The following is a 56,818-nucleotide window of genomic DNA, read 5'->3' as shown; positions in this document are numbered from 1 at the left end:
TTGTGGAGATTGAAAAGATTCACTTCCCCCATATCCCAAGATCATACGGTCGCTGGTATGAAATTCGTTTCGCTTGGCATGCCCGCCAAAATCATCATGGTTATCAATTAATAAAATCTTGCTGTCTTTGCCTTGTAATTGCTGCCAAAAATAGGCAGAAGCCAAGCCGCTGAGGCCAGCACCAACAATCACAAGATCATAATTTTCTTCAATAGGTAGGGTTTTTGAATTAAAATGCTCACCCTCACGTGCCAATGCGTGCGCACCTTCAAAAGAACCAGGGTGGTTGCCCCTCAATCGCGTTAGTGTAGGGGGATAATAAAGTGTTTGAGTCGCTGTTTGGGCTGATGCTTTTAATATTTGTGCAGGAGCCATTCCCGTAACAATACTAATTGCCACACCATTTAAAAAATCACGTCTTGTGACAGTCATTGATTAAAGCCTTATATATTTTGTTTCATTATTTTTTCTATACCATAAAAATATAGATATTAAATAATAAACAATTGAGGAGCTTAATACTCGATAATGCCAAAAGCTACTTGCTGTGCAGCTGGGTTCTAATGAGAAAATATATCGGTAAAAAATTATTTTTGATTATTACTTAAATTATATGATTTGTATCATTTTGAATATGGTCATGAAACAACGCCCTTTCTTGTGAAGAGAGGGCGTTGTCTTTTTATAATAACTATAATCAAGGCATATTCGCACGCAGATAAAATATATAAAACAAAGAGTTTAGTTTTATGAATCAAAAATTATGTATTTCATCTTTGTAAAAATAATGAGATGTTTGTCCTAAATAGTAAACAAATAGTTAAAGTTTTTTTCGAGCCATTATATAAAGTTTGTACATTAATTGTCTGCGTTTGGTGCCAAGAGGTAAAAATCGATTTACAAAAGGTTTCAAAATCTCTCTGACTGTAAAGTTTGGATTAATATATATTTGTTCAACCTTATGTTCAACTCTATGTTCTGTATTTGACGGCACATAAGATGTTGGAGTTCTATTATTTTTCCAAGGCGTATTTCGCAAGTAGTAGAAAAAGATTGATGCAAAGTCTGCTGTAGGGTTAAACCATGGTTTTTGCTCACCAGCGAAATGGATAATCCATGGGTCTTTTCTGGCCTTAAAGTAATCTTCCATAATTGGTAATGGAAGTTTTTTATAAAATGAATCAACATTTCCATTACCATGTAAGACATTCCATTGCGTATCAAGATAATAAATGTCTCCTTCTAAATGTTTATTTAAAAGATCTTGATCTAAGAACCAATAGCTTGCTTTACACATATCTTGAAGAATATCTTGATCTACGCCAGTTTTTCTGAATTTTTTGGTATTAAAGATTAATACACCGGCTTGTGCATAGTTATGAGGGTTTTTCATACCCAAATATTGCTTTAAATATTCTTCGGTTGTAAGTCCACCACATACATCACGACACATTATTTTAAATTTAATAAAACCAGCCATGACATAGTCTTTAACAGCTGCTATGGAGTTATTACCAATATCAGTGTCGAATAGATGTTGAATGTCTTTATTAACAACCATATCTGCGTCCAAATAAACAACTTTGTCATATTGTGGAAGAATGGTAGGGATCAATATACGATAATAAGTTTCTTTTGAAAAATGTGCATGAAGATTTAAGTTTTTATTAGCGAAGAAATGATCAACATTAATAATATTTAAGCTGAAATTTTCTAACCTTCGAAACATGAAATGAAAGTTAAATTTCGTTGTATCAGATAATGCACCCTCAATGATATAAATATCGTAAAAACAAGTTGGATCACTATTTTCAATAATAGATTGAATTAATGCAGCCCCTGTAATCGCATAGTTTTCATTGAAAGCAGTTACAATAGGGACTATTTTTTTATAGTTTTTCTTAATTTTGTCTAATTGAGATGTGCTTGTCGTATTCGTAATTGCTAGGGGTTGTTGCGATGTTAACTGATAATTGCCAGTGTTGGCATTGTTCACAAACGTTCTACGACATTCTACAATATTTAGTTTTTTATCTCTTCTTAATTGTGTCAGATATATACCAAGTAACCATTCAGAAATATACCCAAAGACTCTATATTCTTGTATATCTCTGTTATCTAAATTTAACTTCTTTTCAAGTTCAAATAAAATATCAAATAACCACGCACTATAATGTACAAAAATATCACGTTTCATGATGAACATATTGGTATAATATCCATCTGTGGATACATTATAGCTTGTGATAGATTCTTCATATTCTGGATATTTGGCTCTTAAGATATCGAGGCATGTATAGTAATCTTCAATATATAAATTGGGGCCATTTTTATATTGATCGAGATTGTTTTTAGCATAATGATTTCTGACATCCCATTTTTCTGGAGCTACTACATCAATATTGTCTAAAAATTTTTCTAAATCTTGATCAGAGTATCCAACATCTTTTAGATAGTTTTGATCCATTTGATCATACGGCGTTACGCCATATATATTGTTCTCTGTTGTATTATCTGGATTGAATATAAAATGACGTCTGTAATGGCAAAAACCGATATATTCACTGGTTAAATCGTTTTTCCACGCCCAATATTGAGCTGTTAACTCACAAAAACTTTTATTTTTGAGGGAAATATTATCCCCTATCGCATCATTCAGTTCCGATGGATACAATGGTTTACTGTATGCTGTGCCAACCTGAATGGGTTGAAAATAATTGGTTTTAATGAGATCACATTGATTGTGATAAGAAACGTAGAGAGAAATTTTTTTCATTTTTCATTCAACATGTTGAGATAAATACAATTTATTATAATTTTTCATCTTATTAGTAAATCTAATAATTCCTTTTGAAATTATCTAGGCTTTTTGTGTAGAAATCCATCTTTAATGCCTTTTAAAATGTATAAAATAGAGTGAATATTTTTTCCCCTATAAATACATAGGATTAAAATACGTATTATCCTGAGAGAAATAGAGCATTTTGAGAAAGGAGAATATTGATTTTCTTTTAAATATACAAGGTTCCTCACCATATAATATATTTTTTTATTCTGATAAATATTCGTATTGATAGTGGTATCATGAATAAATACAAGATTTGGGGAAAATAAAATCTTGTAGCCAGACTGAGATAAATGATAAGAAAATAGAACGTCGTCAAAATATAAAAATAGTTGTCCGTCAATTAAATGGGTATACTGACGCAGTATATTTTGATGAAGAATGGCGCCAACAAAAGAAAAGGTTTGTACTTCTTCTTGTTCTAAAAGATTTGGCAGGAATTTTTGTGGCTTGATGCCATATAAAACTGTTTCATAGGCCGTATATGGAACTTTTTTATATGGAACGTTCATTTTACAGATTTTACCAGAGGGCAACAAAACCTTACTTGAAAATATCTGATAATCTTGTTTATTTAATCTATTAAATTGATCTAACAGATTGACCGTAGGGTAAGCATCATCGTCAAAGAAAAATATCCACTCTGTGTCTAAATAGCTGGCTATGAAATGTGCGCCATGCTTGAAACCACCGGCCCCTCCAATATTTATTTGTGTTGTTAAGATATGGAGTCGAGGATCTTGTTGGGCAAGCAGCCATTCGGCTGTATTATCAGTTGATGCATTATCGACGATAATAATATGATTAAATGGTAAAAGTAAGGTGGCTTTTAAACAATTTTTTAATTTTGTTAAACGATTATAAGTAACAATTAATGCTGTACAGTTCATAAATTAAAGCCAATGATTTTAAAAAAAATATAGTAATCATTTAGATTATGAAGATAAGCTAAAATAATTTTATTATCCTAACTTATTTTCATAATTTTACCATATTTTTTTAAATTAATGGATTTTTAATCTAATTTTGGATGTTGATCGATTAAACTTTGGCGCTTTTTTTCAAGCTCTGCAATCGTTTCATCCAATTCTTCAACTTTTTGTTCAATAGTATCAAAATGTTGAGATAATATTTCCCTTGCTTCTTCTCTATCAGAAGCAGTCGGTGTAGCGCCACGCAAAGGTTTATTCGCAGTTTCAGGCATTGTGAATGCCGTAACCAAACCTATCAAAGAAACAAGCATCAGATAAAAAGCAGGCATATAAGAGTTGTTAGTTGCACTGACTAACCATGCAACAAATGCAGGAGTAAACCCAGCGATAATAATTGATACGTTAAAGGACATTGCCAGTGCACTATACCGCACATGCGTTGGAAAGAGTGCGGGTAAAATCGACGCAGTCACCCCAACAAAGCAATTTAATGAAACGGTTAGGATCAATAATCCGACAAAGATAAGTCCAACTGTGTTACTTTGAATTAACCAAAATGCTGGATAAGATAAGATTAATAATCCAATACTACCTGCAAAGATGAAGGGGCGTCTGCCGATTTTATCGCTGGTCAATCCAATAAAGGGCTGTACAAATAACATACCAACCATGATGGCAATAATAATCAACAATCCATGATCTTCTGAATAGCCCAAACGTCCAGAGAGATAGTTTGGCATATAGGTTAGCAATACATAATAAGTAATATTCATTGCTAATACAAGACCAATACAAGTCAAGAAGCTCTTAGAATATTTAGTTGCAACCTCTTTCATAGAAAGTTTAGGAGGTTGTTGCAGATCTTTTTTACTGTCTGCTTCCATTGCATCAATATGTTTTTGGAAAGCAGGCGTTTCTTCTAATTGATGTCTCAGATAAATGCCAACAAAACCAAGTGGCAAGGCTAAAAAGAATGGAATTCTCCATCCCCAATCGATTAAATTATCACTTCCAATAATACTGGAAAGAACAACCACAACACCTGCGCCTAATACAAATCCAGCAATCGAGCCAAAATCTAGCCAACTTCCTAAAAAGCCACGTTTACGATCGGGGGCGTATTCTGCAACGAAAATTGCTGCACCTGAATATTCTCCACCGACTGAAAAGCCCTGAGCCAATTTACAAATTAACAATAGGATAGGCGCTAATATACCAATGGTGGCGTAACCCGGAATTAGTCCAATTGCAAAAGTGCTGATGGACATGATAACAATGGTAATGGATAATATCTTTTGACGACCATATTTATCCCCCAAAATGCCAAAGAAGATTCCACCCAATGGTCTGACTAAAAACGGCACAGCAAAGGTTGCCAACGATGCAATAATTTGGACACTTGGATTGGCTCCTGGAAAGAAGATCTTTCCCAAAGTAATTGCCAAGAAACCATAAACCCCAAAATCAAACCATTCCATCGCATTGCCAAGAGCAGCTGCAGTGATGGCTTTTTTTAATTTGTCATCGTCAACGATCGTAATATCATTGATATGAAGCGGTTTATGTTTTTTCTTTAAAAGTTTCATATAAAATCCTTCAGATTTTTTTTGCTTTTATAATGATTATGTAATATTATCACAGTGTGTTAATCTTTGAGGGTTGAAAGAACTATCGATTTCGCCTCTTATCAGCCACTAAATCTTCTTTTTCAATATGATAACCTGATTGATCCAAAGCTTTAAGGATTAAAAAGCGTTTCGTAACGCGTTTATTGGCCGCGATTTGAGTCAATTGATTATCCAAATATGTTGGGATCATCAATCGTAATGAAGCAATTTTCTTATCAGAATGATGTTGTAAATCATTCTGAGAGAAACAGTCATTTGACTGCTTTGATGCTTCTTTTCGTCTAGTAATCGTATAGTCACCATCATTGGCAGCGAATGTTTCTGTTTCATTCTCTGTTGATGGATAGTTTTCTTTTTCAACCATATTTTAAATCGTTATACTAAGATTATTTAAGTTATGTCATGTATAAACGGTATTACATCTATACATGTACACATTATCATGTTCATTTATATACATACACAACATCACAAATCAACTATTTTTTTATCGATACGAAATTGTATGTGTCAAAATGGGTTCATTACTTACGAATAAAATAGAGTTGAGTTTTATAAAATATAAAATTGATTTATAGATTTAGTAGCAAATTTACAGCTCTTAACAATTATATTTAAATAATTCATTTATTTAACTCTAATTACAATAATATTCCTGATCCCTTTTTATTTAGGCTGTTGGCTTTTGAGGTATGGCAATGCGTTTTGAATTATAGTGAATTTCGAACAAAATTCTTAAACGAGATCTAAATATACAATATATTGTCAGGAATTAAGACAGATAGAAAATTTACTATTATGGAAAAGATTTATATTTCCAATAGACGATTATGAATGAAGAATGAGATCTCTTAATGTTAAGATCCTAAATCGATTTAGATCAATCAAAATATCATCTCAATTATTGTAAAATATTGCTTGTTTGAAACAATTTTGTCTTTTGACGAGCAAATATTATATAGATTACAACAACAAAAACTAAATTTTATAGGGATTTTAGAATGGTGCCCAAGGGCGGAATCGAACCACCGACACAGCGATTTTCAGTCGCTTGCTCTACCGACTGAGCTACTTGGGCACTGATGACTATTCACTGTTTCGGTATCTAGTGAATGACTGTATGTAAAGCATTTACCCTACATTGTGATCGGGATCAAGTCTTTCTTTTAAAGAATTTTCTAATTCTTCCATTTCGTCTTCATCTCTGGGTTCAGAGCTCAGACGATAATCTCCAGAAAACCAACGACTTAAATCAATGTTTGCACATCTTTTAGAGCAAAAAGGGGTATAGTCTGGCACGATATTTTTTTTACAAATAGGGCATTTTTCTGATGAATTACGCATATTGATACTCCCATTGTTGGATTGCAAAGGATGGATCTGATTCGAGTGTTAATGAAACAGCACATCTTTTTTCAAAATGATTAATCGCCCATGAATCATTTTGCAATGATTGTTTTAAAGATAGACTGAGCGTCAGCGTAAGATGGTGATATTGGTGATGAGAAGCGAGGCTCTTAAATTGACGCTCTAACATCCCCAGAATTCGGATTGCTTGCCCATGATAAGAAGCAAATAATTCATGGAGTGGGGGACGTTTGCGAGGGCGAGTCATTTCTGCTAAACCTAAATTGGTAAATCCAACGAAACGGGGTTGTAAAGGATCAAGGCGTAAATTCCTTTCAAAATCCTCTTGGAACAAACGTCGTTTTTTAATGGGCAATCCCGCCATGTCAATGATAATTGCGCCAGACAAATTACGTAATCTTAATTGATGTAATAATGCTGGTAAGGACTCTTTGTTAGCATTAAATTGCGCGCGCAGTTTACTTTGCTTATCATTACTTTGTGTGGCGGTATCCATATCGATGGCAACCAAAGCTGGGGTTGGCGTAATACTGGCACGCATTCCCATTGGAAGTTCGACCTCTGTTGTTTCTAATAAGTCGATTTGTTCTAGTATTTCTGAATTTACTGACTCTTTGGAGCGTTTAACCCTTAGTTTATACTCAGTCGGGATAAGCTGGATAAGATCAGGCTCGTCGATACGAATTTCAGCATCAGGAAACCGTTGTGCTAGCTCTTCAAAAGGGGAAAGACCAACATGAAGGCGTTGAGGTGTTTTTTCTGAGGGCATAGGATATTCTGAAATATTGCGCGCATCTAAACGCACCCCTTTGCCACCTTGAGCACTACGAGTTATGCGAACCATCACCCAGTCGCCTTCGAGTAATGGCTTTGCGGGGGGATGATGGGGAAGAAACCCAGAAAAATCTTTTCCTAATGCGACAAAAGCTCCGCCCAAAGCAGATGCATAATGATCCACACGCCCTAGATAAACATCACCAAATCCATCTGTCTGCCCTGGATACCATATTGCAAAGTCTAAGAGTTTTTGTTGGTCAATAACGGCAATACGAACGATGCCAGGGGAAGAGAGTAATTGAATGGTAGGCATGCTGATGGATTCCAACATTATTCGAATAAAAATATAGATTAATCTTATTGATAGCAACTTTTAATGACAGTGACTGTCAAATAATTATTTAAAATTTCAATAAGCTAATCTAGTGGAAAACAAATTAAAGAATCAATCCATGCCCACGCAATAATTGTGCCGTCTCAAATAAAGGAAGGCCTACAATATTACTGTAGCTGCCACTAACGGCTTGGATGAAAGAGGCTGCTATTCCTTGTATGGCATAAGAACCAGCTTTATCTTTCCATTCCTCACTGTCCAAATAATGCTCCAGTTGCTTTTCGCTTAAACGAGAAAATTGCACCATACTGCAAACTTGTCGAGAGGAAATTTTACCTGTTTGTGTATTCATCAAAATTACACTGGTATAAACACGATGTCTGCGACCAGATAGTAAATTTAAATGTTTTTTTGCCACTTGGCGCTCGGATGTTTTGTTCAAGATTCGTCTGCCAGCAGCAGCAATCGTATCGGCTGCTAAAATAAAAGGAACGGTTCCTTCAATTTGTTGTGCAGCAACAGCCTTAGCATTGGCCAAACGTTGAACATAGACCCTTGGTAATTCTTGTTTTACAGGGGCTTCATCAATGTCGGTTGCAATGACTGTTTGTGGGGCAATACCAATCTGCTCCAACAGCTGTAACCGTCTGGGTGAGGCAGAGGCAAGAACAATTGGCAGTTTGGTAACGTTATAAGTCGACACAGCGTTACCTATTTTTATGGATATTATTTAAAGCGGAAGGTGATGCGACCTTTGCTGAGGTCATAAGGGGTCATTTCCACATTTACACGATCGCCAGCCAATACACGAATACGGTTTTTACGCATTTTACCACTGGTATGTGCCAAGATAACATGTTCATTATCTAACTTCACACGAAACATAGCATTCGGAAGCAGCTCTGTTACTGTTCCACTAAATTCGATCATATCTTCTTTAGACATTTGTAAAAATTTTGTCCTTGTTTATATTCATAATTTTAAACTGCCACAACATAACGACTATTTCTTGAAAAAGTCTAGCTTTTATTTGCTTAAACTCTTTAAACGTTGCGAAATACTTAACGCGTGTGCTGTTAATCCCTCGGTATTGGCAATGGCAACGGCTGCTGGACCAACATTTTGAATCCCTTTTTTATTGGATTTCAGAAAGGTCGTCCGTTTCATAAAATCAAATATAGAGAGACCAGAGGAGAACCTTGCCGCACCACTGGTTGGCAGAACGTGATTAGGACCACCAACATAATCGCCGATGGCTTCTGGACACCATTTGCCAATAAAAATTGCACCCGCATGACGCACGTCTTCAAAAAGAGTATTCGATTCTTTGACCATTAACTCTAAATGTTCTGGGGCAATTTGGTTAATCAAATTGGCGGCTTCCTTCCAAGAGTCGACAACAATCACTGCACCATGATGATCCCAACTGACTTGAGCAATCTCTTTACGTGTAAGGATTTCAAGTTGTTTATTAACAGCTTTAATAACTTGGTCAGCGAATTTCTTGTTATTAGTGATAAAAATAGACTGCGCCATTTTATCATGCTCTGATTGCGCCAATAAATCCAAAGCAATATGAGTTGGGTCATTATCTTTGTCTGCAACGACGACAACTTCAGAAGGGCCAGCTACACTATCAATTCCAACCAGTCCATAAACTTGACGTTTTGCTTCGGCGACATAGGCGTTGCCTGGACCAACAATATAATCCACCGGAGCAATGGTTTCTGTACCAAACGCCAACGCAGCAATCGCCTGCGCCCCACCAATACGATAAATCTCGGTAATACCTGCTTTATGTGCCGCAGCCAGAACCAATGGATTGAGTTGCCCATCAGGTGTAGGAACGCACATCGCTAATCGTTGAACCCCAGCAACTTTGGCAGGAATGGCATTCATTAAAACAGATGAAGGATACGCAGCCGTTCCACCTGGCACATAAAGCCCAGCTGAATCCATCGGAAGCCAACGATATCCTAACTCAAAACCACTATCATCTTCATAATGTAAATTAGGAGGTAGTTGTTTTTTATGAAAGGCTTTGATTCTTTTAGCCGCAACGTCCAAAGCATCCATTAATTCAGCAGGAATTTGTTTGCAGGCTGCTTCAATTTCTTTGTCTGTCACGCGCAAGGTTTGCGGTGTCAAAGACAAGCGATCAAACCGTTTGGTATAATCACAAAGGGCTATATTACCATTTTTTTTTATATTTTCTAATATTTCGGTGACTGGTTCTTTAACCGCAGACGTGTCCATTGCTCTGGCTGTTAATAGACGTTTAAAAACAGTTTGAAAATCAGATTGTGTTGTAAATAAATATTGCATGACAATAACGCTCCAATTTACGCAACGGATTGAGGGGATAAGATTTGGCGAAAACGTTCTGTAAGGGTATTAATACGAACAGACTGTGTCTTTAAAGCAGTTCGGTTAATGATTAAACGGCTGGATACATCAACGATTGTTTCAACTTCTTGTAACCCATTGGCTCTTAATGTGGAACCTGTATCGACTAAATCAATAATCAAATTAGATAATTTTAAAACAGGTGCAAGTTCCATCGCACCATGTAAATGAACAATATCAGCTTGTACACCTTTTTTAGCAAAAAAACGGCGTGTTAAATTAGGATATTTGGTTGCTACACGAATTTCAGACCATCTGGCAGGATCACCTAGGTTTTTATCTTTGGTATTAGCAAGTTGAGCCACAGATAAACGACAATGACCGATATTGAGATCCAAAGGTGCATAAATATCTGGATAATCAAATTCCATTAAAACGTCTGATCCACAAACCCCAAGAGAAGCCGTACCAAATGCAACAAAAGTCGCAACATCAAAAGAACGAACGCGGATGATATCCAGTTCTGGGTCATTGGTTTTAAAACGCAACAAACGGCTATCTGCATCAAAAAATGCAGGTTCTGGAATAATATTTGCCTTTTCAAGTAAAGGAATACAGGCTTTTAAAATTCTTCCTTTTGGAAGAGCAAGGATCAAAGAATTATTGTTCATGTCAGATACAGATATTATTTGGCTTTTTGATTGTTGAAAATAGAAGATGATGAAAATGAAGGAGACGGCGTTGGTTTAGGAGCGGGAGGAGTGGAGCTGTTTTTATTAACCCCACCTTTGACGACATAACCTTCAACAATAGGCTTTGTAGTAGGTTTTTTCATGTTTATTCTTCCTGCTCGTCTTGATATTGAGGAAATTCTATCACAATAGAATCGATCTGTAATGATACATACATATATGGTGCATTATAAAGCTCAATACCAGCTAAGTCATATGTTTTTACATCCAGTAAAAAAAGTTCCCTTATATCGTTGACTTCTGAAAAGGCTTGGATCGTCCCAGAATATATTATTTGTTTATCATAATCTTTGATATGCACATATTTCATTTTATCGGAATTAAAAACAAAATCCCACACATCTTGATCGCCGTATCTATTTGTAGCTCGAATTGTTTGTAGGAATCTAGTAATTAATTTATAATTTTTTACATATAACCATATTATTGACGAAATAGAAGCAATGACAATGGCCCATAATAACTCTTGCAACACACGATTATTAATGATGGTCGTTTTGTCTGTTTCGCTCATTAAGATAAAAGATTGATTAAAAATCTTAAAGATGACGAATTCAATAAAATAAGTGAAAACGCCAAAGACAAAGGCTCTGATAACAAATTGATTTTCAGAAGACTTTCTTCTTTTAGCAAAGTCGATGTCAATCTTTGCCCATAAGAAACCGGGCAAAAGTAAAATGGCGATCTGTAAAAGAAAAAAGTCAATTTTCATTCTTTAGAGATGCCTTGTTATATGAATGTGTATAAAAACCAGATCATAGCGAGATTATGTCAATATGATCTGGTTTTTGATTATGCTTTTAGCCGCTTAGCTTTTAATCCGTTCGATATTTGCACCACAAGCAGCCAATTTTTTCTCTACGGCTTCATAACCACGATCCAAATGATAGACACGATTTAAACTGGTTTCCCCAGCAGCAGCAAGACCAGCAAGGATCAACGAAAATGATGCACGAAGGTCAGTCGCCATAACGGGTGCTCCAGACAAAGAATGAACCCCACGAATAATCGCAGAGGAACCGTGAACATTAATTCTGGCACCCATACGGTTTAGTTCTGGCACATGCATAAACCGATTTTCAAAAATCGTTTCTGTAATCATGCTGGCACCTTCTGAAATAGAAAGAAGTGCCATAAACTGGGCTTGCATATCGGTTGGAAAACCAGGATAAGCCTCGGTCATAATATCAATACCACGCAAGCTGCCTGTGCGGCGCACACGAATGGCGTTGTCTTCTTGGAAAACTTCGACACCACATTCTTCTAACGCATGAAGGACAGAGCCAAGATATTCGATTTTAGCACCGATTAAGCGCAGTTCCCCACCTGTAATGCCCGCTGCACAAGCATAAGTACCACATTCAATACGATCAAATAAAACGGAATGTTCTGCGCCATGTAAAGAATCTACACCATCAATAATAAGATGACTGGTGCCTCTACCTTGGATTTTTGCACCCATAGCAATTAAGCAGTCAACCAAGTCACAGATTTCCGGTTCACGTGCGGCATTTAAAAGCTCCGTTCTTCCTTTTGCAAGGGTGGCTGCCATTATTGTATTTTCAGTTGCCCCAACAGATACAAAAGGGAATACAAAACGTGTTCCTGTCAGTCCTTTAGGGGCTGTTGCATTAATATATCCGCTATCAATTTCAATTTCTGCTCCCAAAGCGGTTAATGCTTCGAGGTGAAGATTAACGGGGCGTGTTCCAATCGCACATCCACCAGGTAAAGAAACGCGAGCTTTGCCACAACGTGCCAATAAAGGCCCCAATACCAAGACGGAAGCACGCATTTTGGATACGATATTATAAGGGGCTTCGGTATTGGTGATTTCGCCTTTGAAAGAATAACGATGTGGGTCTTTGCTATCAATATTGATGTCAAGACCATGTTGATGGATCAAATCACACATGGTTTTAATATCCACGATTTGTGGCATATTCTTTAACGTCAGGGTTTCAGAGGTCAAAAGCGCACAAGGCATAATGGCTAATGCAGCATTTTTCGCACCACCAATAGTAATATCACCATGTAGGGGTTTTCCCCCACGAATTAAAAATCGATCCATAGTTTTTTCAGTTTCTCTATCTAATTATAAACGTGGAGTGGCAACGCCTGTTTGCCCCATATATTTTCCTTTTTTATCAGCATAGCTGATGTCACAAGGCGCGCTGCCTTGGAAAAAGAGAAATTGACAAATACCTTCATTGGCATAAATCTTGGCAGGAAGAGGGGTTGTATTGCTGATTTCAATGGTCACTTGACCTTCCCATTCAGGTTCCAAAGGGGTGACATTGACAATAATACCGCATCTGGCATAGGTGGATTTCCCAAGGCACACAACCAAAATATCTCTGGGAATACGAAAATATTCAATCGTATGCGCTAACGCAAAGCTGTTGGGTGGAATAATACAAACATCGGTTTTGCGCGTAACAAAACTGTTGGATGAAAAATTCTTTGGGTCAACGATCGCGTTATCGATATCGGTAAATATTTTAAATTCATCCGCGATACGAGCATCATATCCATAAGAGGATACACCATAAGAAATAATGCCTTCACGATGTTGTTTATCGGCAAAAGGTTCAATCATTTTATGATCTTTTGCCATTTTTGTAATCCAACTGTCAGGCATAATTGACATTATGGTATTCCTCTTAAATCTTTCGTAATGATGAACCGTTCAATAAACGACCTTTGGCATTCAAACAAGTATTTTTTAAAAAACAACTTATGATTGTTGTTCTTTTTTATTACGTTGCTGTTCCTTGCGGCGTTTTAGATTTTCGCGTAACGCCGCGGCTTCTTTTTCGCGGCGTTTTTTCTTAGCTTCTGTTTCAGTTTGTTCTTTTGCAGAGTTATTCATGAGAATAGAATCGCTATTTCGTATGCTTCACAGCATAAGCAGCCGCAGCACCTAACAAACCAGGTTGAGGATAGGTTAGTAACTCAACAGGAACTTGTGCCAACATTCTTTCAAAACGACCCTTGTCTACAAACCGTTCACCAAAACCAGATTGAGGTAAGTAGTCAGCTAATAATTGACCAATGCCACCACTGATGATGACGCGATTTGCCAAATGAACTAATGCAATATCAGCACAAATAGTGCCCATGTTTAAACAAAAACGTTCCAACGCAGCAGCTGCTAAGTGGTCAGTGCCTTTTAATGCTGAATCCCAAAGATTACTGTCACTATGGTGGCTGACTGCAAGACCTGCACTGGCAGCAAGCGCATCGTAGATGTTGCCAAGACCTGGGCCAGAGATAATACGTTCTGCGGACACACGACGATAATGTTGTTTTAGATAACGTAAAATACTAATGTCGATATGGTCACAAGGGGCGTACGTAATATGCCCACCTTCGCTAGGGATAACACGGTATGAATCTTCATCAAAGATAAGCGAAGCAACGCCCAAGCCAGTACCAGGTCCAACAATCGTGGTAACGCCTGTTGGTTTCTCTTTTCGTTTTGGACCAAAAATATGTTTTAAATATGAGCCATCGCTGTGGGCTGCTGCATGTGCGACAGCTTCAAAATCATTGATCAAAATGACTTCGTCCAAATCTAATTGATCTGCTAATAAAGCGGGACGAATAATCCAAGGGCTGTTGGAAAATTTAAGAATATCGCCACGAATAGGGCATGCAATTGCCATTGATGCTGCTTTTGGTAAAGCACGACCAATTTTTTGTCCAAATGCATCCCACGCTAGTTGCAAGGTGGCGTAATCGGCGGTTTTTAAAATAGTCTCATTATCAATAGATAATACTTTGCCATTTAGGACTTTTGCAATAGCGAAACGAGCATTCGTTCCCCCAATATCAGCAACAATGACTTCTTTGGCACTATCGCCAGGAGATGTTTGAGTATTTTTGTCGGTCATAATGAATATCCTGTATAAAATAGATTTTAACTGAAAACCGAGTGATTATGAATGTGAATGACTTATTTGGAATACTTAGTAGGTGCAGGCAATGTCAACCGAAGATCAGGGTGACTTGATAACATTAATTGCATGGCTTGATATACATGTCGTAGCGATAAGGATTGAGAATAAGAAGAAGGGGTAATTAATCTTGCTTTGCGTGAGGTAACTAAATCATTTAAGAATGCTTGTCGATCTTGACCGTAGATAGTTGCTCGATAAAAACAGTTTTTGTTTGTTTTATGATCTAGGGTTAGATTGAACCCTAATTTTTCACTTTTATCTTTGATATAAAAGATAATTCCAGTATCGGGCCAAACAGGGGTTACGGCATCAAGAACAATTCGGTCTGGTAAAAATGAAATGTACAAAACGGGAACCATATCCATGCGTGTATTCCACCACATCAATGTGGGTGGATTACTTTGTGGGTTATAACGCCATTCCCCATATTTTGGATAAGAAAGAGGGGATATTGCACCATTTTGCATTTGTGAATCAGAAGGGGATGATGAAACAGCATGCGCAGAAACTGAAAATGCCGAGCATGTTACAAAGCTGGCTAATAATATACCAACTATTTTCCAACGATGAATAAGGGAATGAACCATAAATTTACCTCTTGCTGATTTAATCTTACCGATTATGGGTTATAATACAATAAATGAAAATTAATTATTTGTTATTGCTTTGGCTTTTTCGAAATCTTTCTTGGTTTTTTCTTTGATTTTATCGACTTCGCCTTTGGGGCTCATGATGCATTTCCGCCAGATTTTATCTTTGTCATGTTGATCTGGGTCGTTACTGCCCCAACACCAGCCTTTCTTTTCCATTTGTTTTAATAGATCATTTCTTCTTAAACAAATATCTGTCCTCATTTTTTCTTGGCCAGGCTTGGTCATGGTTAGGCATTGTTTAACGTAGTAATTTGTTTCTTGATATAATGGAAATAGTTGGGGTGACATTCCATCCAAAGGAACAAATGAATCATCTTGAACTTCGTTTAACGCCAAAGGTTTGGGGGCAATTAAGTTGTTTTGGCGAATCAATTGGATAAAATCATTCATTGCAGACCGCAGACCATCTGTGCTGATGGGAATTGAGGTCAATGTTGAAAGGTTAATAACCATTGGGGAATCGCTTTCTAAAGCAGAGACCAGCTTGTCAATATTTTGCGTATAAACAGCGGTTGAGAATTGAACCCAGCCTTCACGATCGCTAATTTTATTTAAAACGACGGAAACATTTTTGATATTCCATGTAATAAATGGCAGTCTTAAGGCCCTATTTTCTTTTTTCTTGGCCACAACATCAATGCTGATCATATGTGCTGATGGTGTGATATACAGTTTAATCGATGAATTAGGTTGTTGCCACAATAAGCTGGCGTAAGGTTGACCTGCTACGATGCTCCAATTTCCATAAGTATTATTATGCTGTAGTTGATAACCGTTATCTTCATCTAGCAATGCAGGTGCTGGAAAAGAGAGTTTAGACGCAGCAGCAGTTGTAACAGGCTGTTGAGCCATGGCTAAAGAAGAAGAGAGCAAACTTACGCTAATTATAGTAGGGATAGCTCTTAAAAGTGATTTTTTACACATTTCATACCTTATTTCATCAAAACGCTCTATAATACGAAAAGATAATAAGAAAGCAAAGGAGTTTTCTTTGTTTTCTGTAAAACAGATTTAGTCATTGATATAGATCCTAAATCATCATTTTTTGTTATATAGAATAGATAAAGTAAACATGGTCTATTTTGATATAATAATAAATAAAAAAATTGTTAGATAATGTAATCAGAACATTATATAAAAAAATAGCTTTTTAATGAAAATAATTGTATTATATTTTTTTTGAAATTCATTATTTTATTTATATCATAGGTAAAGAATATGGAACCCAACCAATCTGTAGATTATACAGATATGTTGTCTATTTGCCCACAGGCATTGGAAACATATCAGCAACGTGGTGTGAACGATGTTCTTGCGGCATATGACATTGGAAATGTTTTAATTACCAATCATTTTTATGGCGAAGCAGCTTTTTTCTATAAACTTGCATATAATATGCACTCTAAAAGCCCGTCAGAACATCCATTAAGCCATGTCCTATGGATGATCCGAATGGTTGCGCTTTTAAAAGGAGGATTCCCTTTAAAAGATGAAGATCTGGAACAGTTAAAAGGTCTCAGTATTCCTTTTTATAATTACGTCACAGGTTGGAAACATTATAAAGATAACCATGACGCATTATCTGCCGTTTTGATGATGGGGAATTGTTACGAGGAATTTCCAACTGGTGAAGGTGCTGATCGTACCTACCTTTCAATTATGATGGATTTGTTTAATTTTAGACCTCAATTATCAGTACAAGGCAGAACCTATGCCAACAGTATGATTCAGGTGATTCCTAATAATCTATTTATGTATTGGGATGAAGACGTTTCTGAAGATAGAAGTAATTTTGAGTATCATCAACAATTAGGATATTTTAATTGCAAAATTTTCAGTAAAACAGAGGCAGTCGATTGGCTGTATCAAAATTACGGTATTGAAGCAAGACAACTCTTTCTTTCTTTAAATTCGCCCGTTGAAGCCGAAGATTTTTTACGTGTTCACGTGATTAATCAATATGGTGGTTGGTGGTTGGGAACGGGACTTCGTATAAAATCAGTAGAGCAGTTTTGTACAGTTTTACCAACAATGTATGAACATGTGTTCTTCTTGGCTGACATTGACGTTGTTCATAATGATTTTTTTGGCTCAGTTGCAAATAGTCCAATTCTGAATGAATGTATTCGATCTCTATATCACAATTGTTATGTCAATCCTAGTTTGTTTCCAACCTATAAAACAGGTCCTGGTATTTTCAATCGTGCCGTTAACAGAAATCTTTATCGTTGTTTAAAAGGGCAAGGGCAACGACCTTCTTTGATTATGTTAAATCATCAAGAATTATGGTGGCAAGTTATCGAGACAAGTCATTCAACGCAATAAGAATATTGAATAATCAGTATCTGACTAAATAAAAAAGCGCGTTACTCACAGCGCTTTTTTTTGTATATTAGAATTCGATAATAATGGGAACGTGGTCAGAGGGTTGTTCTTTATCTCTTTCAGCTTTATCAATGGTAAAGCTTTTTAATTGCTCAGCAATTTTTGGTGACAGCAAAGCATGATCGATCCTTAGCCCAGCATTTCGTTGCCATGCGCCTCTGGTATAGTCCCAGAAGGTATAAAGCGTTTCTGTAGGATAAATGGCGCGCAATGCATCGGTCAATCCCAGCCATAATAATTGGTAAAATCCGTTACGGCTTTCGGGTTTGACCAACGCATCTTCGGCAGATAAAGTTTGCGGTGCGTAATCTTGATTGGTGGGGCAAATATTAAAATCCCCAGCAAAGATGCAATCTTGTTTATGCTGCAATAAATGCTCTGCACGGTTAATAAGTGCATCAATGAAATGCAGCTTTCTTTGAAAGCCTTCTTCACCCCCTGAATTGCCATTAGGTAAATATAGATTACATAAAGTAACCCCTTGGCTTTCAATTTCCAGATAACGTGCCTGAGGTTCTTCTTCATTTAAGTCTGGCAAAACCGTGTGGTTTAGTTGAAAAGGGTGTCGACTTAAAATTGCAACGCCATTATAGGCTTTTTGTCCATTAACGATGACTTGATAGCCCATTTCTTCGAATATTTCTGTCGGGAATTGTTCATTTTGGCATTTGATTTCTTGTAAAAACAACCAATCAGGTTGTTCTTTGGTTAACCATTGTTGAACATGAGTATGGCGTTGGCGAATAGAGTTAATATTCCAGCTGGCAAGTTTCATAAAATAGACCTAATTTACCGTATAAAGTTGATTTCATCAGATGAATAAAGTTTACTAGGGTTTAAAGATATATCATAGTTATTATGAGATTATTTTTAATATGGGTAATTACTTAACAGAAGAGTGAAAAAATGGATTTAGCAGTTTATGCAGTGCAAGAGGCGACTGCTAAAGGACGAGTATATCCAGAAGCGGAATCCTCATCAGGGCGCACGCCGTGGCAGAGGGATCGGGATCGTGTGATCCATTCGACTGGATTTCGAGTATTACAATATAAAACTCAGGTTTTCGTAAATCACGAAGGGGATTTTTTCCGCACTCGATTAACGCATTCTTTGGAAGTCGCACAAATTGCGCGTTCGGTTGCCAGATCTTTGCAACTTAATGAAGATTTAACCGAATGTTTGGCGTTGGCACATGACGTGGGGCATCCTCCTTTTGGGCATGCAGGCGAGCATGCGTTGCAAGAAGGGATGAAAGGCTATAATGGCTTTTCTCATAACGACCAATCGTTACGACAAGTGACTCGGCTAGAACAACGATATGTTGATTTTGACGGATTAAATTTAACGTGGGAGAGTTTGGAAGGACTAGCCAAACATAATGGCCCAGTTTTAGATCCAGATCCTTATCTAAAAGCGTATAATCAGTTCTATCCTTTGGAATTAACCAGTTATGCCTCTGCTGAAGCTCAAATTGCTTCGATATCCGATGATATTGCCTATCACAGCCATGATTTAGATGATGGGTTACGGGCTGGATTATTACAGTTTGATGATTTGAAGGATTTACCTATCGTGGGGCAAGCTTTATACGAAGCCAAGCAAGTCATCCAAGAAAGCCCAGCAACAGAACATCAGCATAAACGCTTACGTCACGAGATGATAAGACGGGTTATTAATATATTAGTCAGTGATTTAAAAAAACAAACGTCGTTGAATATAAGAGAGTTATGTCCTAAAAACCCTGATGATATTCGATATGCCAAAATAGGTGTGGTGCAATTCAGTCCAAAGATCGGGCATTCTAATCAAGAGATTCGTCAATTTCTATATAAAAATCTATATTATCATTGGCGTGTCAAACGGATGAGTCGTAAAGGACAATTATTGATCAAAGAATTATTTGAAATTTTATCGACCAATATGGATTTATTGCCTACAGAATGGCATAGTCGCCTAGAGAACGCCCTGAAAACTAAACAACAATCAGGCGCGTTCCGTGTAGTGGCGGATTATATTGCGGGCATGACGGATCGCTATGCGATGGAAGAATATCAACGCCTGACAGATTTAGCGGTATTGGCTTAAGATTTTTTCTGGTCTAAATGAAAAGATAGAATGGCTTTTTTGATAATGCTTATGTAAATAGAGAAGGATAGATTCCTTGCTTTTGAGAAAGATAGTTTTTAGATGATTAATCATAATCTGTACGTTTTCTTCCGCCACTACGTTTTGGAAGCCTTGCGGCAGACCGTGCCTGATTTGCCCGAAGCTTTATTGGAACGGGTTGAATTAACCCCCACCAAAGATCCTGCACATGGGGACATGGCAACGAATGCTGCGCTTATTATTGCCAAGGCTGTTAAGCGTCGACCTCAGGAATTAGCGCAAGAACTCGCAGATTATCTAAAGAAGATTGATGGAATAGATGACGCCGAGCCAGCAGGGCCAGGGTTTGTTAATTTAAAGATTGCATCTTCTGTTTTTCAAAAGTTGGTTTCAACAATTTTACAAACAGGTGAATCTTTTGGTGCCAGCAAAATTGGTCAAGGGATCGCTGTCAACGTCGAATATGTCTCTGCCAATCCAACAGGGCCAATGCATGTGGGGCATTGCCGAGGTGCTGTGGTCGGGGATGTTTTGGCCAATTTGATGGCTAAGGCAGGGTTCGATGTTACCAAAGAATATTATATCAATGATGCCGGCACCCAAGTCGTGGCATTGGTATGGGCGGCGTATTGGCGATATTTACAAGCCTTAGGTCAAGATCTTTCTGCGGAAGATTTTGAAGAGGAATATAAATCTTATATGGCTGGTGGGTTACAATACCAAGGCGATTACTTGGTGCCTGTTGGTCAAGCATTGGCAGAGGAATATCAAGATTCATTTGAAAAAGAAGAACCATCTTTTTGGTTTGATAAAGTCAGAGAATGTGTTTTAACCCATATGATGACCAGCATTCGTGAAGACCTAGAAGCATTGGGTGTTCATCAAGAGGTGTTTGTATCAGAACGATCTATCTTAGATTCTGGCAAAGCAGACAAAGCACTACAAATTTTAAAAGATAAAGACTTACTTTATACAGGTGTTCTGGAACCTCCAAAAGGCAAAGTGATTGAAGATTGGGAACAACGCCCGCAGACTTTGTTTAAATCAACCAATTATGGCGATGATGTCGATCGTCCTTTGCGTAAATCCGATGGAACAGCAACCTATTTTGCGAATGATATTGGCTATCACTATGATAAAATAGAACGCGGTGCAAAAATCCTGATTGATATTTGGGGGGCAGATCACGGTGGCTATGTGCCACGTATGCGTGCAGCCATCAAGGCATTAACCGATCAAAACCCAGTTGATTTCGAAGTGGTGTTATGTCAAATCGTGCGTGTGGTGCGGAATGGCGAAGTCGTTAAGATGTCTAAACGCGCAGGGACGTTTGTCACGCTGCGAGATTTGATTGACGAAGTGGGTAAAGATGCTGTGCGCTTTACGATGCTGACACGTAAATCAGACGCACAAATGAATTTTGATCTGGAACAAGTGATTGCACAAACACGAGATAATCCAGTATTCTATGTTCAATATGCGCATGCAAGATGTCGTTCTGTATTACGTTCTGCTGCCGAGGCGATGGGAGCAGATGTACTCAAACCAACAAAGTTGGCTCAACAAGAGCTGACCATGTTAAAAAGCGATTCAGAGCTAAATTTGATGCGTCGTTTGGCGCAATGGTCTCGTATTGTTGAAAGTGCGGCGTTAACCAGAGAGCCGCATCGTATCGCATATTATTTAACAGAAGTTGCCTCAGATTTTCATGCCTTATGGAATGCTGGGCGCGATGATGCTACACTACGTTTTATTCAAGAGGATGACTTGTCAGGAACGATGGCTCGTTTGGCATTGGTAGAAGCCACAGCGTGTATTATTCGTTCTGCAATGATGATTTTAGGTGTTGAACCAGTAGAGGAAATGAGATGATCGATCCAAATTCACCAGACCCTTCAAAAAGAAAATCATTTTTTGATGAAGATTCGTTGGATGATGGGGGAAATAATCCTTCTCCTCATCCAGAACAACGGGTTTATAATGATCGTGAACGGATGGCTTCACGCTATCATGATGACGAAGAAGAGGATTATGGAGATCAGGATTATGATCGTCGCAAATCACCTCGACTGGGCTTTATGAATTCTTTTGGCGGTGGGAATAATGGTGGGGATACAACCCGTCGTTTAACCTATGCTGCTGGGGGGATTGGCGCGTTACTGGTTGTTTTCATCGGTGGGTGGATATTCTTTAAGTCATCGAACTCTGGAATTCCTGTTTTTGAACCCCCAGCGGAAGTAGCAAAGGTTAAACCTGCCAATTCTGGAAATGTTGAAACCATTGGTATGGGTATGGGTGAGAACGGCTTAAATGGTAATGTTCCCAGTGCGAATGCACCAAATGGACAGCCAGGGTTGGCCTCTGGACCAGAACAAGCCAACCCACAGGCACTTGCTGAACAATTTAATCATCCCCCAGCAGTTAAGCCACCTCCAGGGCATCACACAACCACACCGACGACATCTGCGGCAACCTCTAAACCAGAAACAGAGAATAGTGCTGCTGTAGAAGCGCCTCCTAAACATGTTGCGCGTCCAAAGCATCAGCCTCAGCATCACGCTAAAGAGAATAAAGAGACCAAGGCACCAGAACCTAAAAAAACGACTAAAAAACCTGAAGCTCATCAATCTTCATCAGGTAGTTTTGGAATACAATTGGCTTCACTTGGGTCTCATGAAGCAGCGCAAAAACAATGGCAAGTCTTGAAAAAGAAAGCGCCTGAAGTCCTTGGGAAATATTCCCCTTCTATTCAAAAAGCAGAAGTGAATGGTAAAGATGTATATCGTTTGCGCGTCAAAGGATTAGCTTCCAAAGCGCAAGTGAATACAGTATGTGGTCAGTTAAAAGCAAAAGGCGTTGCTTGTACGATTGCGTATTAATGATTTAACCGTTTGATGTCAGAATTAATTGATATCGGGTTGGAACAAGGGATTTGGGAAACTGAATCCTTTGTTGTGCATTTAGATGGATTTGAAGGGCCGTTGGATTTGCTGTTGCAGCTGGCTCGCACGCAAAAAGTGGATCTGTCCAAAATCTCCATTTTACAACTCGTCGAACAATATTTAGAAATTATTGAATCTGCACGTAAAATTCGTCTGGAACTGGCGGCGGATTGGCTTGTGATGGCGGCATGGTTAGCTTGGTTAAAATCTTGCTTGTTATTACCAGAAAAGCCTATTGATGGTGAAGAAACCGAACACGCTGTTGATCTATTACAAGAACGTTTAGAAGAATTGGAACATATCAACAAAGTTGCAAGATGGATGAATGATCGACCTTTGTTGGGAAGCGAAGTGTTCACTCGCGGTTATTATGAAGATCATACAGAAATTGACTCTTCTGGGGTCGTTTTGGATATTTCGCGTTTTATGAATGCATATGTTGGTGTGGCGCGGCGAAAGTCTAAAAAGAAATCATGGAGAATACGCTCGTTTAATTTTTGGACGGTTCGGGATGCATTATCCCGATTGAAACGATTATTGGGTCAAAGTGATGTTCCAGGTTGGCATGTTTTGGATGCATTTTTGCCCAGCTATACGTCATTACAAGAGCCTGGGGTCACGATTGATATGATCTCTCGTCGGGTGAAAGCTGCGTGGAGTGGTACGTTGTTAGCAGGGTTAGAGTTGGCCAAAGATGGTCAAATCCAATTAAATCAAAAAGAGCAATTTGGACGTATTCAATTGAAGAAAGCTGATGAAGAGATAAAGCAATGACCGTCATTCCAATATTGTTTAAAGAAGTGCTTGAGGCGTTTATTTTTTCTCAGGAAAACCCAGTCTCTGAAAAATCAATGATCGAGCTGTTGATAAAAAACGCTGTATCCTCAGAAGACATGACGGCATTAAGTAACGAACTACAATTAATTTTAGAGCAATTACAACAAGAATATCGGAATAAAGGCATTCGATTATACAATATAGCAGGCGGATGGCAGTTCAGAACTGCCGAGGAATTAGCTCCTTATTTGGTTAAAGTCATTAATAAACCAAAACGTCTATCTCGTGCAGCAATGGAAACATTGGCGATTATCGCGTATCATCAACCTTGCACGCGTGCAGAAATCGAAAATATCCGTGGTGTGAGTTTAGGGCAAAATGTCTTGGACAGTTTATTGGAAAGTGTTTTAATCAAACCCTGTGGGACGAAAGCCGTGCCAGGTCGTCCGATCTTATGGGGGACTACTCAGGATTTTTTAAGTTATTTGGGGTTAAATAGTTTACAAGATTTGCCTAAGAAAGAAGATCTGTTTGCAGATATTCCCTATCAAACTTCGTAAGAATACACGAATTTATCTGGATTTTCTGGCCAGAACCCGTATAGAAAGAAATATAGAATAGATGTTTTGTTGCTGTGAATTCGAGGGATTGGAAGGACAAAAAAAGTAATGTTTGGTTTTTCCTGGGCAGAGCTCCTTTTGATTGGGGTGGTTGCCATGGTTTTTATTGGCCCCAAAGACTTTCCCAAAGTATTAAAATGGCTGTCCGATGTGATAAAGAAATGTCGAAAAATGGCCAATGAATTCCATAGCCAAGTGGATGAGGTGATTAAAGATCCTGATTTAAAAGAGGCGAAAGATCAATTACTGCAATTACGAAATCTAAATGTCAAAACTGCTATTTTAAATACGATTGATCGTGACGGGTCTTTACAAAGTAATTTACGAGATTCGCCTTTGTCACAAACAGCAATGAGTTCCCCAGCTACAGATTATTCAGAAATTGCCCAAGGGGAAATCAAGCCTATTCCAGGAATGGTTGATGACACCAGTAATGAATGGGCAGTTGAAAAAGAGATTGATTATGAAGCGTTGGAAGCCAAAGACCCAGCCCCGTCTTTTCTTCCGCCTCATATCGCCCAACGATTACAGGTCAGGCGTGCGGCACCCCCATCTCCTGCAATGATACCGCCCCATATTTCTAAATATAAAGAACAGAGATGGTCATGAGCGATCAAGAACAAGCAGAAAGTTTAAACGATAAAGCCATGCCATTGATGGAGCATTTCGTTGAGTTGCGTCGTCGATTGGTATGGTGTGTTGCGACGTTACTCATTACTTTTGGGTTTTGTTATCATTTTTCTCAGGAAATATATTTATTCTTAGCCCATCCTTTGGAAGCTGCGATGAAAGCTGATGGTCAAAAACCACAGATGATTTATACGGCTTTGTATGAAGCCTTTTTTACTAATATCAAAGTGGCTTTTTTCGGTGCAACTTTTTTATCTTTTCCGATGATTGCGACTCAAGCATGGATTTATATTGCGCCAGGATTATATAAAAACGAAAAAAGAGTTTTTGCACCTTTTTTAATTGCAACGCCTTTTTTATTCTTATTGGGTGCGGCTTTGGCATATTTCTTTGTTTTTCCGATGGCTTGGAAGTTCTTTTTGTCTTTCCAAGTGGGTGGGCCTGACAATGTCATGCATATTGAGCTACAAGCCAAAGTATCTGAATATTTAAGTTTGGTGACACGGTTAATTCTGGCGTTTGGTATTGCGTTTGAGCTACCTGTATTATTGACCTTGATGGCTAAGATTGGATTTGTAACGGCGCAAAAGCTGAAGAAATTTAGGCGATATGCGTATGTGATTGCGTTTATTATTGCGGCGGTTTTAACGCCACCAGATGTGATTACTCAAGTTTCATTGGCGATACCATTGATTTTATTATATGAAATTTCTATTTTTTCCGCTCGTCTCGTAGAGCCTAAATTAACTGAGGAGGATGAATAATGCATGATTTTCGTGCGCTGCGTACTGACCCAACGGCTTTTGATCAAGATTTAGCACGTCGAGGGTTACCTCCCGTCAGTGATGAGTTGCTGAAATATGATGAGGAACGCCGTTCTTTACTGAGTGAGCTTCATACTAAACAAGCGGATCGTAATAATTTATCCAAACAAATTGGGCAATTAAAACGCGATAAACAAGATAGTGCCGAATTAGAAGCACAAGCAATCGCCTTGCGGACAGAATTAGAAACTATTCAAACCAAAGCAGATGCGCTGGATGCCAAGATTTTTGAAATTCTTGCCAGCTTACCTAATCGTTTGGCAGAGGAAGTGCCTGAAGGTGCGGATGAGAATGAGAATATTGTAATTCATCAATGGGGTGAACCGAAGGATTTAGGATTTACGCCGTTACAGCATTTTGACCTTGGTGAAAAGTTGGGGATGATGGATTTTACAGTGGCTTCTAAATTATCAGGCGCACGCTTTAGTATTTTAAAAGGGTCATTGGCTCGTTTAGATCGTGCATTAAGTCAATTTATGTTGGATTTGCATACTGAGGAGCATGGTTATGTAGAACATATTGTTCCTTTGTTGGTTAATGAACAAACCATGTATAACACGGATAAATTGCCTAAATTTGGCGATCAATCCTTTTGCACCAAGGATGATCGTTGGTTAATTCCAACAGCGGAAGTACCATTGACAGCGATGCAAGCGGATGAATTGATTTCTGTGGAAGAGCTTCCTATTCGCAGGACTGCGGTGTCTGCTTGTTTCAGAAGTGAGGCAGGGGCTGCGGGTAAAGATACACGCGGGTTAATTCGTCAGCATCAATTCTATAAAGTGGAAATGGTGAGTATCACCACTCCAGAGGAAAGCGAAGCTGAGCATGAACGGATGACGCGTTGTGCGGAAACTGTGCTGGAAAGATTGGGATTGCCATATCGTCGTATTTTACTTTGCTCTGGCGATACGGGATTTGGCGCAGCGAAAACATGGGATTTAGAAGTCTGGTTGCCAGGTCAGCAAGCTTGGCGTGAGATCTCATCTTGTTCCAATACCAAAGCTTTTCAAGCCCGCCGTATGAATGCCCGTTTCCGTCCAAAAGCCGAAGAAGGGAAAAAAGTCTCTCCTGAATTTGTGCATACGCTTAATGGTTCAGGCGTTGCGGTAGGACGTGCGTTGGTTGCTGTAATGGAAAATTACCAAAATGCAGATGGCAGCATCATCGTGCCAGAAGCCTTGCGTCCATATATGGGTGGTATCGATAAAATCGGCTAGAATTTAAAAAAACTCCCCGTTACCTGCTGTGTGATGACAAAGGTAAGGGGAGGTTTTTATTTAATCCATACATTTATATCGAAGTAGGTTTCTTTCAGATTTTTAGGTAAAGAAGTTAAACGGCGTTTGGTTAGAAAAGCAAAGAATCTCTTGACGATGTCATGTGGATAATATGGTCTATACAACAGACCACGCCCTTTTTGTGCAAGCTCACGTGAAAAAGGAACAGGTTCTTTTAAAAGCTTTAAGATCCAAATTTTCCCTCCAAAGATAAAAGAAACAGTATTAGGAGGGATCAATTTAAAACTAACCAGATAAGAGCCATAATATTCATAATCATCATCATTATCAGGATTTAGCTCATAAATCTCTTCTGTAAATACCGGCTTTATCGATGTTTGATCAAGCATTTCACTTTTATTATTAAATAAATAAATCGTAGCCTTATGAATATCAACCCATTTTAAAGGATCATCAGATGTTGTGGTTTCAGACCATGGTAAATGATCGGACAAAGGTAACTCTTCAGATGTAAAAAGAATATAAAATGCATCAATTTTTATGCAGGCACGTAAGCAATATTCTTTGATAAGACAATTTGTACTCTTTCCATTGATCCAAACTTCACTATATCCCAAAAAATTATCATTTCGATCATATGCGATTTTAATTGAAACGCTACCATCTGAAACAAATTGCATTTTTATTTTCCATTTAAATGATCGTATTCTTCTAATGCGATCATACCACCCATCATACTAGAAGCAACAACGCAAATAATGCCTGCTTGTCCTTTGCCAATACAAACGGTTCTGGAACCGATTCCACCACCAACGAATCCTCCGACAAAGATTACAAAATCACTAGCAAGTTCATATATTAACGCGGTTGTTGGGTCATCTGCGAACAGAACATTGAATGCAGAAATGGCTATTGACATATGAAGCAATCTTAATTCAACTAGAGATAATCCCTTAGGATTTAAAAATTTACTGGTAACAGCACTATCTGCCCTGCCAGCAGCTTCAATCATTTCGTTAAAAACTCCAGCTTTGTTCTTCTTGAAAATATCGTGCATTTTACTTGGGTTCTTATTGTAGCTTTCCTTAATTTTCTTAACGATAGGTCTTCGAATTTTATCTTGTTCTGTTTGTGGTAGTTCACTAAAATTTTTAGGTAAGTAGGGTTTTGCTTCAAAGTTAGCAATGGAATTTTTTAGAGCATCTGCTTTTGACATTCCTTTATCCCCTTTTCGCATTCTTGCTTTTTTTAATCCTATAGAATGTGTCCAATTTCTTAAATCCTTTAAATTTTTGTTGCGCATATTAAAACTACTCCATCCTGCTTCTTCGGGCGTCATTTTTCCAAGGGCAATTTGCTTTTTATAATAATCTGCCATTTCTTTTAATCGGGCGTCATATGCTAACCTTACCCTGCGATCCCATACAAAACGTGCCCCATTATTAAACATAAGGGCGCGCAAATCATTTAAATTAGCTTCGAAATCATAAGGAAGATTTTTATTACATTTTATAAAAGGCGCAAAAGGATATGTAGTGCTGTATGAGGAGTGTGTGAATGTATCTGGACTTGCAAATTCAGGTATATATGAAGGTGGAGAAACATATCCATGTGTAATTACACCATTCACACGTCTTACAACAAACCTATCATCTTTTACAGGTTGCCAGCTTTTTCCTCTATCACGGCTAATAAAATAATTTATTTCATCATTTGTACAATATACGACGTTATTATTGATTGTATTAGTCATAATTTTTTTTCCTTTAACCAGCTATATTGACGTTCATGCTGATTTCTTTCGCGCTATTTTCACACATGCCAAATTCTGGATGATGTTCGAAATAAGTGGTTACAGAACATTTATCGGTGAATTGGTCTTCGCCATCTGTGAATACGGGCTCTAGGCGTGCATCATCGCTGTAGAGAGGGAAAAAAATATCGCTATATTGTGCAAATTGTTCACTCGCCCATGCATCATTAAAACGAACGGTAAAGGATTTTGCCATTTCTAAGGCGGCAATATTATTGTTTCCAAAAAAAGATATGCCCATGGTGATTTGAGAACGAGCCCACGTGATTTTATGTTTATTGGTATAACGTGTTTCTGGGGTTGATATTTGGTCATCTGACTCTATTTGTAGAAGAATGAAAGGAGCCTTTGGTGTGGAAACGCGATTTTGCATACCGTTAATAACTGTTAACTTGGCTCCTTTGATAGGAATTGCTTTTTTGATAAATTTTTCTACTAAATTATACATTTGTTTATAAGTTAGTTTTTTTAACTCTGGGAATTCTCCATCTTTAGGAGCTTTGGCTGTCACTTGGGCAGGGGTTTTCTTTTGACGCATTTTGAGTCTCTTTCATGTTAAAATAAGATTGTGATTTGAATCATTTGAACGCAGCGATGGCGTTGGGTTCTGGCGATATTTAATTTTATGGATGCCAAAATAAAAAAAGCACAGACTGCGCTGTGCTTGGAATGGTTTAGGGTCTAAAAGACCAACTTATTAGTTATTATCTCAAATTTTATCAAGAGTATCAATATATAAATCAAAGACGCAGGAATTAACTTGCCAACCTAGCCGTTAAATCTTCGATAAACTGCCACGCAACACGCCCGTTTCTGGAACCTCTGGTGACAGACCATTCATTGCCTTGGGCGATTAACTCTTCGTCAGAGATATTGAGTTTGCGTTCTTTGGCATAGGCACGAATGATATTATCATATAGTGCTTTGTCGCAATTATGAAATCCAATCCACAACCCAAAACGATCAGATAAAGACACTTTTTCTTCAACGGCTTCGGCGGGGTTAATCGCGGAATTGACTTCATTCTCTATCATATCACGAGGCATTAAATGACGGCGATTACTGGTCGCGTAAAATAATACGTTTTTAGGGCGACCAGCAATCCCACCATCCAGAACGGATTTTAACGCTTTGTAATCACGATCTTCTTTTTCAAAGGATAGATCATCAGAAAACACAATAAAACGATGAGGAAGGGGTTTTAACAATTGTAATAGAGTTGGTAAAGAATGAATATCATCCCTTGGAATTTCGATGATTTTAACAGGATCATGTTTATTTTCAGTTAATTGATTCACTTCTTGATGCACGGATTTAATCAAAGAAGATTTCCCCATGCCTCTGGCACCCCACAACATGACATTATTAGCGGATAGATTTTTGGCAAAATGCAGCGTATTTTCTAATAAAAGTTTTTTTTGATATTCCAACCCTTGCAATAATTTAAAATGAACAAACGAGACTTCATCGACTGGGATTAACGTATTTTTCTGTGCTGTCCAAATAAAAGCATTGGCTTGTTCAACATTATCGATATGGGGTTTTGGGGGTGATAATTGCTCCAAAGCCGTTGCAATGCGTTCCAGTAAGGGAAGAATATCCGTTGTCATAATTTTTCCAATAAATTTTTAGTAGGCGTTTGACGCTATATGTAATATGAAATAAAGATAAATAATTATACATAGTGTGGATAGAATAGGAAATAATTTATGACGAATTTAATGGATATCCTGATTCCTGCGGCTCATGCGCAGGCTGCTGGTGGTGGCGGTGGGGGTAATATCTTGATGACCTTTGCGCCGTTTATTGGTATCTTTTTCATTTTTTACTTTATGATTATTCGTCCACAGCAAAAAAAGGCCAAGCAACAACGTGAAAGCATGAAGGCGTTACGCAGAGGCGATAAAGTATTGACGGCTGGTGGTATTATTGCGACTGTTGTGAAAAACCAAGAAGATTCTGACGAAATGGAAGTGGATCTATCCAATGATGTCAGAGTCAAAATTCTGCGCAGCACGATTACATCCGTATTGGAGAGCAAAGCAATTCAAGCCAACGAAGCCAATAAGAATGTGAAAAAAGCCAAACCTGTGGTTAAGAAAGAAAAAGAAACTAAATCAGAAGTTAAACCAGAAGAACCTGCTCCAGTCATTGAGCTGGAAAAGTCAGAAGTCACTGATAAAACAGCAGATAAATAACCAAAAGAAAACCCGACATAAAGTCGGGTTTTTTATGGACTAGATTATGCGTTTAATTGTTGTTCCGCAAAATCATAATTAGCCAGTTTATTCAAGAAATTATCAATAAAATCTGGACGACGATTACGGAAATCGATGTAATAAGCATGTTCCCATACGTCAGCAACCAATAATGCTTTGCCTTGACCTTCAGAAAGAGGGCTTTTTGCATTTGGAGTTTTGGTAATGACTAATTTATCATTTTTATCAAGAACTAACCAAGCCCATCCTGAACCAAATTGAGTGGTTGCAGCTTTTTTGAATTCTGTTTTGAAATTATCAACAGAACCGAAATCTTTCACGATACGAGCTTCGAATGCTTCGGACATTTTTCCGCCTGTTGGGCTTAATGAATTCCAAAACATGGTGTGGTTATAATGTTGACCAGCATTGTTTAATACTGGGGTTAATGCTTCGTCTTTTGCCGCCATAACGATTAATTCTTCAAGAGTTTTACCTTGAAGCGCTGGATTAGCAGCAACCAAATCATTTAATGTGTTAACATAGGTTTGGTGGTGCTTACCATAATGATATTGTATTGTTTCTTCGCTCATTCCACCACGTGATAGAGCATTTTCAGGATAAGGTAGTTTTCCAAGTTCGAAAGCCATTTATTTTGTTCCTTTATATCGTTTCTTGATTATATAAGACCATTTTGGTTCTTATTATTCTTTATATATAAAATTTATCGCATTATTTATAAAGGTTAAATTATAAATTTGTTTAAATTTTATTTTTAGTAAAAATATTATATAAGGTTTTTATGACAAAAACAGACACATCTTCTTTACTTTCTGTATGTGCAATTTATGTACAAAAATATAACCCAGATTATTTCTATTGTACAATATTTGCTCCACTGTATCACAGAGAACTTATTTTTCAACTATTGGCGTTTCATATTGAAATTACACGTGCAGTTTCTTTGCCATCTTCTTGGTCAGTTGCTGGGCCAATGGCGGGATTTATTCGCTTGCAATGGTGGCGAGAGTTGATTGAAGGAAAAGATCGCACTCATGAGATTGCTCCTTTCATTAAAGAATCGATGTCGAAAGAATTATTACCAACAAATGCTTTGCTGGAAATGATAGAAGCAAAAGAAGAAGAGCTGGATGGCATCAAAGATTGGCACCATTGGGAATCTATTTTGATGCGATCAGCAGGAAAAACCCATGAAGTGGTTGCCCAGATTTTAGGCGTAGAAGATAGCGAGCAACTAAAGCATATTGCGACTTTGGGAATGGCGTGCGAGGTCACGAAGATCGCGCGATATTTGCCCAAGATTTTGCATTCAGGGCGCTGTCCGTTGCCTCAAGAGATCATTGATGAATATCATCTACAACGCACAGATGATGGTATTTCAACGACACCAGAAACAATCGATGCAATTCGACGAATTTTGATTGCCAAAGCGAGAGACTATCTACAAGCAGGGCAAGAGGTTCGCAAATTAGGGCGCAAGAAAATAGCTGCTATTTTACATGTGGTCTTGGCAAAAAGAGATTTAAAAAGATACCAGCATTGGGATCAATTGCCTGACAAACGAGGGGCTGGTGACCAACTGGCAGTGTTGTGGAGTAATTATAGAGGCAAAGTTGCCTTATAGCGTTTGCAATAATTCATCGACGAATATTGAATGATTCTTGGACGTGTTTAGAAAATACGTTATGATAAACGATTGTCATCATTAAACCAAAAGGAAAGGATAATGGGTGATGTTCGAAACATATCTGTTTCTCTGCATTCCATTAATTCTTTTATTGGTTTTTATAGGATTGATTATCAGATTATTCTTTAGCCCCCATAAAAAGATTATATTACTAACGCTTTTTTTGATGGTTGCAGGATTTATTTTATTTTGTATCGGGATGCTTCCTATTATTGCTGCGGGGGCTTCTGCTTCTGGTGGAGGTCATTCTTCGGGGTTTAATTATGATCCTGGACTTTATTTTTTGCTAAGCTGTATTTGTGCACTCAGCGTGGTGCCTTTGTCTATTTATGTTTTTTTTAAAAAATAAAAAAAATAGGTTATACAAAGTTATTCATTTAAAAAGCCCTAACATATGAATTAGGGCTTTTCTTTTCAAAGAATATAACGGATAGATTGCACAGCTTCAGTCATAATCAATCTTCTACAGCGATCAGAATATCCGATGCTTTTACAATAGCAGCAGCTTCCATCCCAACGGTTAATTTTAACTCGTCAACAGCATCGTTGGTAATGGATGCCATGACAATAGTACCATTAACCTCAAGGCTTACATGGGCTGTTGTGGCACCTTTTTTGATACCAACAATTTTGCCTTTTAACATATTACGTGCACTGATTTTCACTTTGAGATCCTTTATAATATGATTGCATTAATTAAACTTGATGAGCATATGATTTTTACGCCCAGAAGATAGTTTAATGATGTTTTCTTGTAAATCATTAACCGTGATGACTTGACCTTCATCTTCGACTTTTTGATCGTTGACTTTGGCACCACCCCCACGGATTAAGCGTCTTGCTTCGGCATTGCTGGTGGCTAAACCACTTAAAGCGAAAATCCGAAATGCAGGAATACCTTCGGCAAGTTCATTTTTGGATAAGGTAACTTCGGGTAGTCCTGTTTGTGCGACTTTGCCTTGCTCAAACGTTTCTTGGGCTGCTTTTTGGGCTTGTTCTGCGGCTTCTCGACTGTGGCAAATCGTGGTGACTTCGGTGGCAAGGATCTTTTTGGCTTCGTTAATTTCAGCACCAGGAAGTGCTGCCAAACGTTCACATTCTGCCACAGGTAAATCAGTAAATAATTTTAAGAATTTACCCACGTCTGCATCTTCGGTATTCCGCCAGAACTGCCAGAAATCAAAGACAGAACATTTTTCAGCATTTAACCACACGGCACCTTTGGCGGTCTTACCCATTTTCGCGCCAGAACTGGTGGTCAATAAAGGTGCGGTTAAACCAAAGACTTGTTTGCCTTCCATACGGCGTACTAAATCAACCCCAGAAACAATATTGCCCCATTGGTCAGAACCACCCATTTGTAAAACGGTGCCATAGCGTTTGTTCAATTCACGGAAGTCGTAAGATTGCAAAATAGAATAGTTAAATTCAAGGAAAGATAATCCTTGGTCACGATCCAAACGGCTTTTAACAGAATCAAAAGACAGCATTCTGTTGACAGAGAAATGCACACCGACGTCACGTAATAATTCGATATAAGAGAGCTTCTTTAACCATTCGGCATTGTCTACCATAATTGCATCTTTAGCGCCTTCTTGGATATTTACTACTTGGCGAATATTTTGGGCGATGCCTTCGAGGTTACGATCAATCGTTTCTTGGGTCATCAGGCTGCGTGCTTCTTCTCTGAAAGAAGGATCACCAATTTGTGCAGTCCCACCGCCAATCAACGCAACGACTTGATGTCCATGTTTTTGTAACAAGCGCAACAACATCAATTGCACCAATGATCCAACATGCAAACTGTCCGCAGTAGGGTCAAACCCAATATAGGCAGAGATGGAGCCTTTTAATATAATTTCATCCAAAGCCTCTATATCAGTTGCTTGGAAAATAAAACCACGTTCTTGTGCTTCTTGTAAGAATGGACTTTTATGCATGTTGATCTAATCTCAATAAAACGAATATACTATAATTGGTTGTTTATTATGATTGAACCGATTTTAAAAGTCATCCTCTTTTTTCAAGGCAATTTTCTCATAACGAATGGATGGGTTTTGAGGATAAGACCGAATTTAATTCCATAGTTTATTTAAAACTTTAAAAAGCTTTTATGGTTCTTTCCATACAGATAAGATGTTGAATGCTTTTTTACAGATATTAGCAGTGACGGCAAAATTAATTGGATAGACTTTTTTTATAATTTTCATTTAAATAAAAAGGCGCGTTGCTATCCCAACCTTGCGCGTAAAATGATTCCAACACAATTTAAATCTTCATGGATTATTGCCAATGCTGCTGGATTGGTAATTTCATCCAATGCCATAAATAAATAGCGATATTTTTTGCCCAGCATTTATTTATATTAGTCCTTTTCTGGAGGTAAAGGGATCGGTGCAACATTTCCAGGAACAGGATTTTGTATTTTAACGGCTTGCTGTCTATTTCCTTTGCGATAAGGATTCATAACGGTCGATGGTGGGGCTGCATGGCTGTTGGGTGAGCCGTCACTATAGTCATGCAACATCTTGCCATGTTGGGTTGAGGCAGGATGTATTTTATTCGTATAAACTCCACCTTCTTCAATATAAGGATCAGGAACGGTATGCCACCCTTTGTGACGCAAAGGATTGTGAATATTCTTCTTGGGTGGTTTCAGAGAGGGGGTCTTATGATATACAGGGCTGTTTTGAGGCGAGGTTTGATAGTCTTTGGTTGTATGCACTTGCCATTGTTCTGTATGCGTGTTGCTGTCTCTCGTTTGGGCAACTGCAGAGCCTGCTAGTAATAAACCGACTGCACAGCCTAAGCTATAGAAAGGGTGAAAAAGTGATTTCATAAGACGTTCTTGATCCGCTAAAATATAAATTAAGAATAGATATATCATTTTTTAATGAGAAATGAGAATAGCTTTTTAACATCGCGGAATGGCAAATTGTTTGATAAGATTAAATAACGAAATAATTATAAATAAAGACAAGGATGACAATCATGATTAAAAAAATATGGCAACTCTCTTTGGGCTTGGTGATGGGATTGGTTGTAATAGTTCAGTCTGGTTATGCGCAAAATAACGGGGCGGTTTATAATAATAAGGGTTCATATCAAGGGCGTATGGATTCTAATGGTCAAATGTATAATAAAAATGGTGCTTATAAAGGGCGTATGAATTCGGACGGGAAAGTTTACAATAATTCTGGAAGTTATCAGGGACAAGTCGATGCAAATGGTCAGATGTATAACAGCTCTGGTTCTTATCAAGGTCGTCTAGATTCCAATGGAAATGTTTATAATAGCTCTGGCACCTATCGCGGCAGAATAGATTCCAGTGGTAATGTTTATAATAGTTCAGGTTCTTATCAAGGCCATGTCGATCCGCAGCATAAACAAACAGGATTGTCGTTGTTAAAATAATCATGGGTTGTTTTATATAAAGCATTTATGCTGTTTTTACAGTGAATGGCTTGAAATATGATCGTAAAGGATAAACGAATGAAAATTTCTTATATAGTTGCTTGTTTAATGGTCGGGTTCACAATGAGTAATACTGTATTGGCTCAACCTAATTATGTGTCACCAGCGGCTCCTAATAGCAATCAAGTTGGTACAACCATTACTAAAGTTGATAAGCAAGGTTATATTTTTAATAGTAGTGGCGTTTGCATTGCCAGAATTGACAAAAATGGGAATATTTTTGATGGTAATATTAGAAATCTAGGTCGGATTTATAAGAATGGATATTCTTATAATGCCAAGAATGATAATCTGGGTCATGTTGATAAAAAAGGTAATATTTTTACAGATTACAATGTGCTACTTGGAAAAGTTGATAAAAATGGCGAAGTTTACAATAGTAATAATGTAAAAGTCGGACAAGTTGATAAAAGTCGCAAACCAACGGCTTTATTCTTGCTTTTGCCAGAAAGTAGCTTATTTTCACAATAGTTAGAATGGGTATAAGATCTACCGCTTGGTATAGGTCTTATAGTATTTTTTGTATTTTATTTTACTATTGTTGGCATTTTTTTATGAAAATTCGTTTTGATTTTGCAGATCACCCTTATTTTTTTAGTCATCCAACACAAATCATTCAAACGAGATTATTATCAGAAATCTTGCCTTGTTTACAACAAATAGAACAAGCCGTTCAGCAAGGCTATTACGCAGCTGGATTTTTAAGCTATGAAGCAGCCCCAGCGTTTCAACCTTATTTAAAAACATATCCTGCGGGTTCTTTGCCTTTATTATGGTTTGGGATTTTCGATCATCCTGTAGATGCTTCGGTTTTTCATGATATAGCACAGCCCAAAAAAGCGATTACATATCCTCAATGGCACCCAAATTGTTCATGGGAGGAATATCAGGCAGCAATACAATCAATAAAAGATCATATTGCCCAAGGTGATACTTATCAAGTAAACTATACTTTGCAAATGCAGGCATTATTTCAACAAAATCCTTACCATTTTTATTTGCACTTATTACAGGCTCAGCAATCTCGGTATAGTGCTTATATTGATAGTGGTGATTTTCAAATCCTTTCAGCGTCACCTGAACTCTTTTTTGAAGTGCATCAGGGGATTATTCGTACAAAACCAATGAAAGGCACTGTGTCCAGAGGGATGAATAATCGTGAGGATCAGGTAAATCAACAAATCCTGCATAATGAAAAAAACCATGCTGAGAATTTGATGATTACCGATTTACTCAGAAACGATTTGGGGCAAATTGCACAACAAGGGACTGTCAAGGTTACCTCTTTGTTTGATGCAGAAAAATACCCCACCGTTTGGCAGCTGACTTCTACGATCATAGCACAATTAAAACAGCAAACGACTTTAACAGATATTTTTACAGCTTTATTTCCTTGTGGATCAATCACGGGTGCCCCCAAAGTAAATACAATGAAGATCATTCATGAATTGGAAAAATCCCCCAGAGGGATTTATTGTGGTGCATTAGGGGTCATTACACCTGATGATAAAGCGATCTTTTCGGTTCCTATTCGGACGATGGTCATTCAAAATCAACAAGCAACTTATGGCGTTGGCGGTGGAATTACGTGGGATTCAACGTCACGTGATGAGTATAAAGAGGTCTTACATAAAATGCAGGTTTTATATGATTCTAAAGTTCCAGAACATTTGTTAGAATCTTTGTTATTAGAAGACGGGGCTTATTTCTTATACGAAGCGCATTTGCAGCGTTTAGAAGAATCTGCAATTTACTTTGATTTTAAATTGAATGAGACAGTGACTGAAAAGACGTTACGCGTTTTAAAAGAAGAACATCCCACTGGGCAGTGGAAAGTTCGTCTATTATTGGATAAACAAGGGCATCTTGAATGCGAGGCCCAAGCAATCACGTCTTTAACCGCACCTTTACTAGCCTCTTGGTCAATGGAAGCCATGCAGTCAACGAATGTTTTTTTATATCATAAAACGACTAAGAGAGATTTTTATCCCAAAGTGACTTTGGATCATGAAATGTTATTATTCAATGAACGGGATGAGGTCACAGAATTTGTGAATGGAAATATTGTCTGGTATGACCAAGGCGATTGGTTTACGCCCCCTTTACAAAGTGGGCTGTTAAATGGCACAATGCGTCAATATTTGTTACAACAAGGTAAAATAAAGGAACGGATTATTTATAAAAAAGATATTCAAGCTCATTGTAAAATCGCTTTTATAAATAGTGTCCGTGGCTGGCGTGATGTTGTTTGGACTGAATAAGTCAAATTATCACCATATTTATAATGCTAATTACAAAGAAAATTGAATATTCATAGTGATCGCACACACGGTTATTAAAAATTTATATGAGATAATTCGTGTTTATTTTTAATTATAGCGTTGATTTTGAAATAAAACGATACAAGGATTTTGAATGCCTAACACACAAGTAAAATCAGGAGAATCAGGCGTTTTGCAAGAAATGCAACAGGACTGGTTGCATTGGTTTGCAGGATTACTGGATAAAGTCGGTATACCATTAAACGATATTACCTTATTTATTTTGGCAGTATCTATTATTATTATCACAGCTTTTATTCTACATTTTATTTTACATAAATTAGTTCTAAAACGCTTATATAGTTTTTCTAAGAAGAGTTCTTGGGTTTGGATACAGGTTCTAACAGAAGACCAGCTCTTTAACCGTTTAGCTTTTGTCATACAAGGGATTGTATTACTGGCTCAGGCGAATTTTTGGGTTCAGCATGATGTTACTATTCTATATTTTTTAATTATTTGTACGAAATTATGGATATTACTTTATATTTTATTATCTATTTTCTCGTTCTTCAATATTGTGCTGCATCTTTCCAATCGGTTGGGAATATCTAATAATTTACCGTTGGGGGGAATATTCCAAGGGATCAAATTACTAGCTTCTTTATTTATCGTTATTATGATGATTTCCGCCGTCATCGATCAATCTCCGTGGAAGTTAATTACCGGTTTGGGGGCAATGGCTGCGGTGATTATGTTGGTATTTAAAGATTCTATTCTGGGCTTGGCTGCTGGGATTCAGTTATCTGCCAATAAAATGTTAAGAATTGGTGATTGGTTAACCATGGAAAAATATGGTGCTGATGGTACTGTCATTGATATTGGATTAACAACGGTCAAAGTTCAAAATTTTGATAATACGATGACGATGATTCCTACTTATGCACTGGTATCAGATTCATTTATCAACTGGCGCGCCATGCAAGAATCTGGTGGTCGTCGTATCAAGCGGTCTATTTTGATTGATGCAAATTCTATCCGTTTTTTGACCAAAGAAGAAATAGAGAAGCTTTCTAATAGTGCTTTGTTAAAGCCTTATATTCTTGAAAGAGCAGAGGAAATTGATAAATTTAACAAAGAAAAGAACTATGATCTGGATATTTCTTTGTTAAATGGTCGTCGCTTGACAAATTTAGGGTTATATCGTGCTTATTTAGAAGAATATCTGAAAAATCATCCCTCCGTGCATCGTAATATGACCTGTATGGTACGTCAAATGGCACCAGACTTCACAGCGATACCATTAGAAATCTATTGTTTTAGTAATACGGTTGTATGGAAGCAATATGAAGCTATTCAGTCGGATATTTTTGATCACTCTTACTCTGTTTTATCAGAATTCTTCCTTAGTGCGGGACAAAGTGGAACAGGTAACAGTTCAACAGTAAGGTTGCTTCAAGGGCCAGAGACTAATATGGTCGAAGATGCACCCCCTGCATTGCAACATGGTCAATCTTAGAAGAGAAAAGTAATATTTTCTAAGTCTACTCATTGTAATATTTAGCTAAGGCGCTGTTTGATGCAGCGCCTTTTAATTTGAGATTGGTATTTTAATAAATACGTGTAAATCGGCATTAAGTTGAATCGTTTAATTTATTCATTAGCGCTTTATTTATCATAAAGATCAAGATGATTTATTCATAATCAAAAACTACTCCCCAGAAATGGGATCTTCATGCCGAACGATGTGGGAACCAGCAATAAAAAGATTAATAACGACGTAAAGTAACGAGTGAGCGAACCAATGAAAAAATTCTAAGAATTGCTTCAAGCGCAAATATTTTTAATTCGTGAAAAATTTTCATACGGTAATGAGAGCAAAGCGGCATTAATTAAATATAAAAAGAAGCTAGAAGAAGCTGTTTTTTCAATCGAGTTTTGTAAAAGATATAAGTTGACCCAGAAAAATATAAAGAATGTTATTTCTTTGTCAGAGTTGCAAACAGATTATTTCTCGGAATATTATTTGACGAAAGATTATGGAGTGGATGATCGAGGTTTATGGGTTGAATTAGGAATTAATGATGAGAAAATAACTCCATACCCAGAGGTTTTATTCATCAGAAGAACACGATGATTATTTATTCATAAGACTTTTTGATATTTAATGCTTTGTAAAGCGTTGTTTTACTGACTTTAATCCTTGCAGCAGCTTCTTGAACATTAAGTCCTTTTTGTAAATATTCTTTGGCTTTTTTTAACTTCTCATCCGTCATCACAACAGGTCTGCCACCAATCCGCCCTTGGTCTCTGGCGGCTTTTAATCCAGCTCTGGTGCGTTCTTTAATTAAATCTCTTTCAAATTGGGCTAATGCACCAAATAAATGAAAAACTAACTTTCCACCAGGGGTCGTGGTATCAATATTTTCAGTTAGAGATTTAAAACCAACGTTACGCTCTTCAAGATCATTGATAATTTGGATTAAATGATTGATAGAACGCCCTAAGCGATCAAGTTTCCACACGACAAGGGTGTCGCCTTCCCTTAAATAAGAGATCGCATTTAAAAGTTCAGGACGATCTGTTTTAGCGCCAGAGGCTTTATCTTGATAAATCTTCTCACAACCAAATTGTTGTAATGCGCTTATTTGTAAAGAAGTATCTTGGTCTATAGTTGATACCCTAGCATATCCAATCTTTACCACTTACCATGTGCTTTCTATAAATTAATTTATGACAGAAATTGTCTTATAAATCACTAGAAGTCAAGATGATGGGTTATCGATTCAAGTTAACTCAAATTAAACTCAACGGGGACAGTAATTGTTACACTATTTCCCTTGATGCTTTCAGGCACAGAAGGTAAAGGGTCAGCACGATAAGCAAGTGCTACAGCTTCTTTATCTAATAACGAGTAACCTGAACTTTTCGCTAGTTTAGAGGCTAAAACATGACCTTGACGGTTAATGGTGATTTTGATCGTGGCGGTGCCTTCTTGTTTGTCATTTTGTGCATCAGTGGGATAGCGTTTTAAACGTTCTAACTTTGCCAGAACATTCCCTTGCCATGTTGCTGGACTCATTGATGATTTTTGATGAGATGAAGCTGATGAAGTACTGCTAGACGCAGGGCTGTTGGACGCAGAGGAAGAAGGTGCGTTTGAGGCAGAAGGCGTGTTATTAACGGTTTGACTAGGAGTTGGCATTACTTTTTGGGCATGCACGATTTTCGGTTGTGGTTTAATAATTTTTTTTTGTTCAACAGGTTTTATTTTTTCGACTTGTTGGGTTTTGGGTAAGTTAATTTCAGCCGAGGGGGCTACGGGCGCATCAAGTGCTGCTGCTTCTTCCAAAGGTTGTGGCTCTGGTTGTGCAGCCATTGGCGGTGGCGCAGGGGGAACAAAATCGGTTGATAAATCAAGCGTAATAGCAGGCGGCATATTTGCGTTTAACGCAATTGTTTTTGTATGGGGCATATGATAGGTCAACCATGCGATGCCCACTAGTAAAATAGAGGTACCAATTAATGCGCCACCCCATAATAAGCGATCTTGCTTTTGTTGATAAAGTTCATGTTTTTTTTGCCATTGCGCAAAAGAATTTTCTGTTTGTTTATTCATTCCCAATGACAACTGAAAAAAAGAAGAACTCATTGAGTATCCCCTTCTTTGGCTAAATTAACCAAAGCAACTTTTAAATACCCAGCCGAACGTAGTTGGTCCATAATATTAATAAGGCTTTCATAATCAACTTTTTTATCAGCTCTTAGGAAAATAGGTTCGTTTTTATTACCTTTGGTTGCCGTTGCCAAAGCTGCTGGCAGTTGATCTTTGGTAATTTTATCTTCACCCAATGCCAAAGATTGATCGGTTTTAATGGTCAGAAAAACAGGGTTTGTCGGGGCAGGGGTCGTTTTTTCCGTAGAGCCAGGCAAGTTCACAGGAATATTAACGGTGCTTAATGGTGCAGCCACCATAAAAATAATTAATAAAACCAAGACCACGTCAATAAAAGGAGTCACATTAATATCATTGACTTCATTTGGCGTTTCATCATTATGACGCATGCGAATCATGATTTATTCCCCCGCAGCACGCAGACCGAATTGAATGACTTGCCCTTTTTCTTGTTGCGCGGTCATTTGGCTGACATCACGGGAAACAATGCGCATAATTAAGGTGCTCAGATCAGCAATATGTGCGCGGCAATGCATGATATGACGTGAAAAAATATTATATAAAATAACGGCTGGAATAGCAGTCACAAGTCCTAAGGCGGTAGCTAATAAAGCCTCTGCAATTCCTGGTGCAACAACGGTCAAGCTGGTTGCTTTGGCAGCAACAATTCCTGTAAAAGAATTCATAATGCCCCATACCGTACCAAATAGCCCAATGAAGGGGGCGGTTGCTCCTATTGTAGCAAGCAATCCTGTGCCTTTTAATAAACGGCGACCTTCGCAGGCTTCAACACGTTCCAAAGTCATCGCAATGCGTTCTTTTAACCCTGTCATGTCGTGGGTCATGCCTTTGGAAGACTGATATTCATCCAATACCGCCATAATCATTGCGCCAACAATGCATTTTTTATTACTGGCTTGATCTTGATCCAGTTTCCCAGATTTTTGCAGAGCAATTTGCTCTTTCATCAGTTTTTTATGGGTTATAAAAAGCTCAACAGATTTTGCAATACAAATAGTCCAACTTAATAGGCAGCCAAATAGCAAAATAATCATGACAGATTGGACAACGATATTCGCTTGTAAAAACATTGCCCATGGTGAAAATGAAACTGCTGGGGTCATGAACTATCTCCGTTGAGAAATTAACCATTAAAATCTATTGAAACTCGATCAAATTAAAAAAGCATCAGGGTGAGTTTCATTGTGATAAGAGCTATAATAACCCTGATGTGTTAAAATTACGTTAATGATTATCCTGTGACATTGTGAACATGGGTAAAAACACGATTAAATGCTTGTTCTGCGGCATGAACAGCAACAGAGATATCAATCGGTGCCGTATCAATTGCTGCTTGAAAAGAACGCCATGATACACCACGACCTTCGTCATCAGCACCCAGATGTCTGGCACCATATTGATCCGAAAGACCAATCGTGCCAACACTATGTAAAAGATATTTAGCCCCTAATTTTGACCCTTCGACAACGTATAATGTACCAATCGCAGAAGATGTATTTGTGATTACAGGGGTATGAATTGGTGCTGGTGTTGGGACATTCAAATCAGCCATATCTTCTTTTAGTTTATTAAAACGATTACGTAGTTTTAAATTAGGGATCATTGCTGCGAGTTGTGAATTTGAATATAAATGATCAGCATCAAGATGAATATAATATTGGATGGTTAGAAATTGTTTGTATTTCTCTTTGTCAGAAAACAGACCCAGTCCCATGAGATGTTCGTCTAATTTTCCGTGAACACTTTTTGTTCTGTTACGGAGTGCGGATGTTAATAAAGGTTCTTGAAGTTCTGACATAGTATAGTTCCAGTAAAAATGTCTAAATGAGATAAAATCTTATTGACATGAGAATGAGTCGCAATTACATATTATCTTTATATCATATGCAAATGATTTGCAATATCTTTTGATTATAATAATTATTCTCATTCCAATTGACATTTATTATCTACTTGTATAAGTGATGATATTAATAATCATTCTCATTATGGATTTGTGAATAAAATGAAAACGCATCTCATTCGAAAAAAAAATATATCATGGCTCATGGCATCAAGTTTCTTGTGTTTAACATCCGTTGGTGCATGGGGACAAACAACCCAAACAACAACAGATGAATCCACAACAGAACCTGCAACAAATGTTAATCTGAGCCCTGTTAAAGTCAAAGGGAAAAGCGATCCCTTATTAGATTCGATGAAGATTGATCCTGATAAGGATTACACCAACGTGGGTAAATCACGCGTGTTAACCACAACCATTACCAGAGAAACATTAATTGATCGCCAAATCGATGATTTAGAGGATTTTTCGAGACGTGTAGATGCATCTGTTAATTTTAATGAGGATAGTTCCAGCTTAAATATGCGTGGGCTGGATCGAAATCGACTTTTGGTGACGGTTGATGGAATTCGTCAGCCATTTTCTAACGATGGTGCGTATGCTGGTGGATCGCCAACGCAACAAGGTGGGGTTGGCTATTTTGATTTTAATACCATGGGGGGAATTGATGTCATTAAAAGTTCCGATTCCAGCTTTTTTGGAACGGGAGCATTAGGAGGTGTCCTTGCATTCCGAACCTTGAATCCAGAAGATATCTTAAAACCAGGGGAAAAGTTCGGCAATTCAACCAAAGCAACGTATGCTGGACAAAAGGCAGCGGCAGTTTTAAATCAATCTTTTGCAGCGCGATATAAAAATACATTGTTCTTGTTGTCTGGTGGCTATCAAAATGGGAGCGAAACAGGTAACAGAGGCGAAACAGGCGGGCAAGGAAGAAACCGAACCAAAGCCAATCCTGCACATTATGTTCAAGGCAGTTTCCTAGGCAAAATCAGGCAATATTTCGCTGGTGGGCATCGTTTGGATTTGACGGGGGAATGGTATGATTTGAATAATCATGAACATACATTGACCTCTCAAACTGCAGCAGGGCAAGATTATCATACAAATACAGAAAATCAACGTTCTCGATTCAGTGCAACTTATGATTATATTGCTGAAAATCCAAAAGATCTGTTTGCTGAGGGGCATTTTACAGCCTATTGGCAAGATCAAAATACGATGACAAATACCACAAATTATAATTCTTTGCGTCCAGCCAGCAATGTGTGGCAGGATTTAACATTGAATACGCAAACCTATGGTGCTTTGGGGTCTGCTACTGTGAATGCCTATACGTGGTCTGTGCATCATGCCATTACATTCGGGGGTGAGGCGTATTTGTCAGATACTAGTCAAAAGCAACGTGGTTGGCGTGCAACTCCCAGTGCGTTTGTGCATAATAATTATGCCGACATGCCAGACGTTCATGGAACAGATTTAGGGGCAGTTTTACAAGATCGTATCTCTTTAGGTAAAAATGACTGGTTACATTTGACCCCAGGCGTTCGTTTTGACTATTTTAAAAGAGACACGAACAACTCAAGAGATTATCAAAATAATCCTGGTTATTCAGGATTACCTGCTGGTGCCAGTGGTTCCCGTTATTCTCCTAAGTTTTTGGCAGAAGCAAGATTGGCAAAAAATTTAACGGCATACGCCCTTTATTCTCAATCTTATCGTGCACCAGCAGCGACAGAAGAGTATTTAAGTTATAGTACTGCACCAATGTATGCGGTGACAGGAAATCCGAATTTAAAAGCCGAAACAGGTCGTGGATGGGAAGTGGGTTTAAAGTATGGAGATTCAAAACGCGGGGCTAATGTAGCGTTTTATGATAATTATTATAAAAACTTTATCGATATGATGGGCGTTACCCCTTGTGTTGGTTATTATTCTTGTTACGGCTATACCAATCTAAAAAATGTCAGAATTTATGGTGTAGAGGCTAATGCGAATTGGGAATTCGACAAGCATTGGCGTGGTTGGGGATCTTTTGCTTATACTAATGGCAGAAATACTAGTATGGATTATAACTTAGCTTCAGTTGCGCCGTTTCGTGGGATTGTTGGTTTTGGATATAAACAAGAAAACTGGGGAAGTGACCTATCCAGCACCTTTGCGATTGCAAGAAATAATGCAAAATATTTAACCAGCACAGGTGGATTAAGTAAACAATGGAATACTGCGGGTTATGTGATTTTCGATTGGACGGGTTGGTATCGTCCTTCATTCTATAAACCTTTAAAGATTCAAGCTGGGATGTATAATATGTTTGATAAGAAATATTATAATGCTACATCTCTGCCAATTGGACAGTCAGCAAGTGGTATGCGTCAAGAATTCTATACCCAACCAGGAAGATATTTCAAAGTCACCGCACGCATAGATTTTTAATATTACAAGACAATATTTATAGGATTAGGGTGTATGTTAATCCTAATCCTATATTCATTTATTAGATTGGGACGTTGTTTTTAAACAGATTTCTTTGATTGTTTCACAAAACCACTTTTTTGCGGGTATATTTTTATTATTTAGATTGTAATACATACAAACTTCAATTTCTGGGATTTTAAAAGGAAGAGCTAGGATCTTTGTTTTTGAGCAGTCGAACATATATTTAATTTTTGATGGAATTGTTGCAATAGATTCGGAGATTGAAATTAATTCGTTTACCGTAATAAAACGTGGCAGATAAATTGCTACATTTATATTATGACCAGCTTGTAAAAGGCTTTTTTCGACATAGTGATGTCCTGCTTGTGAAGCAATAATGATGTGCTGCTCTTGTAAAAACTGTTCGAATGTCATTTTGTTGTGAATGCGGGGATGCTTTTTATTAAGAACGCAGACATACTGGTCTTGCAATAATAATTCACATCTTACATGAGAGATTTTATCATGACGGTTACAGATGGCAGCGTCAATTTTCCCCGTTAATAACCAATCCTCTAATTGATGTATATCAATTTGTAATATTTCAAGTCGGATATGAGGGGCAACTGATTGTAAATATTTGTAAATATGAGGTAAAAAGAAAAACTCTCCAATATCTGAAATAGCAAGCACGAATTTATAGGAGGAGGTTGCATATTCAAAAGCTTTGTTATCGGCAATTGTTAGATTTATGGATTGGATTGCTTTTTTAAAGATATCATAATACTGAATTGCTCTGAATGTCGGTTGCATTTCAGTGTTGTTACGAACAAATAACACGTCGTTCAATTCATACCTCAGTTTTTTCAAAGCATAACTTGCTGAGGGCTGTGTAATACATAGCTGATCTGCGGCATGTGTAACACTTTTTGTTTCATATATAGCCAGGAATACTTTGATCAGATTTAAATCCATTATAGACACCATCTATTTTTGTACTATGATACTATCAATTTGATTAATAAAAAACTGTGTTTTATTCTTTTTACATTATTTACAAAGGATAAAGTAAAATGAAAACAGTTCACGATATTACATATGATCTATTAAGACAGCATGGAATTAAAAAAGTATTTGGCAATCCAGGTTCAAATGAGCTGCCTTTTTTAAATAATCTTCCTAATGATTTTGAATATATTTTAACGTTGCAAGAAGCCGTAGCTGTAGGAATTGCAGATGGATATGCCCAAGCATTGGGAACACCCGCATTGGTTAATTTACATTCAGCAGCAGGGACTGGTAATGGTATGGGTGCATTGGCAAATGCTTGGAATGCACATTCGCCTTTAATTATTATGGCTGGGCAGCAAAATAGAGCAATGTTGGGTATAGAGCCGTTACTTACAAATGTTGATGCAGCATTTTTACCCAAACCCTTGGTAAAATGGAGTCACGAACCTGCAAGTCCACAAGAAGTCCCATATACAATGAGCCGAGCCATTCATACAGCTCTTTCTGATGCGCCAGGTCCTGTATATTTATCTGTTCCTTATGATGATTAGGAGAAACCTCTTAATGAAGATTTGACCGCTTTAACAAAGCGGAAAGTCAAAAGTGCAAGAGCACTTGATAATAATGTGTTGGCAGAATTGCTTGATAAAATTCATCAATCTATCAATCCTGTCGTCGTCTTAGGCGCTGATGTTGATGCAGCACAAGCCAATGACTATGCCATAGAGTTAGTTGAAAAATTAAATTGCCCTATTTGGGTTGCACCCTTAGCTTCACGTTGTCCATTTCCAACAAATTATGCTGCTTTTAAAGGTATTTTACCAGGTGGAATTGCGTCCATCAGTCAAATTTTAGAGGGGCATGATTTAATTATTGTTATTGGAGCACCTGTTTTTCGGTATCATCAATTTGAGCCAGGCTCTTATTTGCCTAATGGGGCTGATTTAGTTTTAATTACCTGTGATGTCAATGAGGCAGCGCGCGCTCCGATTGGGGATGCATGGGTTGGCGATATTAAGCCAACTTTAAAACAGTTAGCGGAGAATGTAGTTCAACGTGATGGTGTGATGCCAGAATTAACAGTTGCGAAGTCTGTCGTTAATATAACGACACCATTAAAACCCGAAACATTTTTTGATATTTTGAATGATATTGCCCCAGAAGATTCGATATTTGTCAATGAATCGACATCAACAACGGATATAATATGGGAACGATTAACCTTTAAATCCCAAGGAAGTTACTATTTTGCAGCTGCTGGAGGGTTGGGTTTTGGAATGCCTGCTGGTGTGGGTATTCAGTTGGCAAAACCTGACAGGCAAGTATTTGTCATTATAGGGGATGGTTCTGCAAATTATAGTATTCAGGCTTTGTGGACAGCAGCAAAGTACAATATTCCAGTAATATTTATTGTTTTAAAAAACGGTACATATGGAGCTTTACGTTGGTTTGCAGATGTGCTTGGTACGGGTAATGTTGCAGGATTAGACGTGCCAGATATTCATTTTTCTGCTTTGGCAGAAGGGTATGGAGTTGAAGCATTTCAAGCAAACACGTGTGAAGAAATTAAGGATGCGCTGAATAAAGCACTTACTTTAGGAAAACCAGCATTAATTGAAATTGAAACATGGGGTAAATTACAAGACGAAGGCTTGAATATTCACAATTCGTAAATGGATACGCTTAACCGATTCCAAAATTTTAAATAAATTTTTGACAAAAACAATTGACGGCTTGTTTAGAAATATAGTAAAGACAATTCACAGATTGTGGCGGACGTAGCTCAGTCGGTAGAGCGCCGGTTTGTGGTACCGGTTGTCGCGGGTTCGATCCCCGTCGTTCGCCCCATCTGTTATCAATTCCCTTTTAAAAATCTCATAGCTTTGTTTGTCGGATTCCAGTTTGAAAATCAATGGGTTCCAAACCTAGTTGTTTCTTCATTTCAGCAATATCAAAATTCTTATTTTCAACCAATCTTTGGATTTCATCGGTTCCGATGGTGGGAATAATAGGCACAAACTTCGTAAAAAAAGCTGCTGTTTTAAGCAAAGAAACAGGAAGAGGGATAAAGATTTTTGGTTTAATGCCTGCTTGTTGTAAAATAACTTGAATAAATTCTTTATAAGAAAGCACTGATCCCCCTGCAATTACAAGGCTGTTGGGGGCATCCCATTGGCGTGATAGTGCAGCCAAAATCGACTTTGTGACATCAGACTGATGAATCGGTTGCACCAATGCTTTACCACCATTGGGTAACGGAATAACAGGGAGCTTACGAAGCAATTTAGCCAAACGTTGCACGTTATTTTCCCCTTGGCTGCCATAAATCATGGTTGGATGTAAAATGACTCCTTTACAATTGCTACGTAAAAAAGCGTTCTCTCCAGCAAGGACTCCGTTACCATGCGAATCAGGCCATTGCGTAAATTTCCGAGTGCTGCCCAAGAACACATAAATTGCATCCGTAGGACCTGCTTTTAAAATAGTGGGGGCATGACGGGCATGGGCGGTATTCACAATATGTGACGCATCTTGCAAAGCATTAACCAACAATGCTGGCGAGCCTTTGAGGTCTATTATCCGATATTCACAAGTAAGATTCGTTCGTTGCCATTTTTCTAGATTCCGAACAAGGGCAATGACTGTACAGCCATGATTTTGCAGTTCTTTGATTAACGCAGAGCCAGAACGTCCAGAAGCACCAATAATATGTATTTTTCGAGGTAGAGAAAAGGGCTGTTTCATAAGGGGTTCACATTGATTTATAAGGAGAAAACAAAAGTGCGGTAACAGAATACCACGCCAAAACGCACTGAAAACTAATAAAATTAATTATTTTATAAAAATTGCTTGACGAAATCCTTTTCAGCGTTAATAACAGGGTTAAATTTATAGCTGATTAATTAACGGAATTTAGAGTTAATGAAAACAACCATTTCGATTAAACCAGCGGAAGTAACAAAAAATTGGGTTCTGATTGATGCAAAAGACATCGTATTAGGTCGCCTTGCTGTTATTATCGCTAATCGCTTGCGTGGCAAGCATAAAGCACAATATACACCACATGTTGATTGTGGCGATCATGTTATTGTGATTAATGCAGAAAAAATTGCTTTGACAGGCAGAAAAGTAGAACAAAAGAAATTCTACTATCATACCAATTTTCCTGGCGGAATCAAAGAACGCACCATTACCCAACGTTTGACAGGTAAAAACCCAGATCACGTTGTTGTAAAAGCTGTTGAACGTATGATTAGCCGTGGGCCATTACAACGTAAACAAATGAAACATTTGTATGTTTATGCTGGTGAAGAGCATCCTCATACAGGCCAACAACCTGTTCAATTAGATGTTGCTGCATTAAACCGCAAAAACAGTATTAATAACAAAAAAGTTGGAGCCTAAGAGATGTCAGAAACACAAGAACGTACTGGTGGTTTGGCAGATCTTAAAGGGGCTGTTGCAAACACGCCTTTGGCACAAGAAACTGTTATTCGTGAACCAAAACGTGACCAATTTGGTCGTGCATATGCAACAGGTCGTCGTAAAGATGCAGTTGCTCGCGTATGGATCAAGCCTGGTAAAGGTGAAATCACTGTAAACGGTCGTGTTGTTGACGTATATTTTGCACGTCCAGTATTGCGTATGTTGATTAACCAACCTTTCGAAGTTGCTGATCGCCAAGGACAATTTGATATTTATTGTACCGTCAGCGGTGGTGGTCTTTCTGGTCAAGCAGGTGCAGTTCGTCATGGCCTCAGCCGTGCGCTTTGTAACTATGAACCAGAATTACGTGGCGCATTGAAAGCAGCTGGATTCTTAACACGTGATCCACGTGTTGTTGAACGTAAAAAATACGGTAAAGCAAAAGCTCGCCGTTCTTTCCAGTTCAGCAAACGTTAAGATTTACAGTTTTGTATTTCAAAAAAGGCGGGGAAAGATCAAACTTTCCACCGCCTTTTTTGTTGAGAATATTGGTCTTATACGAATATGTGGCTGCATCATGTTTACATATTGATTGAAGTTATAAACTTTTTTATAAAACCTATCATTCTTTTTTAACCACCTATTATTGTTTTCATTAAACATTATCCGACGGATATAAAGAAACAAAATGTCATTAAATATTAGAGAGTTTCGTGAGAATGATGCTACGCAATTTTTAGAAATAGTGCGCTATCTTCAAGCTTATGAGCTAGCAATTTATGATCGAATGAAACCTGTAGAAGCGATAGATAGTTGGTATATTCAAACGTTACAGGAGCAATGCCAGCGAGAAAATGGATATATTTTGGTTGCGGAACTTGATAGCGTCATTGTGGGCTTTGCAACAATTTTTACAAAGGTTCCTCAGAGAGGAGAATTTGATGAGTTGGATTTTACTTATGGCTTAATCAGTCATATTTCTGTTAGCCCTCAAGCGAGAGGTTTGGGCGTTGGCAAGCAATTAATGCAAGCATGTGAACAACGTGCAAAAGATGCGGGTTGTAAATGGCTGAGGATTCCTGCGCTAGGGCGAAATCAACAGGCTAGAGCAATTTATGAGCATTTAGGATTTGAGGAACAATATGTTGTTCTTGAAAAATGTCTCTGAGTAGGTAAGGGGGTATTGTATATAGTTAACTACAAATTTGTATCGTATGGTGAGGATCGTTTGGTTCAATCTTAAGTTTAGCGTAATTATAGATTGTAGCTCAAGGATTTTTATGGTTGATGTGTGACTTGGTGATATATTTTGGTGCTATTCGTTATTTAGTCTTTCGTAAGCATCACAGCCGTCTTTTGACCCATTTGAACAAGCCTGTTGATAATATTTTTTAGCCTTTTCTAAATCTTTTGGAACAGTCCCCCCGTACTCGTATATTACACCAATACAATATTGTGCCTCTGCATGATCTTGATCCGTAGCATCGATAAAATATTCCATTGCTTTGGCTTCATCTTCGGGAACGCCTTCTCCTCGCCAGTATATTAACCCAAGATTATAAATGGCAGATACATGACCTTGATCGGCAGCCTGTTGAAACCATTTCTTCGCTTTTACATTATCCTGAGGAACACCATCTCCATGCCAGTATATCATTCCAAGCTTATATTGCGCGCCCTCATCCTCTCGCTCAGCAGCCTTTTGATACCATTCTATCGCTTTTTTATAATTTCGACGCGTACCCAAACCCTGTTCATACATTATTCCAAGGTTATATTGAGAATCTTCATCTCCTTGCTCGGCAGCTTTCTGATACCATTCCAATGCTTTTTTGTAATTTTGCGCAACTCCTTGACCTATATAATATGCAGATCCAATTCTATATTGTGCGTAAACATGCCCTTGATCCGCTGCTTTTTGATACCATTCTAATGCACTATTAATATCTTGAGGAACATCTTCACCAATATTGTATATTTCTCCAAGCTGAAATTGTGCTTCTGCGTGTCCTTGGTCTGCAGCTTTGCGGTACCATTCAATCGCTGTATTTATATTCTGCGGAACACTACAAGCACCTACGCTATATATTTCGCCAAGATGAAATTGTGCTTTGACATATCCTTGATCCCCTGACCTTAGATAGTAAAATATGGCCGTTAAATAATCTTTTGGAATACCAGCAGCATACTCATACATATATGCTAAATGAAATTGAGCCTCTGCATCCCCTTGATCGGCTGCTTTTTGAAATAATTCACGAGCTTTATCATAATTTGGTGGAACGGAAATACCATTATCATAAAATTGTCCTAAAGTCCTTTGAGCGACAGCATCACCTTGCGCGGCTTTTTGCTCTAGCTCTGCAATCTCTTGTTCATTTGGCTGGGAATAGGTTTTAAAGGATTGCTGTGCTTTGCTTGCATCGTTTTTAATACTTGAAAAGATTTTTTTGAAAAAATTCATAATAAACGTTCCTTTAAGTATCGCTTACCCTTAGCGGGTCTTATTGATAATAGAATATTCTTTTATCATTATAAACACTTAAACTTATGAAAGTTTTATTCATCCTTCAACTGTTCATAAGCATCACAGCTTTTCTGATAGCCATTTGAACAAGCCTGTTGATAATATTCCAATGCTTTTTCTTTATCTTGCGGAACACCCACCCCGTTTTCATACATTACCCCAAGGTTGTATTGAGCATTGATATGTCCTTGATTGGCAGCTTTGGTAAAATATTCCACTGATTTTATAGTATCTTGTGAAACACCTCGACCATGATAATACATTCGACCAAGATGATATTGGGCATCAGCATCCTCTTGATTTGCGGCTTTATGATACCATTCTAATGCTTTTGTATAATCCTGCGGAGCAATTTGACCAGTCTCATATATTACTCCCAACGTATTTTGAGCATTGATATGTCCACAGCTGCCCGCTTCAGAATATAATTCAATTGCTTTTGCATAATCCTGAGGTACACCTTGTCCATTTTCATACATCAGACCCAAATTAAATATAGCTAAGAGATTCCCTTGCTCGGCGCTCTTAGTAAAATATTCAGCTGCCTTTTCATAATCTTGTGCAACGCCTTGACCTGCATCATACATTACACCAAGGTCATTTTGAGCATCCACATCTCCTTGGTTGGAAGCTTTGGTAAACCAGTTAAGAGCATTAGAATAATTCTGAGGCACATCTTGACCATGATAATATAAACGACCAAGATTATATTGTGCTAAAACATAGCCTTGTTCGGCAGCTTTGGTAAAATATTCTATTACTTTTATATAATCTTGAGACACACCCTTGGCATTTTTATACATCAAACCCAGAAAATATAGAGCCTCCACAGACCCTTGCTTACCAGCTTGACGGTAATATTTTACTGCTTGGACATAATCTTGTGGAACGCCTTGTCCTTCTTCATACATCGTAGCAAGGTGATACTGAGCATCTATATGTCCTTGATCGGCTGCTTTATGATACCATTTTGCTGCTTGAACAAAATCTGGGCGATTATCATATATTACCCCAAGATTATATTGGGCATCAATGTCTCCTTGGTGAGCTTTTTGCTCTAATTCTTTGATATCTTGCTCATTTTGCTGACAATCAATATCAACCGATTGTGACGTTTCGTTCGTATTATTGATCAAACTAGAAAGTATTCCTTTTAAAAAACTCATAATCGAACTATTCCCTTTGGAAGATAGATATTTTATTCGTGCTTTATTTAGAAAACAAACACTTATATTCTAAATCAAAGTATTAATCATTTTATTTGTTCTTTAACCTTTTATAAGCATTGTACCAAGATTATATTGAGCATAAATATCTCAAGGAATTGCCTTGTACCCTAATAATTTTGAAACATAAAAAGGTAAATTTCTTATCGTCAAATTATACTTTATTACGCAGGAATATTTTTAAAGATCTAAAAACAAAATGATTATTGTTCAGATATATGATGGGGAATAAATAAAGGTGGTAGATGTTGTTGATTATTTCAGCAACTTTGTCATATAGTCGAACATTAACTTATTTTTGAATAAAGGTGCATGATGTCTCAAATGCCAAAGATTTTCATTGATGGTGAATATGGAACAACGGGTTTAGGAATTCGTCAACGCTTGGGCAACTTGCCTGTGCAAGTCTGTTCTATTCCTGTTGAACAACGCCATGATATGAAAGTGCGCTTGGATATGATGGCACAAGTGGACTTGGTTGTGTTGTGCTTACCTGATGAAGCATCGCGGGAATCAGTGGCTGCTATTCAATCTTTGTCAGGACACCAACCCAAGGTTTTAGATGCCAGTACTGCTTTCAGAACCCATCCAGATTGGGTCTATGGATTTGCTGAGTTGGATTTGGGGCAAGCTGAGAAAATCAAATCTGCACCATTGGTTGCTAATCCTGGATGTTATTCCAGCGGTGCGATTGCTTTACTTCATCCATTGGTCAAGGCTGGCATTATCGCAAAGGATTATCCACTGACGATTAATGCGATTAGTGGTTATAGTGGTGGCGGCAAGCAAATGATTGCGTCTTATGAAGTTACAAAAGATGCGCCACCTTTTATGCTTTATGGATTAAGTTTGCAGCATAAACATTTGCCAGAGATCGTGCATTATGCGGGGTTAAGCCGTGAGCCTATTTTTGTCCCATCAGTAGGGAATTTTCCGCAAGGGATGATTGTTTCTGTTCCATTGCATGTGGATACATTGTCTAATAACGCCAATATTGATGATATAAAGCAATGCCTACAACAACATTATGCTGATGGGAATGTCGTGTCTTTTGTTGATGAAGTACCAGCTAAAGTATCTGGGGATCATTTGGCACTGACCGATCAAATGGAGTTACATGTGCATAGTAACGTACGTCAAGATATGGTGGTATTAACGGCGACTTTTGATAATCTTGGCAAAGGTGCCTCTGGCGCAGCGATACAGAATATTCGATTGATGTTGGGTGTGTAGCAATTGAAATACTAAAGAGCAAAGAGAAAAAATGACTGACCAAGCCCATCAATCAGAAATTATATTTCCTAAATTCTATCAAAGGCTGATTGCAGAGAATTTAGCTAAATATGATGTATTAGCTGAAATGGAACCTTGGTATTTTATGGAGCAACAAAAATGCTTCTTTGCTCATACATTATGGCCAAATATTTGCAACGAAAAGCTGTTTGTTTTTGCACGTCGCCAAGATAATGATGACTTGGCTGCATTTTTAGTGGATGTAACGAATAAGGCAGAGCAAGTCTATATTTTGCATGGGTGGACGAATGAAGGGTTTTCTATTATGAAAAAATTACCCGATATTTGGTCATGGATGCACATGGTGATTGATGATATGCAAGAATGGGTAGAGCTGAATGAGTATTTATAAAGTCAGCTTTTGATTAGGATATTGTTTTGATGATTTTATCGGTGCCATCAATTAGGTCGTCGACTTGCTCTTCGGTTGGTTCTTGTTCTTTATTGTGGCAACAAAGATTGCGAATATCAGCACAAAACTGAATTGAACGCCAATCAGGTTGGCTGATAATTTCTTCTTTCTTTAACGGTTCACATAAATCACTAATCGTAGGATGTTTCTTATCGATTTCAATGTTATGATTTTGACATAGAGTCAGAAGATGTTTTTCAATAACAACACCACAAATAGCACCAGCAGCTCTGAAGAACCCTTTTTTAGCGAGCTCTTTTGCAATATCTATTTCAGAATCAAACAAATCAGCTTGTACAAGCGCTTTTAAGTCAAGCAGTGTAGATGATAGCATTTCTTTAGTTGCTTTTAGGATGCTAAGTTGTTGTTGAAAGTGAGGAATGACTGTTTCA

The 56,818-nt window shown here is 37.8% G+C and carries 64 protein-coding genes and 2 tRNA genes (2 of these 66 only partly in view); 26 read left to right on the top strand and 40 right to left on the bottom strand.

What is annotated here, in order from left to right:
* From PQG54_RS08630 to PQG54_RS08535, 20 genes are all read right to left on the bottom strand, one after another.
* On the bottom strand, positions 1–432 hold the 5' end (the start) of the coding sequence (locus PQG54_RS08630; protein WP_271790042.1) for an NAD(P)-binding protein. It extends 1,461 nt beyond the left edge of the window; the window shows 432 of its 1,893 coding nt (coding positions 1–432); its start codon is at positions 430–432; its stop codon lies beyond the left edge, outside the window.
* Between the two features lie 388 nt (positions 433–820).
* Positions 821–2,776 carry a DUF4422 domain-containing protein gene (locus PQG54_RS08625; RefSeq protein ID WP_271790041.1) on the bottom strand — a complete coding sequence of 652 codons (1,956 nt, stop codon included), beginning with the start codon at positions 2,774–2,776 and terminating at the stop codon, positions 821–823.
* 80 nt (positions 2,777–2,856) lie between these two features.
* The gene (locus PQG54_RS08620; protein ID WP_271790040.1) at positions 2,857–3,735 is read right to left on the bottom strand and encodes a glycosyltransferase; all 879 of its coding nucleotides are present in this window, start codon (positions 3,733–3,735) and stop codon (positions 2,857–2,859) included.
* Between the two features lie 125 nt (positions 3,736–3,860).
* The gene (proP, locus tag PQG54_RS08615; RefSeq protein WP_271790039.1) at positions 3,861–5,363 is read right to left on the bottom strand and encodes a glycine betaine/L-proline transporter ProP; all 1,503 of its coding nucleotides are present in this window, start codon (positions 5,361–5,363) and stop codon (positions 3,861–3,863) included.
* An 82-nt stretch (positions 5,364–5,445) separates the two neighbouring features.
* Complete coding sequence (locus PQG54_RS08610; RefSeq protein WP_271790038.1) at positions 5,446–5,769, bottom strand: hypothetical protein; 324 nt, start codon at positions 5,767–5,769, stop codon at positions 5,446–5,448.
* Positions 5,770–6,407: 638 nt separating this feature from the next.
* Positions 6,408–6,483, bottom strand: a tRNA-Phe gene (locus PQG54_RS08605).
* Between the two features lie 53 nt (positions 6,484–6,536).
* Positions 6,537–6,749, bottom strand: a complete 213-nt coding sequence (locus PQG54_RS08600; protein ID WP_271790037.1) for a DNA gyrase inhibitor YacG — start codon at positions 6,747–6,749, stop codon at positions 6,537–6,539.
* Positions 6,742–7,863 (bottom strand): ribonuclease E/G, encoded by a 1,122-nt coding sequence (locus PQG54_RS08595; RefSeq protein WP_271790036.1) that lies wholly within the window; start codon positions 7,861–7,863, stop codon positions 6,742–6,744. Before PQG54_RS08595 ends, PQG54_RS08600 begins: the two co-directional genes overlap by 8 nt.
* A 124-nt stretch (positions 7,864–7,987) precedes the next feature.
* Positions 7,988–8,587 (bottom strand): Maf family protein, encoded by a 600-nt coding sequence (locus PQG54_RS08590; RefSeq protein ID WP_271790035.1) that lies wholly within the window; start codon positions 8,585–8,587, stop codon positions 7,988–7,990.
* A gap of 23 nt (positions 8,588–8,610) precedes the next feature.
* Positions 8,611–8,829: a translation initiation factor IF-1 gene (gene infA, locus PQG54_RS08585; RefSeq protein WP_003623225.1), complete on the bottom strand. Its 219-nt coding sequence runs from the start codon at positions 8,827–8,829 to the stop codon at positions 8,611–8,613.
* Positions 8,830–8,910: 81 nt separating this feature from the next.
* Positions 8,911–10,209 carry a histidinol dehydrogenase gene (hisD, locus tag PQG54_RS08580; protein ID WP_271790034.1) on the bottom strand — a complete coding sequence of 433 codons (1,299 nt, stop codon included), beginning with the start codon at positions 10,207–10,209 and terminating at the stop codon, positions 8,911–8,913.
* Positions 10,210–10,226: 17 nt separating this feature from the next.
* Positions 10,227–10,901: an ATP phosphoribosyltransferase gene (gene hisG, locus PQG54_RS08575; protein ID WP_271790033.1), complete on the bottom strand. Its 675-nt coding sequence runs from the start codon at positions 10,899–10,901 to the stop codon at positions 10,227–10,229.
* Between the two features lie 14 nt (positions 10,902–10,915).
* Positions 10,916–11,065, bottom strand: a complete 150-nt coding sequence (locus PQG54_RS08570; RefSeq protein WP_271790032.1) for a hypothetical protein — start codon at positions 11,063–11,065, stop codon at positions 10,916–10,918.
* 2 nt (positions 11,066–11,067) lie between these two features.
* Complete coding sequence (locus PQG54_RS08565) at positions 11,068–11,694, bottom strand: DUF6338 family protein (protein WP_271790031.1); 627 nt, start codon at positions 11,692–11,694, stop codon at positions 11,068–11,070.
* Positions 11,695–11,790: 96 nt separating this feature from the next.
* Positions 11,791–13,053, bottom strand: a complete 1,263-nt coding sequence (gene murA, locus PQG54_RS08560; RefSeq protein WP_271790030.1) for a UDP-N-acetylglucosamine 1-carboxyvinyltransferase — start codon at positions 13,051–13,053, stop codon at positions 11,791–11,793.
* A gap of 24 nt (positions 13,054–13,077) precedes the next feature.
* Entirely contained in the window at positions 13,078–13,632 is a 555-nt protein-coding gene (dcd, locus tag PQG54_RS08555) for a dCTP deaminase (RefSeq protein WP_271790029.1), read from the bottom strand.
* Between the two features lie 87 nt (positions 13,633–13,719).
* A complete protein-coding gene (locus PQG54_RS08550; RefSeq protein WP_271790028.1) occupies positions 13,720–13,854 on the bottom strand; it encodes a hypothetical protein in 135 nt (44 codons plus the stop codon).
* Positions 13,855–13,867: 13 nt separating this feature from the next.
* The gene (glk, locus tag PQG54_RS08545; RefSeq protein ID WP_271790027.1) at positions 13,868–14,878 is read right to left on the bottom strand and encodes a glucokinase; all 1,011 of its coding nucleotides are present in this window, start codon (positions 14,876–14,878) and stop codon (positions 13,868–13,870) included.
* A gap of 62 nt (positions 14,879–14,940) precedes the next feature.
* Positions 14,941–15,531, bottom strand: coding sequence for a hypothetical protein (locus PQG54_RS08540; protein WP_271790026.1), 591 nt, complete (start codon positions 15,529–15,531; stop codon positions 14,941–14,943).
* Positions 15,532–15,591: 60 nt separating this feature from the next.
* Complete coding sequence (locus tag PQG54_RS08535; RefSeq protein ID WP_271790025.1) at positions 15,592–16,521, bottom strand: hypothetical protein; 930 nt, start codon at positions 16,519–16,521, stop codon at positions 15,592–15,594.
* A gap of 294 nt (positions 16,522–16,815) precedes the next feature.
* Here PQG54_RS08535 and PQG54_RS08530 point away from each other — a divergent pair, with 294 nt between their 5' ends.
* A complete protein-coding gene (locus tag PQG54_RS08530) occupies positions 16,816–17,922 on the top strand; it encodes a hypothetical protein (RefSeq protein WP_271790024.1) in 1,107 nt (368 codons plus the stop codon).
* A gap of 67 nt (positions 17,923–17,989) precedes the next feature.
* Here PQG54_RS08530 and xth read toward each other — a convergent pair whose 3' ends face one another.
* Entirely contained in the window at positions 17,990–18,757 is a 768-nt protein-coding gene (gene xth / locus PQG54_RS08525; RefSeq protein WP_271790023.1) for an exodeoxyribonuclease III, read from the bottom strand.
* Between the two features lie 131 nt (positions 18,758–18,888).
* Between xth and PQG54_RS08520 the strand changes: the two genes are divergently transcribed.
* From PQG54_RS08520 to serS, 8 genes are all read left to right on the top strand, one after another.
* Positions 18,889–20,067, top strand: coding sequence for a deoxyguanosinetriphosphate triphosphohydrolase (locus PQG54_RS08520; protein WP_271790022.1), 1,179 nt, complete (start codon positions 18,889–18,891; stop codon positions 20,065–20,067).
* Positions 20,068–20,172: 105 nt separating this feature from the next.
* Complete coding sequence (gene argS, locus PQG54_RS08515) at positions 20,173–21,960, top strand: arginine--tRNA ligase (RefSeq protein WP_271790063.1); 1,788 nt, start codon at positions 20,173–20,175, stop codon at positions 21,958–21,960.
* Entirely contained in the window at positions 21,957–22,967 is a 1,011-nt protein-coding gene (locus PQG54_RS08510; RefSeq protein WP_271790021.1) for an SPOR domain-containing protein, read from the top strand. The genes argS and PQG54_RS08510 overlap by 4 nt, the downstream gene beginning before the upstream one ends.
* 15 nt (positions 22,968–22,982) lie before the next feature.
* On the top strand, positions 22,983–23,804 hold the full coding sequence (locus PQG54_RS08505; protein WP_271790020.1) for a segregation and condensation protein A: 822 nt from the start codon (positions 22,983–22,985) through the stop codon (positions 23,802–23,804).
* The gene (gene scpB / locus PQG54_RS08500) at positions 23,801–24,367 is read left to right on the top strand and encodes an SMC-Scp complex subunit ScpB (RefSeq protein ID WP_271790019.1); all 567 of its coding nucleotides are present in this window, start codon (positions 23,801–23,803) and stop codon (positions 24,365–24,367) included. Before PQG54_RS08505 ends, scpB begins: the two co-directional genes overlap by 4 nt.
* 108 nt (positions 24,368–24,475) lie before the next feature.
* Entirely contained in the window at positions 24,476–25,036 is a 561-nt protein-coding gene (gene tatB, locus PQG54_RS08495) for a Sec-independent protein translocase protein TatB (protein ID WP_271790018.1), read from the top strand.
* Entirely contained in the window at positions 25,027–25,821 is a 795-nt protein-coding gene (gene tatC / locus PQG54_RS08490; protein WP_370866903.1) for a twin-arginine translocase subunit TatC, read from the top strand. The genes tatB and tatC overlap by 10 nt, the downstream gene beginning before the upstream one ends.
* Complete coding sequence (gene serS / locus PQG54_RS08485) at positions 25,821–27,101, top strand: serine--tRNA ligase (RefSeq protein ID WP_271790016.1); 1,281 nt, start codon at positions 25,821–25,823, stop codon at positions 27,099–27,101. The genes tatC and serS overlap by 1 nt, the downstream gene beginning before the upstream one ends.
* A 56-nt stretch (positions 27,102–27,157) precedes the next feature.
* Here serS and PQG54_RS08480 read toward each other — a convergent pair whose 3' ends face one another.
* The 4 genes from PQG54_RS08480 to PQG54_RS08465 all read right to left on the bottom strand — a co-directional run bounded on the left by PQG54_RS08480 (position 27,158) and on the right by PQG54_RS08465 (position 30,545).
* Positions 27,158–27,802, bottom strand: a complete 645-nt coding sequence (locus tag PQG54_RS08480; RefSeq protein WP_271790015.1) for a hypothetical protein — start codon at positions 27,800–27,802, stop codon at positions 27,158–27,160.
* A 2-nt stretch (positions 27,803–27,804) separates the two neighbouring features.
* Positions 27,805–28,875, bottom strand: a complete 1,071-nt coding sequence (locus PQG54_RS08475; protein ID WP_271790014.1) for a hypothetical protein — start codon at positions 28,873–28,875, stop codon at positions 27,805–27,807.
* A gap of 13 nt (positions 28,876–28,888) precedes the next feature.
* Complete coding sequence (locus tag PQG54_RS08470; RefSeq protein WP_271790013.1) at positions 28,889–29,473, bottom strand: phage neck terminator protein; 585 nt, start codon at positions 29,471–29,473, stop codon at positions 28,889–28,891.
* Positions 29,474–29,690: 217 nt separating this feature from the next.
* On the bottom strand, positions 29,691–30,545 hold the full coding sequence (locus tag PQG54_RS08465; protein ID WP_271790012.1) for an ATP-binding protein: 855 nt from the start codon (positions 30,543–30,545) through the stop codon (positions 29,691–29,693).
* A 99-nt stretch (positions 30,546–30,644) separates the two neighbouring features.
* Here PQG54_RS08465 and yajC point away from each other — a divergent pair, with 99 nt between their 5' ends.
* The gene (gene yajC / locus PQG54_RS08460; RefSeq protein WP_306421361.1) at positions 30,645–31,133 is read left to right on the top strand and encodes a preprotein translocase subunit YajC; all 489 of its coding nucleotides are present in this window, start codon (positions 30,645–30,647) and stop codon (positions 31,131–31,133) included.
* Between the two features lie 44 nt (positions 31,134–31,177).
* Here the strand turns inward: yajC and PQG54_RS08455 are convergent, their stop codons facing one another.
* The gene (locus PQG54_RS08455; protein ID WP_271790011.1) at positions 31,178–31,783 is read right to left on the bottom strand and encodes a superoxide dismutase; all 606 of its coding nucleotides are present in this window, start codon (positions 31,781–31,783) and stop codon (positions 31,178–31,180) included.
* A 152-nt stretch (positions 31,784–31,935) separates the two neighbouring features.
* On the opposite strand from PQG54_RS08455, the gene PQG54_RS08450 reads away from it, so the two are divergent.
* Positions 31,936–32,778 carry a squalene/phytoene synthase family protein gene (locus PQG54_RS08450; protein ID WP_271790010.1) on the top strand — a complete coding sequence of 281 codons (843 nt, stop codon included), beginning with the start codon at positions 31,936–31,938 and terminating at the stop codon, positions 32,776–32,778.
* Between the two features lie 109 nt (positions 32,779–32,887).
* The gene (locus PQG54_RS08445) at positions 32,888–33,190 is read left to right on the top strand and encodes a hypothetical protein (RefSeq protein WP_271790009.1); all 303 of its coding nucleotides are present in this window, start codon (positions 32,888–32,890) and stop codon (positions 33,188–33,190) included.
* A 106-nt stretch (positions 33,191–33,296) separates the two neighbouring features.
* Here PQG54_RS08445 and PQG54_RS08440 read toward each other — a convergent pair whose 3' ends face one another.
* The 4 genes from PQG54_RS08440 to PQG54_RS08425 all read right to left on the bottom strand — a co-directional run bounded on the left by PQG54_RS08440 (position 33,297) and on the right by PQG54_RS08425 (position 35,680).
* Positions 33,297–33,506 (bottom strand): TOBE domain-containing protein, encoded by a 210-nt coding sequence (locus tag PQG54_RS08440; protein WP_271790008.1) that lies wholly within the window; start codon positions 33,504–33,506, stop codon positions 33,297–33,299.
* Between the two features lie 27 nt (positions 33,507–33,533).
* A complete protein-coding gene (gene tyrS / locus PQG54_RS08435; protein ID WP_271790007.1) occupies positions 33,534–34,781 on the bottom strand; it encodes a tyrosine--tRNA ligase in 1,248 nt (415 codons plus the stop codon).
* Between the two features lie 290 nt (positions 34,782–35,071).
* Entirely contained in the window at positions 35,072–35,197 is a 126-nt protein-coding gene (locus PQG54_RS08430; protein WP_271790006.1) for a hypothetical protein, read from the bottom strand.
* A 9-nt stretch (positions 35,198–35,206) separates the two neighbouring features.
* Complete coding sequence (locus tag PQG54_RS08425; RefSeq protein ID WP_271790005.1) at positions 35,207–35,680, bottom strand: hypothetical protein; 474 nt, start codon at positions 35,678–35,680, stop codon at positions 35,207–35,209.
* A 152-nt stretch (positions 35,681–35,832) separates the two neighbouring features.
* On the opposite strand from PQG54_RS08425, the gene PQG54_RS08420 reads away from it, so the two are divergent.
* From PQG54_RS08420 to PQG54_RS08400, 5 genes are all read left to right on the top strand, one after another.
* The gene (locus PQG54_RS08420) at positions 35,833–36,255 is read left to right on the top strand and encodes a 5-fold beta-flower protein (RefSeq protein WP_271790004.1); all 423 of its coding nucleotides are present in this window, start codon (positions 35,833–35,835) and stop codon (positions 36,253–36,255) included.
* Positions 36,256–36,333: 78 nt separating this feature from the next.
* Positions 36,334–36,786: a 5-fold beta-flower protein gene (locus PQG54_RS08415; protein ID WP_271790003.1), complete on the top strand. Its 453-nt coding sequence runs from the start codon at positions 36,334–36,336 to the stop codon at positions 36,784–36,786.
* Positions 36,787–36,869: 83 nt separating this feature from the next.
* Positions 36,870–38,576 (top strand): aminodeoxychorismate synthase component I, encoded by a 1,707-nt coding sequence (pabB, locus tag PQG54_RS08410; protein WP_271790002.1) that lies wholly within the window; start codon positions 36,870–36,872, stop codon positions 38,574–38,576.
* 154 nt (positions 38,577–38,730) lie between these two features.
* Positions 38,731–40,092, top strand: coding sequence for a mechanosensitive ion channel family protein (locus PQG54_RS08405; protein WP_271790001.1), 1,362 nt, complete (start codon positions 38,731–38,733; stop codon positions 40,090–40,092).
* A gap of 303 nt (positions 40,093–40,395) precedes the next feature.
* Positions 40,396–40,710, top strand: coding sequence for a hypothetical protein (locus tag PQG54_RS08400; RefSeq protein WP_271790000.1), 315 nt, complete (start codon positions 40,396–40,398; stop codon positions 40,708–40,710).
* 4 nt (positions 40,711–40,714) lie between these two features.
* On the opposite strand, the gene PQG54_RS08395 is transcribed toward PQG54_RS08400, so the two are convergent.
* From PQG54_RS08395 to PQG54_RS08375, 5 genes are all read right to left on the bottom strand, one after another.
* Positions 40,715–41,278, bottom strand: a complete 564-nt coding sequence (locus PQG54_RS08395; protein WP_271789999.1) for a recombinase family protein — start codon at positions 41,276–41,278, stop codon at positions 40,715–40,717.
* Between the two features lie 86 nt (positions 41,279–41,364).
* The gene (locus PQG54_RS08390; RefSeq protein WP_271789998.1) at positions 41,365–42,225 is read right to left on the bottom strand and encodes an energy transducer TonB family protein; all 861 of its coding nucleotides are present in this window, start codon (positions 42,223–42,225) and stop codon (positions 41,365–41,367) included.
* A complete protein-coding gene (gene exbD / locus PQG54_RS08385; protein WP_271789997.1) occupies positions 42,222–42,647 on the bottom strand; it encodes a TonB system transport protein ExbD in 426 nt (141 codons plus the stop codon). Before exbD ends, PQG54_RS08390 begins: the two co-directional genes overlap by 4 nt.
* 3 nt (positions 42,648–42,650) lie before the next feature.
* On the bottom strand, positions 42,651–43,373 hold the full coding sequence (gene exbB, locus PQG54_RS08380) for a tonB-system energizer ExbB (RefSeq protein WP_271789996.1): 723 nt from the start codon (positions 43,371–43,373) through the stop codon (positions 42,651–42,653).
* A 128-nt stretch (positions 43,374–43,501) separates the two neighbouring features.
* A complete protein-coding gene (locus PQG54_RS08375; protein ID WP_271789995.1) occupies positions 43,502–44,068 on the bottom strand; it encodes a biliverdin-producing heme oxygenase in 567 nt (188 codons plus the stop codon).
* Positions 44,069–44,275: 207 nt separating this feature from the next.
* Here PQG54_RS08375 and PQG54_RS08370 point away from each other — a divergent pair, with 207 nt between their 5' ends.
* Positions 44,276–46,549 (top strand): TonB-dependent hemoglobin/transferrin/lactoferrin family receptor, encoded by a 2,274-nt coding sequence (locus PQG54_RS08370; RefSeq protein ID WP_271789994.1) that lies wholly within the window; start codon positions 44,276–44,278, stop codon positions 46,547–46,549.
* Between the two features lie 54 nt (positions 46,550–46,603).
* On the opposite strand, the gene PQG54_RS08365 is transcribed toward PQG54_RS08370, so the two are convergent.
* Positions 46,604–47,506, bottom strand: coding sequence for a LysR family transcriptional regulator (locus PQG54_RS08365; RefSeq protein ID WP_271789993.1), 903 nt, complete (start codon positions 47,504–47,506; stop codon positions 46,604–46,606).
* Between the two features lie 98 nt (positions 47,507–47,604).
* Between PQG54_RS08365 and PQG54_RS08360 the strand changes: the two genes are divergently transcribed.
* The 3 genes from PQG54_RS08360 to PQG54_RS08350 all read left to right on the top strand — a co-directional run bounded on the left by PQG54_RS08360 (position 47,605) and on the right by PQG54_RS08350 (position 49,390).
* Positions 47,605–48,093 carry a thiamine pyrophosphate-binding protein gene (locus tag PQG54_RS08360; protein WP_271789992.1) on the top strand — a complete coding sequence of 163 codons (489 nt, stop codon included), beginning with the start codon at positions 47,605–47,607 and terminating at the stop codon, positions 48,091–48,093.
* 21 nt (positions 48,094–48,114) lie between these two features.
* Positions 48,115–49,215 (top strand): thiamine pyrophosphate-dependent enzyme, encoded by a 1,101-nt coding sequence (locus tag PQG54_RS08355; protein ID WP_271789991.1) that lies wholly within the window; start codon positions 48,115–48,117, stop codon positions 49,213–49,215.
* A gap of 99 nt (positions 49,216–49,314) precedes the next feature.
* A tRNA-His gene (locus tag PQG54_RS08350) sits at positions 49,315–49,390 on the top strand.
* Between the two features lie 27 nt (positions 49,391–49,417).
* On the opposite strand, the gene PQG54_RS08345 is transcribed toward PQG54_RS08350, so the two are convergent.
* Entirely contained in the window at positions 49,418–50,287 is an 870-nt protein-coding gene (locus tag PQG54_RS08345) for an NAD(P)H-binding protein (protein WP_271789990.1), read from the bottom strand.
* 177 nt (positions 50,288–50,464) lie between these two features.
* Between PQG54_RS08345 and rplM the strand changes: the two genes are divergently transcribed.
* From rplM to PQG54_RS08330, 3 genes are all read left to right on the top strand, one after another.
* Positions 50,465–50,947, top strand: a complete 483-nt coding sequence (gene rplM, locus PQG54_RS08340; protein ID WP_271789989.1) for a 50S ribosomal protein L13 — start codon at positions 50,465–50,467, stop codon at positions 50,945–50,947.
* A gap of 3 nt (positions 50,948–50,950) precedes the next feature.
* Complete coding sequence (gene rpsI, locus PQG54_RS08335) at positions 50,951–51,445, top strand: 30S ribosomal protein S9 (protein WP_271789988.1); 495 nt, start codon at positions 50,951–50,953, stop codon at positions 51,443–51,445.
* A 211-nt stretch (positions 51,446–51,656) separates the two neighbouring features.
* Positions 51,657–52,136 carry a GNAT family N-acetyltransferase gene (locus tag PQG54_RS08330; protein ID WP_271789987.1) on the top strand — a complete coding sequence of 160 codons (480 nt, stop codon included), beginning with the start codon at positions 51,657–51,659 and terminating at the stop codon, positions 52,134–52,136.
* 147 nt (positions 52,137–52,283) lie between these two features.
* Here the strand turns inward: PQG54_RS08330 and PQG54_RS08325 are convergent, their stop codons facing one another.
* Together PQG54_RS08325 and PQG54_RS08320 are read right to left on the bottom strand one after the other, a co-directional pair.
* Positions 52,284–53,432, bottom strand: coding sequence for a tetratricopeptide repeat protein (locus tag PQG54_RS08325; protein ID WP_271789986.1), 1,149 nt, complete (start codon positions 53,430–53,432; stop codon positions 52,284–52,286).
* 95 nt (positions 53,433–53,527) lie between these two features.
* Positions 53,528–54,661 (bottom strand): tetratricopeptide repeat protein, encoded by a 1,134-nt coding sequence (locus tag PQG54_RS08320; protein ID WP_271789985.1) that lies wholly within the window; start codon positions 54,659–54,661, stop codon positions 53,528–53,530.
* 375 nt (positions 54,662–55,036) lie between these two features.
* On the opposite strand from PQG54_RS08320, the gene argC reads away from it, so the two are divergent.
* Together argC and PQG54_RS08310 are read left to right on the top strand one after the other, a co-directional pair.
* Complete coding sequence (argC, locus tag PQG54_RS08315; protein ID WP_271789984.1) at positions 55,037–55,954, top strand: N-acetyl-gamma-glutamyl-phosphate reductase; 918 nt, start codon at positions 55,037–55,039, stop codon at positions 55,952–55,954.
* A gap of 31 nt (positions 55,955–55,985) precedes the next feature.
* Positions 55,986–56,366, top strand: a complete 381-nt coding sequence (locus PQG54_RS08310) for a hypothetical protein (RefSeq protein WP_271789983.1) — start codon at positions 55,986–55,988, stop codon at positions 56,364–56,366.
* A 13-nt stretch (positions 56,367–56,379) separates the two neighbouring features.
* Here the strand turns inward: PQG54_RS08310 and PQG54_RS08305 are convergent, their stop codons facing one another.
* Positions 56,380–56,818 carry the 3' portion of a hypothetical protein gene (locus PQG54_RS08305; protein WP_271789982.1) on the bottom strand. Its footprint extends 320 nt past the window's final position, so the window shows 439 of its 759 coding nt (coding positions 321–759); the start codon falls outside the window, past its right edge; the stop codon is at positions 56,380–56,382.

It is taken from the genome of Commensalibacter communis (assembly GCF_947179015.1).
GTDB lineage: Bacteria > Pseudomonadota > Alphaproteobacteria > Acetobacterales > Acetobacteraceae > Commensalibacter > Commensalibacter communis.
The sequence above is the reverse complement of the archived record's forward strand: the minus strand, read 5'-3'. Positions and strand labels throughout refer to the sequence as shown.

What these genes read in the sequence shown, in the direction of transcription:
- PQG54_RS08625 (WP_271790041.1), bottom strand. Translation starts at nt 2,776, where the DNA reads ATGAAAAAAATTTCTCTCTACGTTTCTTATCACAATCAATGTGATCTC.
- PQG54_RS08620 (WP_271790040.1), bottom strand. Translation starts at nt 3,735, where the DNA reads ATGAACTGTACAGCATTAATTGTTACTTATAATCGTTTAACAAAATTA.
- proP (WP_271790039.1), bottom strand. Translation starts at nt 5,363, where the DNA reads ATGAAACTTTTAAAGAAAAAACATAAACCGCTTCATATCAATGATATT.
- PQG54_RS08610 (WP_271790038.1), bottom strand. Translation starts at nt 5,769, where the DNA reads ATGGTTGAAAAAGAAAACTATCCATCAACAGAGAATGAAACAGAAACA.
- PQG54_RS08600 (WP_271790037.1), bottom strand. Translation starts at nt 6,749, where the DNA reads ATGCGTAATTCATCAGAAAAATGCCCTATTTGTAAAAAAAATATCGTG.
- PQG54_RS08595 (WP_271790036.1), bottom strand. Translation starts at nt 7,863, where the DNA reads ATGCCTACCATTCAATTACTCTCTTCCCCTGGCATCGTTCGTATTGCC.
- infA (WP_003623225.1), bottom strand. Translation starts at nt 8,829, where the DNA reads ATGTCTAAAGAAGATATGATCGAATTTAGTGGAACAGTAACAGAGCTG.
- hisD (WP_271790034.1), bottom strand. Translation starts at nt 10,209, where the DNA reads ATGCAATATTTATTTACAACACAATCTGATTTTCAAACTGTTTTTAAA.
- hisG (WP_271790033.1), bottom strand. Translation starts at nt 10,901, where the DNA reads ATGAACAATAATTCTTTGATCCTTGCTCTTCCAAAAGGAAGAATTTTA.
- PQG54_RS08570 (WP_271790032.1), bottom strand. Translation starts at nt 11,065, where the DNA reads ATGAAAAAACCTACTACAAAGCCTATTGTTGAAGGTTATGTCGTCAAA.
- PQG54_RS08565 (WP_271790031.1), bottom strand. Translation starts at nt 11,694, where the DNA reads ATGAAAATTGACTTTTTTCTTTTACAGATCGCCATTTTACTTTTGCCC.
- murA (WP_271790030.1), bottom strand. Translation starts at nt 13,053, where the DNA reads ATGGATCGATTTTTAATTCGTGGGGGAAAACCCCTACATGGTGATATT.
- dcd (WP_271790029.1), bottom strand. Translation starts at nt 13,632, where the DNA reads ATGTCAATTATGCCTGACAGTTGGATTACAAAAATGGCAAAAGATCAT.
- PQG54_RS08550 (WP_271790028.1), bottom strand. Translation starts at nt 13,854, where the DNA reads ATGAATAACTCTGCAAAAGAACAAACTGAAACAGAAGCTAAGAAAAAA.
- glk (WP_271790027.1), bottom strand. Translation starts at nt 14,878, where the DNA reads ATGACCGACAAAAATACTCAAACATCTCCTGGCGATAGTGCCAAAGAA.
- PQG54_RS08540 (WP_271790026.1), bottom strand. Translation starts at nt 15,531, where the DNA reads ATGGTTCATTCCCTTATTCATCGTTGGAAAATAGTTGGTATATTATTA.
- PQG54_RS08535 (WP_271790025.1), bottom strand. Translation starts at nt 16,521, where the DNA reads ATGTGTAAAAAATCACTTTTAAGAGCTATCCCTACTATAATTAGCGTA.
- PQG54_RS08530 (WP_271790024.1), top strand. Translation starts at nt 16,816, where the DNA reads ATGGAACCCAACCAATCTGTAGATTATACAGATATGTTGTCTATTTGC.
- xth (WP_271790023.1), bottom strand. Translation starts at nt 18,757, where the DNA reads ATGAAACTTGCCAGCTGGAATATTAACTCTATTCGCCAACGCCATACT.
- PQG54_RS08520 (WP_271790022.1), top strand. Translation starts at nt 18,889, where the DNA reads ATGGATTTAGCAGTTTATGCAGTGCAAGAGGCGACTGCTAAAGGACGA.
- PQG54_RS08510 (WP_271790021.1), top strand. Translation starts at nt 21,957, where the DNA reads ATGATCGATCCAAATTCACCAGACCCTTCAAAAAGAAAATCATTTTTT.
- PQG54_RS08505 (WP_271790020.1), top strand. Translation starts at nt 22,983, where the DNA reads ATGTCAGAATTAATTGATATCGGGTTGGAACAAGGGATTTGGGAAACT.
- scpB (WP_271790019.1), top strand. Translation starts at nt 23,801, where the DNA reads ATGACCGTCATTCCAATATTGTTTAAAGAAGTGCTTGAGGCGTTTATT.
- tatB (WP_271790018.1), top strand. Translation starts at nt 24,476, where the DNA reads ATGTTTGGTTTTTCCTGGGCAGAGCTCCTTTTGATTGGGGTGGTTGCC.
- tatC (WP_370866903.1), top strand. Translation starts at nt 25,027, where the DNA reads ATGGTCATGAGCGATCAAGAACAAGCAGAAAGTTTAAACGATAAAGCC.
- serS (WP_271790016.1), top strand. Translation starts at nt 25,821, where the DNA reads ATGCATGATTTTCGTGCGCTGCGTACTGACCCAACGGCTTTTGATCAA.
- PQG54_RS08480 (WP_271790015.1), bottom strand. Translation starts at nt 27,802, where the DNA reads ATGCAATTTGTTTCAGATGGTAGCGTTTCAATTAAAATCGCATATGAT.
- PQG54_RS08475 (WP_271790014.1), bottom strand. Translation starts at nt 28,875, where the DNA reads ATGACTAATACAATCAATAATAACGTCGTATATTGTACAAATGATGAA.
- PQG54_RS08470 (WP_271790013.1), bottom strand. Translation starts at nt 29,473, where the DNA reads ATGCGTCAAAAGAAAACCCCTGCCCAAGTGACAGCCAAAGCTCCTAAA.
- PQG54_RS08465 (WP_271790012.1), bottom strand. Translation starts at nt 30,545, where the DNA reads ATGACAACGGATATTCTTCCCTTACTGGAACGCATTGCAACGGCTTTG.
- yajC (WP_306421361.1), top strand. Translation starts at nt 30,645, where the DNA reads ATGACGAATTTAATGGATATCCTGATTCCTGCGGCTCATGCGCAGGCT.
- PQG54_RS08455 (WP_271790011.1), bottom strand. Translation starts at nt 31,783, where the DNA reads ATGGCTTTCGAACTTGGAAAACTACCTTATCCTGAAAATGCTCTATCA.
- PQG54_RS08450 (WP_271790010.1), top strand. Translation starts at nt 31,936, where the DNA reads ATGACAAAAACAGACACATCTTCTTTACTTTCTGTATGTGCAATTTAT.
- PQG54_RS08445 (WP_271790009.1), top strand. Translation starts at nt 32,888, where the DNA reads ATGTTCGAAACATATCTGTTTCTCTGCATTCCATTAATTCTTTTATTG.
- tyrS (WP_271790007.1), bottom strand. Translation starts at nt 34,781, where the DNA reads ATGCATAAAAGTCCATTCTTACAAGAAGCACAAGAACGTGGTTTTATT.
- PQG54_RS08430 (WP_271790006.1), bottom strand. Translation starts at nt 35,197, where the DNA reads ATGCTGGGCAAAAAATATCGCTATTTATTTATGGCATTGGATGAAATT.
- PQG54_RS08425 (WP_271790005.1), bottom strand. Translation starts at nt 35,680, where the DNA reads ATGAAATCACTTTTTCACCCTTTCTATAGCTTAGGCTGTGCAGTCGGT.
- PQG54_RS08420 (WP_271790004.1), top strand. Translation starts at nt 35,833, where the DNA reads ATGATTAAAAAAATATGGCAACTCTCTTTGGGCTTGGTGATGGGATTG.
- PQG54_RS08415 (WP_271790003.1), top strand. Translation starts at nt 36,334, where the DNA reads ATGAAAATTTCTTATATAGTTGCTTGTTTAATGGTCGGGTTCACAATG.
- pabB (WP_271790002.1), top strand. Translation starts at nt 36,870, where the DNA reads ATGAAAATTCGTTTTGATTTTGCAGATCACCCTTATTTTTTTAGTCAT.
- PQG54_RS08405 (WP_271790001.1), top strand. Translation starts at nt 38,731, where the DNA reads ATGCCTAACACACAAGTAAAATCAGGAGAATCAGGCGTTTTGCAAGAA.
- PQG54_RS08390 (WP_271789998.1), bottom strand. Translation starts at nt 42,225, where the DNA reads ATGAGTTCTTCTTTTTTTCAGTTGTCATTGGGAATGAATAAACAAACA.
- exbD (WP_271789997.1), bottom strand. Translation starts at nt 42,647, where the DNA reads ATGATTCGCATGCGTCATAATGATGAAACGCCAAATGAAGTCAATGAT.
- exbB (WP_271789996.1), bottom strand. Translation starts at nt 43,373, where the DNA reads ATGACCCCAGCAGTTTCATTTTCACCATGGGCAATGTTTTTACAAGCG.
- PQG54_RS08375 (WP_271789995.1), bottom strand. Translation starts at nt 44,068, where the DNA reads ATGTCAGAACTTCAAGAACCTTTATTAACATCCGCACTCCGTAACAGA.
- PQG54_RS08370 (WP_271789994.1), top strand. Translation starts at nt 44,276, where the DNA reads ATGAAAACGCATCTCATTCGAAAAAAAAATATATCATGGCTCATGGCA.
- PQG54_RS08365 (WP_271789993.1), bottom strand. Translation starts at nt 47,506, where the DNA reads ATGGATTTAAATCTGATCAAAGTATTCCTGGCTATATATGAAACAAAA.
- PQG54_RS08360 (WP_271789992.1), top strand. Translation starts at nt 47,605, where the DNA reads ATGAAAACAGTTCACGATATTACATATGATCTATTAAGACAGCATGGA.
- PQG54_RS08345 (WP_271789990.1), bottom strand. Translation starts at nt 50,287, where the DNA reads ATGAAACAGCCCTTTTCTCTACCTCGAAAAATACATATTATTGGTGCT.
- rplM (WP_271789989.1), top strand. Translation starts at nt 50,465, where the DNA reads ATGAAAACAACCATTTCGATTAAACCAGCGGAAGTAACAAAAAATTGG.
- rpsI (WP_271789988.1), top strand. Translation starts at nt 50,951, where the DNA reads ATGTCAGAAACACAAGAACGTACTGGTGGTTTGGCAGATCTTAAAGGG.
- PQG54_RS08330 (WP_271789987.1), top strand. Translation starts at nt 51,657, where the DNA reads ATGTCATTAAATATTAGAGAGTTTCGTGAGAATGATGCTACGCAATTT.
- PQG54_RS08325 (WP_271789986.1), bottom strand. Translation starts at nt 53,432, where the DNA reads ATGAATTTTTTCAAAAAAATCTTTTCAAGTATTAAAAACGATGCAAGC.
- PQG54_RS08320 (WP_271789985.1), bottom strand. Translation starts at nt 54,661, where the DNA reads ATGAGTTTTTTAAAAGGAATACTTTCTAGTTTGATCAATAATACGAAC.
- argC (WP_271789984.1), top strand. Translation starts at nt 55,037, where the DNA reads ATGTCTCAAATGCCAAAGATTTTCATTGATGGTGAATATGGAACAACG.
- PQG54_RS08310 (WP_271789983.1), top strand. Translation starts at nt 55,986, where the DNA reads ATGACTGACCAAGCCCATCAATCAGAAATTATATTTCCTAAATTCTAT.